This is a genomic window from Corynebacterium minutissimum, assembly GCF_016889765.1.
Lineage (GTDB): Bacteria > Actinomycetota > Actinomycetes > Mycobacteriales > Mycobacteriaceae > Corynebacterium > Corynebacterium minutissimum_B.
On the sequence record NZ_CP069533.1, the window covers coordinates 633,989 to 689,971 of the forward strand.

56 protein-coding genes (2 of these 56 only partly in view) are annotated in these 55,983 nt (G+C 61.8%); 25 read left to right on the forward strand and 31 right to left on the reverse strand.

Translation table 11 applies throughout. The features are described from left to right. Together hrcA and hemW are read right to left on the reverse strand one after the other, a co-directional pair. Positions 1-811: the 5' portion of a heat-inducible transcriptional repressor HrcA gene (gene hrcA / locus I6J26_RS02925; protein ID WP_115023132.1), read on the reverse strand. It extends 224 nt beyond the left edge of the window; 811 of the gene's 1,035 nt are visible here — the first part of the coding sequence; its start codon is at positions 809-811; the stop codon falls past the left edge of the window. 672 nt (positions 812-1,483) lie between these two features. Continuing rightward, positions 1,484-2,620 (reverse strand): radical SAM family heme chaperone HemW, encoded by a 1,137-nt coding sequence (gene hemW / locus I6J26_RS02930; protein WP_115023134.1) that lies wholly within the window; start codon positions 2,618-2,620, stop codon positions 1,484-1,486. 142 nt (positions 2,621-2,762) lie between these two features. On the opposite strand from hemW, the gene I6J26_RS02935 reads away from it, so the two are divergent. Next, the gene (locus tag I6J26_RS02935) at positions 2,763-4,136 is read left to right on the forward strand and encodes a hemolysin family protein (protein ID WP_115023136.1); all 1,374 of its coding nucleotides are present in this window, start codon (positions 2,763-2,765) and stop codon (positions 4,134-4,136) included. Beyond that, the gene (locus I6J26_RS02940; RefSeq protein WP_115023137.1) at positions 4,136-5,203 is read left to right on the forward strand and encodes a CNNM domain-containing protein; all 1,068 of its coding nucleotides are present in this window, start codon (positions 4,136-4,138) and stop codon (positions 5,201-5,203) included. The genes I6J26_RS02935 and I6J26_RS02940 overlap by 1 nt, the downstream gene beginning before the upstream one ends. A gap of 139 nt (positions 5,204-5,342) precedes the next feature. On the opposite strand, the gene I6J26_RS02945 is transcribed toward I6J26_RS02940, so the two are convergent. Both I6J26_RS02945 and I6J26_RS02950 read right to left on the reverse strand, forming a co-directional pair. Next, the gene (locus tag I6J26_RS02945) at positions 5,343-6,023 is read right to left on the reverse strand and encodes a hypothetical protein (protein WP_115023139.1); all 681 of its coding nucleotides are present in this window, start codon (positions 6,021-6,023) and stop codon (positions 5,343-5,345) included. A gap of 173 nt (positions 6,024-6,196) precedes the next feature. Further along, on the reverse strand, positions 6,197-8,038 hold the full coding sequence (locus I6J26_RS02950; protein ID WP_115023141.1) for an AMP-dependent synthetase/ligase: 1,842 nt from the start codon (positions 8,036-8,038) through the stop codon (positions 6,197-6,199). Between the two features lie 59 nt (positions 8,039-8,097). On the opposite strand from I6J26_RS02950, the gene malQ reads away from it, so the two are divergent. Further along, complete coding sequence (gene malQ / locus I6J26_RS02955) at positions 8,098-10,221, forward strand: 4-alpha-glucanotransferase (protein ID WP_239121819.1); 2,124 nt, start codon at positions 8,098-8,100, stop codon at positions 10,219-10,221. A 16-nt stretch (positions 10,222-10,237) separates the two neighbouring features. Here malQ and I6J26_RS02960 read toward each other — a convergent pair whose 3' ends face one another. Then, positions 10,238-10,393, reverse strand: coding sequence for a hypothetical protein (locus I6J26_RS02960; RefSeq protein ID WP_168165563.1), 156 nt, complete (start codon positions 10,391-10,393; stop codon positions 10,238-10,240). 174 nt (positions 10,394-10,567) lie between these two features. Between I6J26_RS02960 and I6J26_RS02965 the strand changes: the two genes are divergently transcribed. Beyond that, positions 10,568-11,854, forward strand: coding sequence for a carboxylesterase family protein (locus I6J26_RS02965; RefSeq protein ID WP_115023144.1), 1,287 nt, complete (start codon positions 10,568-10,570; stop codon positions 11,852-11,854). A 161-nt stretch (positions 11,855-12,015) separates the two neighbouring features. Here I6J26_RS02965 and idi read toward each other — a convergent pair whose 3' ends face one another. Beyond that, on the reverse strand, positions 12,016-12,540 hold the full coding sequence (gene idi / locus I6J26_RS02970; protein WP_115023146.1) for an isopentenyl-diphosphate Delta-isomerase: 525 nt from the start codon (positions 12,538-12,540) through the stop codon (positions 12,016-12,018). Then, complete coding sequence (locus tag I6J26_RS02975) at positions 12,537-13,073, reverse strand: hypothetical protein (RefSeq protein ID WP_115023149.1); 537 nt, start codon at positions 13,071-13,073, stop codon at positions 12,537-12,539. The genes idi and I6J26_RS02975 overlap by 4 nt, the downstream gene beginning before the upstream one ends. Positions 13,074-13,163: 90 nt before the next feature. On the opposite strand from I6J26_RS02975, the gene I6J26_RS02980 reads away from it, so the two are divergent. From I6J26_RS02980 to I6J26_RS03025, 10 genes are all read left to right on the forward strand, one after another. Then, the gene (locus tag I6J26_RS02980; protein WP_115023151.1) at positions 13,164-14,996 is read left to right on the forward strand and encodes an ABC transporter ATP-binding protein; all 1,833 of its coding nucleotides are present in this window, start codon (positions 13,164-13,166) and stop codon (positions 14,994-14,996) included. A 10-nt stretch (positions 14,997-15,006) separates the two neighbouring features. Next, complete coding sequence (locus I6J26_RS02985) at positions 15,007-16,104, forward strand: MalY/PatB family protein (RefSeq protein WP_115024425.1); 1,098 nt, start codon at positions 15,007-15,009, stop codon at positions 16,102-16,104. 38 nt (positions 16,105-16,142) lie between these two features. After that, positions 16,143-17,483 (forward strand): branched-chain amino acid transport system II carrier protein, encoded by a 1,341-nt coding sequence (brnQ, locus tag I6J26_RS02990; RefSeq protein WP_239121820.1) that lies wholly within the window; start codon positions 16,143-16,145, stop codon positions 17,481-17,483. Positions 17,484-17,486: 3 nt separating this feature from the next. Further along, positions 17,487-18,467 (forward strand): LLM class flavin-dependent oxidoreductase, encoded by a 981-nt coding sequence (locus tag I6J26_RS02995; RefSeq protein WP_115023154.1) that lies wholly within the window; start codon positions 17,487-17,489, stop codon positions 18,465-18,467. An 80-nt stretch (positions 18,468-18,547) separates the two neighbouring features. After that, a complete protein-coding gene (locus I6J26_RS03000) occupies positions 18,548-19,309 on the forward strand; it encodes a GntR family transcriptional regulator (protein WP_309473133.1) in 762 nt (253 codons plus the stop codon). Continuing rightward, a complete protein-coding gene (locus I6J26_RS03005; RefSeq protein ID WP_239121821.1) occupies positions 19,306-20,724 on the forward strand; it encodes an ABC transporter substrate-binding protein in 1,419 nt (472 codons plus the stop codon). The genes I6J26_RS03000 and I6J26_RS03005 overlap by 4 nt, the downstream gene beginning before the upstream one ends. Then, positions 20,721-21,626: an ABC transporter permease gene (locus tag I6J26_RS03010; protein ID WP_115023160.1), complete on the forward strand. Its 906-nt coding sequence runs from the start codon at positions 20,721-20,723 to the stop codon at positions 21,624-21,626. Before I6J26_RS03005 ends, I6J26_RS03010 begins: the two co-directional genes overlap by 4 nt. Continuing rightward, positions 21,623-22,381, forward strand: coding sequence for an ABC transporter permease (locus I6J26_RS03015; protein WP_115024431.1), 759 nt, complete (start codon positions 21,623-21,625; stop codon positions 22,379-22,381). The genes I6J26_RS03010 and I6J26_RS03015 overlap by 4 nt, the downstream gene beginning before the upstream one ends. Beyond that, positions 22,365-23,582: an ATP-binding cassette domain-containing protein gene (locus tag I6J26_RS03020; protein ID WP_115023162.1), complete on the forward strand. Its 1,218-nt coding sequence runs from the start codon at positions 22,365-22,367 to the stop codon at positions 23,580-23,582. The genes I6J26_RS03015 and I6J26_RS03020 overlap by 17 nt, the downstream gene beginning before the upstream one ends. After that, positions 23,554-25,182, forward strand: coding sequence for an FUSC family protein (locus I6J26_RS03025; RefSeq protein WP_115023164.1), 1,629 nt, complete (start codon positions 23,554-23,556; stop codon positions 25,180-25,182). The genes I6J26_RS03020 and I6J26_RS03025 overlap by 29 nt, the downstream gene beginning before the upstream one ends. Here the strand turns inward: I6J26_RS03025 and thpR are convergent. Next, positions 25,157-25,648, reverse strand: coding sequence for an RNA 2',3'-cyclic phosphodiesterase (gene thpR / locus I6J26_RS03030; RefSeq protein WP_115023166.1), 492 nt, complete (start codon positions 25,646-25,648; stop codon positions 25,157-25,159). The genes I6J26_RS03025 and thpR overlap by 26 nt on opposite strands. Before the next feature lie 378 nt (positions 25,649-26,026). Here thpR and I6J26_RS03035 point away from each other — a divergent pair, with 378 nt between their 5' ends. Next, complete coding sequence (locus I6J26_RS03035; RefSeq protein WP_039676369.1) at positions 26,027-26,407, forward strand: hypothetical protein; 381 nt, start codon at positions 26,027-26,029, stop codon at positions 26,405-26,407. Here I6J26_RS03035 and I6J26_RS03040 read toward each other — a convergent pair. Next, positions 26,404-27,048: a response regulator gene (locus I6J26_RS03040; protein WP_115023169.1), complete on the reverse strand. Its 645-nt coding sequence runs from the start codon at positions 27,046-27,048 to the stop codon at positions 26,404-26,406. The genes I6J26_RS03035 and I6J26_RS03040 overlap by 4 nt on opposite strands. After that, positions 27,048-28,229, reverse strand: a complete 1,182-nt coding sequence (locus I6J26_RS03045) for a sensor histidine kinase (protein ID WP_239121822.1) — start codon at positions 28,227-28,229, stop codon at positions 27,048-27,050. Before I6J26_RS03045 ends, I6J26_RS03040 begins: the two co-directional genes overlap by 1 nt. A gap of 88 nt (positions 28,230-28,317) precedes the next feature. On the opposite strand from I6J26_RS03045, the gene I6J26_RS03050 reads away from it, so the two are divergent. The 3 genes from I6J26_RS03050 to I6J26_RS03060 are packed head-to-tail and all read left to right on the forward strand — an operon-like array spanning position 28,318 to position 30,292. Further along, on the forward strand, positions 28,318-29,106 hold the full coding sequence (locus I6J26_RS03050; protein ID WP_115024433.1) for a PrsW family glutamic-type intramembrane protease: 789 nt from the start codon (positions 28,318-28,320) through the stop codon (positions 29,104-29,106). Next, entirely contained in the window at positions 29,103-29,525 is a 423-nt protein-coding gene (locus I6J26_RS03055; protein WP_115023171.1) for a hypothetical protein, read from the forward strand. Before I6J26_RS03050 ends, I6J26_RS03055 begins: the two co-directional genes overlap by 4 nt. Beyond that, a complete protein-coding gene (locus I6J26_RS03060) occupies positions 29,522-30,292 on the forward strand; it encodes a PrsW family glutamic-type intramembrane protease (protein ID WP_115023172.1) in 771 nt (256 codons plus the stop codon). Before I6J26_RS03055 ends, I6J26_RS03060 begins: the two co-directional genes overlap by 4 nt. Here the strand turns inward: I6J26_RS03060 and I6J26_RS03065 are convergent. Then, entirely contained in the window at positions 30,252-31,595 is a 1,344-nt protein-coding gene (locus I6J26_RS03065; protein ID WP_115023173.1) for a M20 metallopeptidase family protein, read from the reverse strand. The genes I6J26_RS03060 and I6J26_RS03065 overlap by 41 nt on opposite strands. Positions 31,596-31,659: 64 nt before the next feature. On the opposite strand from I6J26_RS03065, the gene I6J26_RS03070 reads away from it, so the two are divergent. From I6J26_RS03070 to I6J26_RS03080, 3 genes are read left to right on the forward strand one after another with little or no spacing between them, the layout of a single operon-like run. Then, positions 31,660-32,739, forward strand: a complete 1,080-nt coding sequence (locus I6J26_RS03070) for an alpha/beta hydrolase (protein WP_115023174.1) — start codon at positions 31,660-31,662, stop codon at positions 32,737-32,739. A 10-nt stretch (positions 32,740-32,749) separates the two neighbouring features. Next, positions 32,750-32,956 (forward strand): hypothetical protein, encoded by a 207-nt coding sequence (locus I6J26_RS03075; protein WP_115023175.1) that lies wholly within the window; start codon positions 32,750-32,752, stop codon positions 32,954-32,956. Between the two features lie 50 nt (positions 32,957-33,006). After that, complete coding sequence (locus tag I6J26_RS03080; protein WP_115023176.1) at positions 33,007-34,113, forward strand: HNH endonuclease signature motif containing protein; 1,107 nt, start codon at positions 33,007-33,009, stop codon at positions 34,111-34,113. A 146-nt stretch (positions 34,114-34,259) separates the two neighbouring features. Here the strand turns inward: I6J26_RS03080 and lepA are convergent, their stop codons facing one another. Continuing rightward, entirely contained in the window at positions 34,260-36,107 is a 1,848-nt protein-coding gene (lepA, locus tag I6J26_RS03085; protein WP_115023177.1) for a translation elongation factor 4, read from the reverse strand. 18 nt (positions 36,108-36,125) lie between these two features. Between lepA and I6J26_RS03090 the strand changes: the two genes are divergently transcribed. The 4 genes from I6J26_RS03090 to I6J26_RS03105 all read left to right on the forward strand — a co-directional run bounded on the left by I6J26_RS03090 (position 36,126) and on the right by I6J26_RS03105 (position 39,028). Beyond that, positions 36,126-36,647, forward strand: a complete 522-nt coding sequence (locus I6J26_RS03090) for a type II toxin-antitoxin system PemK/MazF family toxin (RefSeq protein WP_115023178.1) — start codon at positions 36,126-36,128, stop codon at positions 36,645-36,647. 118 nt (positions 36,648-36,765) lie between these two features. After that, complete coding sequence (gene rpsT, locus I6J26_RS03095; protein ID WP_039676378.1) at positions 36,766-37,029, forward strand: 30S ribosomal protein S20; 264 nt, start codon at positions 36,766-36,768, stop codon at positions 37,027-37,029. Then, positions 37,030-37,839 (forward strand): DNA adenine methylase, encoded by an 810-nt coding sequence (locus I6J26_RS03100; RefSeq protein ID WP_115023179.1) that lies wholly within the window; start codon positions 37,030-37,032, stop codon positions 37,837-37,839. Then, a complete protein-coding gene (locus I6J26_RS03105; RefSeq protein ID WP_115023180.1) occupies positions 37,832-39,028 on the forward strand; it encodes a type II restriction enzyme in 1,197 nt (398 codons plus the stop codon). Before I6J26_RS03100 ends, I6J26_RS03105 begins: the two co-directional genes overlap by 8 nt. Positions 39,029-39,046: 18 nt before the next feature. Here I6J26_RS03105 and I6J26_RS03110 read toward each other — a convergent pair whose 3' ends face one another. The 19 genes from I6J26_RS03110 to I6J26_RS03200 all read right to left on the reverse strand — a co-directional run. Then, a complete protein-coding gene (locus tag I6J26_RS03110; RefSeq protein ID WP_115023181.1) occupies positions 39,047-39,688 on the reverse strand; it encodes a LysE family translocator in 642 nt (213 codons plus the stop codon). Further along, positions 39,685-40,053 carry an ankyrin repeat domain-containing protein gene (locus I6J26_RS03115; protein ID WP_039676382.1) on the reverse strand — a complete coding sequence of 123 codons (369 nt, stop codon included), beginning with the start codon at positions 40,051-40,053 and terminating at the stop codon, positions 39,685-39,687. The genes I6J26_RS03110 and I6J26_RS03115 overlap by 4 nt, the downstream gene beginning before the upstream one ends. Positions 40,054-40,064: 11 nt before the next feature. Beyond that, on the reverse strand, positions 40,065-41,003 hold the full coding sequence (holA, locus tag I6J26_RS03120) for a DNA polymerase III subunit delta (RefSeq protein ID WP_115023182.1): 939 nt from the start codon (positions 41,001-41,003) through the stop codon (positions 40,065-40,067). Next, on the reverse strand, positions 41,000-42,250 hold the full coding sequence (locus I6J26_RS03125; RefSeq protein ID WP_115023183.1) for a ComEC/Rec2 family competence protein: 1,251 nt from the start codon (positions 42,248-42,250) through the stop codon (positions 41,000-41,002). The genes holA and I6J26_RS03125 overlap by 4 nt, the downstream gene beginning before the upstream one ends. Continuing rightward, a complete protein-coding gene (locus I6J26_RS03130) occupies positions 42,247-42,870 on the reverse strand; it encodes a helix-hairpin-helix domain-containing protein (RefSeq protein WP_115023184.1) in 624 nt (207 codons plus the stop codon). The genes I6J26_RS03125 and I6J26_RS03130 overlap by 4 nt, the downstream gene beginning before the upstream one ends. A gap of 83 nt (positions 42,871-42,953) precedes the next feature. Beyond that, positions 42,954-43,742, reverse strand: coding sequence for a DegV family protein (locus I6J26_RS03135; protein ID WP_115023186.1), 789 nt, complete (start codon positions 43,740-43,742; stop codon positions 42,954-42,956). Continuing rightward, positions 43,742-44,440 carry a histidine phosphatase family protein gene (locus tag I6J26_RS03140; RefSeq protein ID WP_115023188.1) on the reverse strand — a complete coding sequence of 233 codons (699 nt, stop codon included), beginning with the start codon at positions 44,438-44,440 and terminating at the stop codon, positions 43,742-43,744. Before I6J26_RS03140 ends, I6J26_RS03135 begins: the two co-directional genes overlap by 1 nt. Further along, on the reverse strand, positions 44,437-44,904 hold the full coding sequence (gene rsfS / locus I6J26_RS03145) for a ribosome silencing factor (protein WP_039676388.1): 468 nt from the start codon (positions 44,902-44,904) through the stop codon (positions 44,437-44,439). The genes I6J26_RS03140 and rsfS overlap by 4 nt, the downstream gene beginning before the upstream one ends. A gap of 105 nt (positions 44,905-45,009) precedes the next feature. After that, complete coding sequence (gene nadD / locus I6J26_RS03150; protein ID WP_039676389.1) at positions 45,010-45,627, reverse strand: nicotinate-nucleotide adenylyltransferase; 618 nt, start codon at positions 45,625-45,627, stop codon at positions 45,010-45,012. Beyond that, entirely contained in the window at positions 45,620-46,480 is an 861-nt protein-coding gene (locus I6J26_RS03155) for a cutinase family protein (protein WP_039676390.1), read from the reverse strand. Before I6J26_RS03155 ends, nadD begins: the two co-directional genes overlap by 8 nt. A 10-nt stretch (positions 46,481-46,490) precedes the next feature. Beyond that, positions 46,491-47,396 carry a cutinase family protein gene (locus I6J26_RS03160; RefSeq protein ID WP_115023189.1) on the reverse strand — a complete coding sequence of 302 codons (906 nt, stop codon included), beginning with the start codon at positions 47,394-47,396 and terminating at the stop codon, positions 46,491-46,493. Between the two features lie 201 nt (positions 47,397-47,597). After that, positions 47,598-48,866 (reverse strand): glutamate-5-semialdehyde dehydrogenase, encoded by a 1,269-nt coding sequence (locus I6J26_RS03165; protein ID WP_115023191.1) that lies wholly within the window; start codon positions 48,864-48,866, stop codon positions 47,598-47,600. 33 nt (positions 48,867-48,899) lie between these two features. After that, the gene (locus I6J26_RS03170; RefSeq protein ID WP_181815391.1) at positions 48,900-49,058 is read right to left on the reverse strand and encodes a hypothetical protein; all 159 of its coding nucleotides are present in this window, start codon (positions 49,056-49,058) and stop codon (positions 48,900-48,902) included. 133 nt (positions 49,059-49,191) lie between these two features. Continuing rightward, complete coding sequence (locus I6J26_RS03175; RefSeq protein ID WP_115023194.1) at positions 49,192-50,097, reverse strand: D-isomer specific 2-hydroxyacid dehydrogenase family protein; 906 nt, start codon at positions 50,095-50,097, stop codon at positions 49,192-49,194. Positions 50,098-50,109: 12 nt separating this feature from the next. After that, on the reverse strand, positions 50,110-50,412 hold the full coding sequence (locus tag I6J26_RS12885) for a hypothetical protein (protein WP_147279344.1): 303 nt from the start codon (positions 50,410-50,412) through the stop codon (positions 50,110-50,112). Next, entirely contained in the window at positions 50,412-51,572 is a 1,161-nt protein-coding gene (gene proB, locus I6J26_RS03185) for a glutamate 5-kinase (protein ID WP_239121862.1), read from the reverse strand. Before proB ends, I6J26_RS12885 begins: the two co-directional genes overlap by 1 nt. Before the next feature lie 91 nt (positions 51,573-51,663). After that, a complete protein-coding gene (obgE, locus tag I6J26_RS03190) occupies positions 51,664-53,190 on the reverse strand; it encodes a GTPase ObgE (RefSeq protein ID WP_115023201.1) in 1,527 nt (508 codons plus the stop codon). A 68-nt stretch (positions 53,191-53,258) separates the two neighbouring features. Beyond that, positions 53,259-54,095: a class C sortase gene (locus I6J26_RS03195; RefSeq protein ID WP_115023203.1), complete on the reverse strand. Its 837-nt coding sequence runs from the start codon at positions 54,093-54,095 to the stop codon at positions 53,259-53,261. Continuing rightward, positions 54,076-55,983, reverse strand: the 3' portion of a protein-coding gene (locus I6J26_RS03200; RefSeq protein WP_115023205.1) for a DUF5979 domain-containing protein. Its footprint extends 4,110 nt past the window's final position; 1,908 of the gene's 6,018 nt are visible here — the last part of the coding sequence; the start codon falls outside the window, past its right edge; its stop codon occupies positions 54,076-54,078. Before I6J26_RS03200 ends, I6J26_RS03195 begins: the two co-directional genes overlap by 20 nt.

Genomic DNA, 55,983 nt, shown 5'->3' on the forward strand with positions numbered 1-55,983 from the left:
GCACGCGCGCTAGCAGTTTCAGCACGACGACCTGCTCTTCGAGGGCCTCGATGATGGAGGGCAGGCCATCCGGAAGCGCGACGCGCGTGAGGTTCGACGTGCCGGCCAAAATGAGGCGGTCGGAGGGCTGCTCGACGAGGGTCTCAATCAACGTCGTCGCGGCCTTAAGGAGGTGGGGGCGGATGTCGGCTGGGGAGTCGTCGACAAGCGCGGCCAGCTCCACCGAAGCATCGGTGAGCGTCTTGCCCTCCAGGGCGGTGTTGAGAATATCGCGCAGGCGGTGGGTCTGCTCGGGGTCGATCACGTCATCGAGCTCGACATTGCGCTGATCGACGCGCCCATTATCCGTAATAAGCACCAACAGCAGTCGCACTGGTGAGAGTGCCACAACCTCGCAGTGTTTGACGCGCGAAACCTTGAGGTTCGGTAGCTGCACCACGGCTGCCTGTTTGGTGACCTGCGCCAACAGCTGGACAGAGCGGCGCAACACGTCCTCCAAATCCACGCCGCCTTCGAGGAAGGTGAGCATGGCACGTCGCTCGGCCTTGGAAAGCGGCTTGACGTCGTGCAGCGTATCGACGAACTGGCGGTAGCCCTTCTGCGTGGGCACGCGCCCGGAGCTGGCGTGTTCCTGGGCGATGAGCCCCTCGGCCTCGAGCACGGCCATGTCATTGCGGATAGTCGCCGAGGACACGCCCAGCTGGTAGCGCTCGAGCAGGGCCTTAGAGCCGACGGGCGATTGCGAGGCGATGTAGTCCGCGACGATGGCGCGCAGGACCTCTTGGCGGCGGGCATCGGTGGAGCTAGACATGTCTCTAAGGCTATCCGTTCTGGCGGGCGATGGTGGGATCTGGTGACAATCTGCCTCGCTGCATTGGCAGCCCGTCACCACTTCCAGGTGGTTCCATAATGTGCTTCTAGAAGGGTTCATCATGCACTTCCAGATAGCTCGAATACTGATGGTCCCTTTAGTCTGGTCTCTTTTGAGAGCAAAGAGACCATCTGCGGGCGCATTTCCTATGATAGATGGTCCCTTTTCGCCGTAAAGGAACCAAACTAGAGGGGCCAATTAGCAAAGACTAACCGTATCGAGAGCGACTAACAGGTTTCACGACGTGGAGAGAGAAACTAACACCGACTAACACCGCTCTCAAACTTCCCGGCGACACGAGAAAAACTAACAAATTCCCGGCGGGGATTATTCTAAGTCGCTATGCCTCCTCGGCATCGGAAAGCCAAGGCCTAGCCACTTCTTCGCAGCTTCGCGGTTGCACCACACAAATGGTTCTACTCAGATGGTTCAGGTCATACGGTTTACTTGCCCCCAAACAAACCTTGTAGCAGCCCAAAGAAGGTTTACTTGCCCCCAAACAAACCTTATGACTGGAGCCTTACCACTGGAACCATCTACGAGCATCGAGGCCGGCCGCTAATCAGCCAGCTGATGCGGACTCGGAGGTCGGCCCGCAGGCGGGACAAGCCCCTAGCGGGCGATGTCTTCGGCGACGAGGAGGTCGGTAATAATGCCGTCCGCGAGCAGGCGGCCCTCCTTGGTCACGCGGAGGCGGTCACCGGCACGCTCGAGCAGGCCGCGCTCGATGAACCGCGCGGCGACCGGCTCGGCGGCCGGTGCAAGCCACGCGGCCGGGATACCTTCGCGCAAGCGCAGCCCCAGCATGATGCGCTCGGTGTGGCGGTCAGCCTCGGTGAGCTGCTCACGCTCCTTGATGGGTAACTGCCCCTCGCCTACCGCCTTGATGTAGGTCCGCGGATTCTTCACGTTGAAGAAGCGCTCGTCGCCTAAGTGCGAATGCGCACCCGGGCCCGCGCCCCACCAATTGCCGTCGACCCAGTAAATGCGGTTGTGTTGGCACTCCCCGCCCGGCTTGGCCCAGTTGGAGACCTCGTACCACTCGAAACCAGCGGCCTCGAGGGTGGAAGAGATCATCTCGTAGCGCCGAGCCAGAACATCCTCATCCGGTGCGGGCAGCAGTCCCTTAGACACCTTGCGCGCCATACGCGTGCCGTCTTCCACAATGAGCGAATACGCACTGATGTGGTCCACTCCAGTGTCCAGGGCACGCTTCAGCGTCAGGGCAACGTCGCTGTCCTCTTCTGTCGGCGTGCCATAAATCATGTCCAGGTTGACGTGCGCGAAGCCTGCAGCAATGGCTTCGCGGGCGGCATCGAAGGCGCGGCCCGGCGTGTGGGCTCGCTCCAGTACCGCGAGCACGCTCGGGGAGGCGGACTGCATGCCGAGGGAGAGGCGGGTAAAGCCGGCGTCGAGAAGCCCGGCAAAGTACTCCGGCGACGTGGACTCCGGGTTGGATTCCGTGGTGACTTCCGCGCCTGGGGCAAGGCCAAAGGTATCGCGCACCCGATTCAACACGCGGCCCAGGCCCTCGGCGCCCAGCAGGCTCGGCGTGCCGCCACCGATGAAAACGGTCTCCGCTACGCGGCCGACCTGGGCCGCTGCCATCTCTAGCTCTTTTTCCAAGGCTGAGAGATAATCGCTGGTCAGATCCCCTCCCAGCTCACCCGGGGTATAGGTGTTGAAATCGCAGTAGCCACAGCGCGAGGCACAGAAGGGCACGTGAATGTAAAGACCAAAGGGATCCATGGGGAACAAAATAACCGACTGAACCGTTGAAGCGGTAGTCTATAGTGCAGGTTTGATTCCCCGATATTTGAAGAAAGGCCCCCTTTTCGTGGAACCTCCGAGTCGATGTCCCCGCTGCCAACCCAAGGCGGTGGGGTAAGCCGTGTTATCTGCCATCTTGATGATTGTGGCGGGTTTCGCCGTCATCGCTCTCATTATCGTGGCCAACGCGTACTTCGTGGCGCAGGAATTCGCCTTCATGTCTGTGGACCGCACGCAGCTGCGCCAGCGCGCTGCAACCGGGGATAAATCGGCTGAGCGCGCACTCAAAATTACGCAGAAGACTTCCTTGATGCTCTCCGGCGCGCAGCTGGGCATCACGATTACGGGCCTGCTCATTGGTTATGTGGCCGAGCCCCTCGTGGGCGAAGGCCTGGGCCAGCTGCTCGGCGGCGTGGGCGTGCCGGTCGGTGTGTCCGTCGCCGTGGGTACGGTGACCGCACTGGCGGTATCGACGGTTCTCACCATGCTCTTCGCCGAGCTCTTCCCCAAGAACTACACCATCGCCGCACCCATGAAGTCAGCCCTGTGGCTGTCCGCGTCCACCATGTGGTACTTGCGGATTTTCGGCTGGCTGGTCCACTTCTTCGAGTACTCCTCCAACGCCCTGCTCAAGGTTTTCGGCATCGAGCCGGTGGAGGATGTCGATTCTTCTGCCACGACCGATGACTTGGAGTCCATCGTGGATGCTTCCCACGAGGCGGGTGACTTGGATGAGGACACCTACCTGGTCCTCGACCGCCTCCTCGACTTTCCCGAGCATGACGTCGGGCACGCCATGATTCCGCGCTCACGCGTGGATGTCATCGAGCCGGACACCACCATCGGTGAGGTCCGCGAGATGATGTCGGAAAACCACACGCGCTACCCCATCATCGATGATGAGCACAATCCCATCGGTGTGGTGCACCTCTACGATGTGCTGGGCACTGAGCTGTCTCCGGCCACCCCGGCTCGAGAAATCATGAAGGAACCCGTGGTGGTGCCGGAGCTCATGCCGCTTCCCGACGTCGTCACAGAGCTTCGCGACGCCGACGAGAAACTCGCCTGCGTCATCGACGAATACGGTGGCTTCGTCGGGATTGTGACCATGGAGGACCTAGCCGAGGAAATCCTTGGCGATGTCACTGACGAGCACGACCTCGAAGAGACCGAAGAAATCACCGAGCAGGACGAGACGCACTGGATCGTCGACGGTGATACGCCTATCGACGAAGTCGAGCGCGCCATCGGCCACGACCTGCCCGAGGGCGATTTCGAAACCGTCGCGGGCCTGCTCATCGCGCATTCCGGCATGCTGCCGGAAGAAGGCGAAGAACTCTCCATCGAGCTGGAGGCTGAGCCTGAAGACTGGGTCGACGGCGACGAGGCTCCCACGCGCACACTCAACGTGCGCGTCGAGGAAATCGACCGCCACGTGCCCTCCGTCCTAGCCCTTGAATTGGTCGAGGAATTTCCGGAAGGAGAGGATGACTAATGACTGATACCTGGTGGTTTAATCTCATCGTCACCCTGCTCATCATCGCGGCCTCTGGATTCTTCGTGATCATCGAATTTTCCCTCATGGGTGCACGCCGCAACCGTTTGGAGGAAACTGCGGAGTCCTCGGCGGCCTCGCGCGCGGGCCTGCGCTCGCTCAACGAGCTGACCATCATGTTGGCCGGCGCCCAGCTGGGCATTACCGCCGCGACGTTTGTCCTTGGTGCCGTGACCAAGCCCTGGGTCCATCACCTGCTCATGAGCCCGCTCGAAGCGCTGGGCCTGCCGTTGGGAGTTGCGGACGTCGTCTCCTTCCTCCTTGCGCTGTTCATCGTGACCTTCCTGCACTTGGTCATCGGTGAGATGGCGCCGAAGTCCTGGGCCATTGCCCACCCGGAGACGGCCCTGCAGCTCATCGCGGTCCCTGCCCGCGGCTTCATTTGGCTCTTCCGCCCGCTGCTGATCTGGATCAACAAGATGGCGAACAAGCTGGTCCGCATGACTGGTGAAGAACCGGTGGACCGCGCCGGTGCAGCCGGCTACGACGCAGAAACCCTGCGCCATCTGGTCGAGCACTCGCGCCTGACGGGCACGCTTGACGACGACTCCGCCAACCAAATCACCGGCGTCATCGAGCTGGAAGCCGCCACCGCGGCCCAGTTGGCCCGCGAGCACGGCTCGGAAATCCTGCCGCTATCCTCCGATGCCACCGTGGCCGAGCTCCACGACCTCGTAGTGCGCAAGTCCATCATGCGCGTGCTGGTCTACCCACGTGCCTCGCGCATCCCGCGCATCGTCCACGTGCGCGATACCTTGCTCGCGGACCCAGAAACCCCGGTGCTGGACTTCTCCCGCCCCGCGCTAGCGGTGGGTTCCTCCTCCACCGTGCAAAAGACCCTGGACCAGATGCGTGCCCGCAACGAGCAGCTCGTCATGGTGGGCAAGCCCACCAAGGACAAGACCGTGTGGATCCTCACCTGGGATGACATCATGGGCCAGCTGTGGCCACAGATTACGGAGCAGCTGGACCAGGCTGTGCCGACGTCGAAGAACCCGGGAGCTTAGCGCGTACGCGCTAAGCGTGGCACACGAAGCTAGGCTTGGCACACACAACGACGAAAAGCGCCGCCGAGAGAGGGAATCTCGGCGGCGCTTTTCCTTTTGTCCTTGTGTGTTGGCAACAAGGAAGTCTGTGATGCGACTGCTATGCGGTCGTGGCAGCCTGCTTCTGGCGCTTGGCGCGAACGCGGGCTACGACGGCGTCGATACGCGCGCGCTCCTCCAAGAAAGGCGGCGGATTATGGCCGCGCATGGTACGCACGAAAGCCGGGTGCGCTTCGACGACGGTATGGCGCCAAGCCTGCACGGCAATAAGGGAGGATTCGCCCGCGCGTTTGTAGAGGTTCGGCAGGGAAACCACGTCGAGGTTGCGGGCCACCGCGTCGGTTTGCGCCAGCACGTACTCAACCAGCTCGCGCAGGTAGGCAGCGACCGCAGCGGTACGGCCGCGCAAGGTTTCTGCCAGCTCCGAGACCACGACGGGCGGGCCCGAAATCGGTAGGCCTTCGGCGAGCGCGCGGGCAGTTAACTGCTTCGGCTCCTCGACGTCATAGTCGCCGGACGGGGCAGCCGAAATGGTGCCGGACTTCAGACCAGACACGAGCGCGTGGCGCAGGCCAATAAGCTCGCCGACGCAGCGCCCGGAATCCACGCGGGCATCTTCGACGATGTCCCCCAATTCAGCTAGGCAGTCGAGGGAAAGTTCATCATCCCAATCCTCGATGGCCTCGATGAGGTGCTCGATATAATCGACGACTTCATCGCCGATGTTGTAGATTTCTTGGGTCAGCTCACGGTGGCGCAGCTCGGCTGCGATCTTGTGCATAGGCTGCCCTTTCCGCGAGAACCTCTAGCTGAGGTTTAGAGTTTTTCTGACCCCGCTGACTCTATTAGAGATTCTCGCGTCGGGCTGCGCGACACTCCGAAGGAATTCACAGACTCCGTCCAGCGGCCGAATGCCGCCGGCCCGTCCCCTGTCGGCTCTACCTCGGGCCGGAGTTACTTCTTGCCGGCGTAGAGGCGCTCGATGTCGGCGGCGTAGCGCTGTGCCACAACGTAGCGCTTTACCTTCATGGTCGGGGTGAGCTCATTGCTCTCCTCGGTGAGGTCCTGATCCAGAATGACGAACTTCTTAATGCCCTCAGCATGAGACACCGTGGCGTTGACCTGGTTGATGGCGTCCTGGATGTCGGCGCGTAGCCCCGGATCGGCGGCCACCTCACGCATACCCTTGGCAGCGGAGATGTTGCGCTCAGCCTTCCAACGCTTGAGAGCATCCTCATCCAAGGTAAGCAGCACGCCGACGAAAGGCTTGCCGTCACCGACCACCATGGCCTGGGAGATGAGCGGGTGGGAGCGCAGGATGTCCTCCATCGGGCCGGGCGACACATTCTTGCCGCCGGCAGTCACAATGAGGTCCTTCTTGCGTCCGGTGATGACGAGCTTGCCATCCTCATCGATTTCGCCGAGGTCACCGGTGTTGTACCAGCCGTCGTTAAGCGCGCCTTCCGTAGCCTCCGGGTTCTGCCAGTAGCCTTTAAAGACGATGTCGCCCTTGATGAGAATTTCGCCGTCTTCATTAATACGCAGCGTCGTTCCACCCAGCGGCGGGCCGACAGTGCCGATGGACTGGTCCACAAAGTCCACCGCGGCTGCAGCGGCGGTTTCCGTCAAACCATAACCCTCGTAGATGGTCACGCCGATGCCGCGGTACCAGTGCAGCAGCTCCTGCGAAATAGCCGAACCACCAGAGATGCAGTACTTCACTTCGCCACCCATGGCTTCACGGATGGCGGCGTAGACCAGCTTGTCAAAGGCCTTGTGCTTGGCTTTGAGCACTCGGTTGGGGCCTTCCGGAGTATCCAGTGCTTTGGAGTATTCGATGGCGATCTTCTCTGCGCGGTCAAAGATGGCGCCCTTCAAGGCGGACGAGCCGTGTGCCTTGGCCGATGCGCCATTGCGCACCTTCTCAAACACGCGAGGCACACCCAAAATCAAGTTGGGGCGCGAACGCGCGAACTCGATGGTGATGGTGCCAAAGTCCGACCAGTGGTTCTGGGAGGCACCACCGATGGTGACCGCGAGGGACACCGCGCGGCTGAAGACGTGCGCCAGCGGCAGGAAGGTCAGCACGTGGGCGCCGGGAACGGCAATGGCGCCAATCGGGTTGGTGAGCAGGCCGCGGGCTTCTGCCAGCCAGTTGCGGTGCGTCAGCATGCAGCCCTTCGGTCGGCCGGTAGTACCTGAGGTGTATACCAGCGAGGCCACGTCGTCGGTGTTGGTGGCTTCGATACGTTCGTTCACGGCGGCGTCGGAAATCTCGCGGCCCTCAAACTTCAACGTATCGATAGCAGAAGAGTTAATCTCTAGGATGCGTCGCAGCTGGGAGGGCGAGCCGTGCAGCTGTGGTGTGCCGTCCTCCTGCAGCTTTAGATGCTTGACCAGCTCGGAATGCTCACGCGTTTCCGTAATGGCGAGGATTGCGCCGGAGTCCTCGATGATCCACTGCACCTGTGACAATGAGGAGGACGGGTACACCGGCACCGAAATAGCGCCGGCGGCCCAGATAGCGTAATCCAACAGTGACCACTCGTAGCGCGTCGTCGAAATGAGCGCCACGCGGTCACCCTGCTCGACGCCGAGGGCCATAAGGCCCTTGGCCACCGCATACACCTCTTCAACAAATTCCTTCGCGGTGACGTTGACCCACTCGTAGTTCGCAGGTCGGGTAAACATAACGCCGTGTGGGCGGGCCTTTGCCGTGGCCATCATGGCCGTAAGGCAGGTCTCCCCTTCATCAATCTGGAACTGAGCTTTGGTATGTGCCTCATTTAAAGTCACAGGTGTGTCCTTTCCCACAAAAAGTAATTCCAGCCCACTCTACCAACCGGTTTCATCGCATGCGCACGGAGGGCGTGGCACAATTGAGACCTGTGACTACCCGTGATCTGCTTCAAGAGCTCGCCCAGCGCCACGGAGTGGCCTGCGAGTACACCGCCCAGAACGGACAGCCCGTCTACGTCAGCGAAGAAACGATTACCTATACGCTGCGTGCACTCGGCGTCTCCATCTCCGATCGGCCTGATGACGAAGAGCTGACCCAGGCCCTGTTTGAGGATTACCTGGCTCGCGCCTCTCGTCCCCTGCCGCCGTGCGTGGTGGCTCGTGAAGGAGCAGAAAAGTCCTTTGACGTTCACGTCCATGATGGTGATCCCGTCACGGTCACCATCGAGCTGGAGCATGGCGGGACTCGCCCGACCTACCAGGACCCCAACGACGCCCCGGCTGCCGACGTCGCGGGGACCATGTGGGGCGAGGCCAGCTTCCACGTCCCCGGCGATCTGCCGCTGGGCTTTCACACTCTGCGGCTCTCCTCGCCGGGCATCGGTGAGTATGAGTGTCCGCTCATCGTCGTGCCGAATCACCTGAGCACGGCCGACCGTTATCTTGAGCGCCCCGCCGCGGGTGCCATGGCGCAGCTGTACTCGGTGCGCTCGAAGAAGTCCTGGGGCATGGGCGATTTCGGCGACTTGGCCGAGCTCGCGGAAACGTTGGCGGAAGACTATGACTTCCTCCTCATTAATCCGCTTCATGCGGGCGAGCCCATCCCGCCGGTGGAGGATTCCCCCTACCTCCCCACCACCCGCCGCTTCATTAACCCGATTTACCTGCGCATCGAAGATATCCCGGAGCTACAGCTGCTGAGCCCCGAGCTCCAGGAAGATGTGGCCGAGCTGGCTGCTGAGTTCCGCGAGCGCAACCACTCTGCCGAAGAGATTGACCGCGATTCCATCTTCGAGGCCAAGCTGCAGGTTCTCCGGGAGCTCTTCAGCCACGAAATGGCCCCGGAGCGCCGTATGGCCTTTAGCGAATACCAGCGCCGCGAAGGTCGGGGGCTGCGCAACTTCGCCCTGTGGTGCGCAGAAACCGAGCTGGCGCGCCACAGCGGTCGCCGCCATGCACTGGACCTCGATGTCACCGATTTGGCCGAATTCTACGCTTGGCTGCAGTTCCTCTGCGATGAGCAGCTGGATGCTGCCCAGCGCCGAGCACTGGATGCTGGCATGTCCATTGGACTCGTGACCGATATGGCAGTCGGTATTCACCCGAATGGTGCCGATGCCGTGAACCTGTCGGAATACCTCGCCCCGCAGTGCTCGGTAGGCGCACCACCGGATGATTACAACCAGCAGGGCCAGGACTGGTCCCAGCCGCCGTGGCACCCGGTACGTCTGGCGGAATCCGGCTACCAGCCGTGGCGTGATTTGTTGCGCACCATGTTGGGCAACGCTGGCGGCCTGCGCGTCGACCACGTTCTGGGTTTGTTCCGCCTGTACTGGATTCCGCGCCACTCCTCCCCGCTCCACGGCACCTACGTGACCTATGACTGGGAGGCCATGCTTGGCATTTTGGCGCTGGAGGCCGAGCGTGCCGGCGCCGTCCTCGTAGGCGAGGACCTGGGCACCTTGGAGCCGTGGGTTCAGACCGCCCTGCGGGACATGGGTGTCTTGGGCACCACGATCATCTGGTTCGAACATGCCGAAGAGGGCCCCACGCCACGTCCGCAGGACCAGTACCGCCGCATGGCGATGTCCTCGGTAGGCACGCACGATCTGCCGCCCACCTTGGCCTTCCTGCGCGGTGACCACATCGCTCTGCGCGCCCGACTGGGTCTGCTGACCACGTCCGTCGCGGAGGAAGAAGAGCAGGACCGCGAGTGGCAGGACCAGGTCAAGGACAACCTGCAGGCCTACGGCATGCTGACCAATCGTGAGAACGAAGAAGACGTCCTCGTCGCTCTCCACGAGTATGTGGCTGGCACGCCGTCGGCGCTTACGGTGACCAACGTTGTGGACATGGTCGGTGACGTGCGCGCACAAAACCAGCCCGGCACGACGAAGGACCAGTACCCCAACTGGTGCATCCCGCTGTGCAATACCGCCGGTGAGCCGGTTCTACTAGAAGATCTCCCGAAGCAGGAGCTCTACCAGCGCCTCGCCCAGGTATCCAAGCGGCCACGCTAGGCGGTTCAACGCCTGCCTAGACGAGCAGCCCCACCACTGCCACGACAACGACGAGCGCAATCATGAGCCACAGGGTCAGGCTCACGCGAGATTTTGGCAGGGCCCGCTTGCGCTGAGGCTGCTCGGGGCGCTCGGGGTCCCAGAGGCCTTCACGGTGATCATCGGGAGTCATGGTCACTTATCCTAGTCCGACCCTCTACGAGCGTGTACACGCGGTCGATGGCCCACATCAATCCCCACCCCATCACGGTGGCGGCCGGCACTGCGGTGACGGCAAGCACCGCCATTTGCGCCCACACGGGAGCTTGCACGAGCCATTCCATGCCCTCAGGGTAGCCTGTTGGGCATGAGCAGCGCACCTTTCGACGTTACCTGCCCCGCAGGCACCATCACCGGCTACCTCACGGAGGATGTGGCCCACTTCCACTCCATCGAGTATTCCCATATCTCCGGGGATTTCGAGAATCCCGAACCTGCATCTCCACGTGACCAGGATGCGCGTACGCCGCACCCAGAGAAAGTTGCGCTCACCATTACCGCGCCTTCCGCGCCGCTTGTCGACGCTAACCTGACCACCTCCTCGCTCGCCCCCGTCTTGGTCTACGTCCATGGCGGGCGCTACGAGCACGGTTCCCACGAGGACCGCCGCGCGGAGGGAACCCCCACGGCAGAGGCCGGAATCGTGCATGTGCAGCTGGGCTACCGCGTTGGTCTTCCGGGCTTGGCGCGCTTCCGCGACGATGAGCCTCACCGCTACCGCGCCATTGAGGACCTGCAGCTGGGGCTGGAGTGGATTCAGCGCAATATCGAATCCTTCGGTGGGGATCCCACCAACGTCACTCTCCTGGGCCAGTCTGCTGGTGCCAATGCGGTGCTGTGGCTGGCTCGCCGCGATCACTACCGTGGCGCGTTTCGCCGCGTCATTGCGCTCTCCCCTGGTTTCCCGCGCGAGAGTTTTGAGGAGCGCAAGGCCACGCTGCGCCAGGTGATGAAGAAGCCGATTACGCGCTCGTCGCTGGCCTCGATGAGCGAGGAGGAGCTCAACGCCGGATATAAGAAGTTCCGCACCAAATACAACCTTGATATGGCTCTGGGCCCCACGCCGCTGGAGTGTGCACAGCTTGCCGACGTCCCCCTCATCCTCGGCAGCACCCGCGACGAGTTCTACAACATCCCGGCCACTCAGAAGATCGACCGCTCTCCCTTCCGCGGGATTGCCTTGCGCTACCTCGCCCCGCGCCTCGGTTTCCCGCGCAATGGGTTCAAGCCCTGGTATCAGGTGGCGCAGTTCTTGGATAGGGATCGGCCCACCGGGCGCATGGTCGGTGATGCCATCATCCGCCGCTGGACGGCAGAAGTGGCAGAGAAGGCTCCGGGACAGACGTGGATGGTGGAATTTACCCGGTCTTCGGGACCCGCGCTGCATTGCGAGGAACTCCGCCCACTCTTTGGCCGCACGGAGCTGGCCGCCTGGCTGCAGGAGTTTGTGCGCACTGGCGAGCCCGGCTTCGAGGAATACCGCCCGGAACATGCCATCTGGGAATACAACCTCGATGACGGCTCGCACCGCGTGGCGCACTCCAGCCTGGATTATATTTCCGCGGCCTTCGCCCAGGATGGCAGCCTGCTCTGATCCGGGGGCGTTAAACTAAAAGGCCGGACTTAGGCCAATTTAGTGCGGAACAATCCCACCCCACCGCCGAAACCACCAGGTAGCAGTGTCAAGAGTCACGTTGCTCACCCACCCAAGACCTAAGTCAGGCTTCGAGGCCTACCACCCCGCATTCAGAATGGCTAGCCCAACAGGGCCGCGCGCAGCGGCTCGTGGGTCAGCTCCTCCACCATCCATGGGCTAAAGGCAAAAGGCGTGGCATCGACAGCAGCAAGCACATCGCGCACCGGCGCCCACGCGAAGGAGTCGACCTCCTCTGGGTTCGGCTTCGGGTCATCCCTGGTCTCAAACAGGTAGACCGGGCAGATTTCGTTTTCCACCACGCCGGAGGAGTCTTCGGCGCGGTAGGCAAAATCCGGAAGCACCAACTGTGGTGTGCCGCTGAGGCCAAGTTCGAACTGGGCGCGGCGCACGACGGCGTCGACAGTCGGCTCCCCCGGACCTGGATGGCCACAGAAGGAGTTTGTCCACACACCGGGCCACGTCTTCTTCGACAAGGCGCGGCGGCTGAGCAGAATGTTGCCATCACGCACCACCCACGCGGAGAAGGCGAAGTGCAGCGGTGTATCCGCGGTGTGCACCACGGCCTTGTCTGCCGTGCCGATGGGAGCGCCGTCAGGCGAGGCCAAAACGACGAGTTCCGTCATAGATTGAGGTCTCCTACAAAACGCACATTGCCAATGGTAAAGCGCGCGTTCCACAGGTTTCCGGCGGAAACGTTATAGACATACTGAAGGTTGGTCGAGGCTCCTGCGCCCAACGGTTGATCCAAGCCCGGTGCGGGCAAGGAAACGTTGACCTCGGGGTCATAAGGCACCGGGTCCACCGTTGCCCAGCCACCGTTGCCATCGGCGCGCTCGAGGGTGGGTTCCGGGAGGGCGTCGGCAGGCAACGGCAGCTCGCCGAGGTTGTGAATCTTCACGGTGAGCACCGTGCCACCACCGCCGGAGTACAAGCCCTGCAGCTCATATTCGACATTAAGGCCCTCGTCTTTGACCGGCTCCGCCAGGTTTTCGGTCACCTCGCGGACCTCCACGTCTTTAGCCTCGAACGTTGGTGGCTCCGAGCTGGAGACCACGATGTTGTCCTGGGGACCCACGTCTGGTGGCTGCAGGATGCTGCAGGCAGAGAGGGCAGCCAGGCACAGCGGGGCACACGCTAGGGGGAGGTACTTCTTCACCGCGAATCCTTTTCCATCACGTCTACGGTTTCTCCCCTACCTTAGTCCACGGGTTGGATATTCCTATTAAGGGCGTAACATCGGCCGACGATGAATTCTATTCTCCGCATCGTCCGCAGTGCTTCTGCCCTGTGGCCGTTTTATCTCGGCGTCCTTCTAACCGCATCGGTGACCGCGATTCTCTCGCTACTCGCCCCGTTCATTTTCCGCGAGGCTACCGATACCGTCGTGGAAGGCGGCGCGCTGCGCACCATCCTGTGGTGGGTCTTCGCTCTCTTCTTGGCTGATGCGCTGGGCAACGTGGTGAAGAATATCGGCGGCTATATCGGTGACGTCATGGTCTCGCGCCTGCGCCAGATTCTCTCCACGCGCTATTTTGCCAAGCTGCTGTCGGTACCGCAGGGCTATTACGACAACCAGGTCACCGGCACCATCATTGCGCGCCTTGACCGCTCGATTGCGAACGTGACGCAGTTCTTGCAGTCCTTCTCCAATAACTTCTTCGTCATGCTCATCCAGGCCGCCGCAGTCCTGGTGATCACTGCGGTGTATTACTGGCCGCTGGCGATTCTCTTGGCTGCGCTCTTTCCCATCTACATGTGGCTCACTGCGAAGACGTCGACGCGCTGGCAGAAGTTTGAGGCCATCAAGAATGAGAACATCGACGTGGCCAACGGCCGTTTTGCCGAGGTCATCGGCCAGGTGAAGGTGACCAAATCCTTCGTGGCCGAAGCCCGCGAGCTGGCCTCCTTTGGCGAGCGCTACCGCACCGTGGTGGATACTACGAAACCGCAGTCGCGCTGGTGGCATTCCATGGTTACCGCGCGCGGCGTGGCCATGGCGCTGATCTTCTTCGGAATTTACGGACTGATTTTCTGGCGCACGTTGGAAGGCCACTTCTCCATCGGTGACATGGTCATGCTCCTGCAGCTGGTCAACATGGCCAAGCAGCCGGTGTTCATGATGAGCTGGATCGTGGATATCAGCCAGCGCGCCGTGGCCGGTTCCAAGGATTACTTCAAGGTGATGGAGGAAACCCCGGAACCTACAGTCAACCCGCAGCTAGTGAGCGCTGCCTCCGCCTCCGACGTCCCCGAGCTCGACCTCTCCTCGGCCGAGCCGCTGGCGCCGACGGAAGGCCCGGTCTTTGCGTTCAAAGATGTCTCCTTCGCCTACGAGTCGGATAAGCCGGTTGTCGATGGCATCACCTTCAGCGCCGAGGAAGGCCACAAGGTTGCGCTCGTCGGCGAGTCAGGCGGCGGCAAGTCCACGTTGGTCAACCTGTTGCTGGGCCTGTACCAACCAACCGCAGGAAAGCTGTCGGTGCTGGGTCATGACGTGGCCAAGCTCACGGCAGAACGCCTGCGCGCATCGGTCGGTGTGGTGTTCCAGGAGTCCTATCTTTTCTCCGGCACCATCAAGGAGAACATCGCCTACGGCAAACCCGGCGCGACGATGGAGGAGATCGTCGCCGTGGCCAAACGCGCCAATGCCCACGGCTTCATCGAGGAGTTCCCAGATGGCTACGACACCATCATTGGCGAGCGCGGCTTGAAGCTCTCCGGCGGTCAGAAGCAGCGTGTGGCCGTGGCCCGCGCCATGTTGAAAGACGCGCCGATTCTCGTGCTCGATGAGGCCACCTCCGCGCTCGATACCAAGGCCGAACGCGCCGTGCAGGCAGGCTTGGATGAGCTCATGAAGGACCGCACGACGCTGATTATCGCGCACCGCCTGTCCACCATTGCGGACGTGGATACCATCGTCACGCTCGATCGCGGCCGCATCTCCGAGATCGGCTCCCCGGCCGAGCTGGCGCAGTCGGATGGCATCTACGCCGAGCTGCTACGCCTGACCCAGTCTGCGTCGGCGGCAGACCGCCAGAGGCTGAAAAAATACGGTTTCGTGCAGAACACCTCCGAGTAGGGTGGAGACCATGCATTTTCCTAGCCTGAAAGAACTCTCTGCCCGCGGCACCCGCAAGTGGACGGTCTATGACGAGGACGTCATCCCCCTCTGGATCGCAGAATCAGACTTCCTCACCGCCCCCGCGGTCAAGGAGGCCATCCAGGAGGCCGTGGATGCCGAGTCCTTTGGCTACACCCCTGCGCCCAGGGCCTCCGAGCTTAATGCAGCCGTGGCTGACTTCTACGAGAAGCGCTATGGCTGGCGGCCGCAGCACGTGTTCTGGATCGGCGATGTTGTCCGTGGCTTGTTGCTCGGCGTGCAGTACTTCACCGAGGGCCCGGTCATCGTGCCGGTTCCTTCTTACCCGCCGCTGCTGGAGCTTCCGGAGACCGCAGGACGCGAGAAGATTGAGACCTCCCTGGAACTCGCAGACATCGAGCGCGCCTTTCAGGCCGGGGCCGGTTCCATCCTGCTGTCACACCCCTACAACCCGCTGGGCATTGTCTTTGATGAAGACTGGCTGCGGGGCCTGGTGGAGTTGGCGGACAAATACGATGCCCGCATTCTCTCCGATGAGATCCACGCCCCGCTGGTCTACGAAGGTCGCCACATTCCGCTCGGCGCCTTGTCCGACCGCGTTATTACCGTCACCGCCACGTCCAAGGCATGGAACACCGCAGGCTTAAAGTGCGCGCAGGTGTTCTTCTCCAACACTGCGGACGTCGAGCGTTGGAACTCATTGACCGGCGTGGCTAAGGACGGCACCGGCACGCTCGGCGTGCTGGCAGCGGAAGCCGCCTACCGCCGCGGCGGGGAGTTCTTGGATGAGGAAATCGAATACTTGAAGAAGACCCGTGACTGGCTGGTAGAGGAATTGCCCAAGCGCGTACCAGGTCTCAAGACCTCCCACCCGCAGGCCACCTACCTGCTGTGGTTGGACTTTAGCGAGACCGCTATCGGGGATGACCCGAAGCCCGCCGCTTGGGTTCGCGAGCACGCCAAGGTAGCGCTCAACGAGGGCGTGACGTTCGGTACCGGTGGCGAGCATCATGCCCGTCTCAATTTTGCAACCTCCCGTGAACTGCTCGAAGAGGCACTCGACCGGCTGGAGAAGGCCTTCAGCTAGAATTTACATCTCACGTCATGGGCATTATCCTTAGGAAAATGTCCATAAATGACGTTCAGGCCCCCTCCGCATCTGCCTCGAAGACGGGTTCACCCATCGGCATCGTGATTGTTGCCTCCCTCATGCTCTTCTCCATGTTCTTCGGAGCGGGCAACCTCATCTTCCCGCCGGAGGTCGGTGTCTCCTCCGGCACCAACTTCTGGCCGGCCACCTTGGGTTTCCTCGCCGCCGGCGTGGCCCTACCGGTCTTGGCCGTCATCGCGGTGGCCATCTCCGGCCAATCTGTGCGGGATATCGGAAACCACGGCGGCGCGTTCTTCGGCGTTGCCTTCTCCGTCATCGCCTACTTGGCCATCGGCGCCTTCTACGCCTTGCCGCGTACCGGCGCAGTGTCCATGGAAACCGCGATTACCCCGCTGCTCGGCTGGGAGGGAACCTTTGCCAACGGCGCCTTCAACGTCGTCTTCTTCCTTATCGCATTGGCCCTAGCCTGGCGCCCCAATGACATCATCGACACCTTGGGCAAGTTCCTGACCCCGGCGCTGGTCATCCTGCTCGCCGCCCTCATCACCTTGGCCACACTGGCGAATCCCCGCGTGCCCGGCACCCCGACCGAGGAGTACGCTTCCGCGCCCTTCGTCACGGGCCTCTTCGAGGGCTACAACACTATGGACGCCATCGCGGGCCTGGCATTCTCCATCGTCATCGTGACCTCGTTGCGCTCCAAAGGTTTCTCCACCAACCGCGCGCTACTGCGCGGAACCATCACCTCCGCCGTCATCGCGGGCGCCCTACTTGCCGCTATCTACCTGGGCCTGGCGTGGATTGGCCAAACCATGCCGAATGGTGCCTCCTATGATTCCGGCGCCACCTTGCTTGCCGACGCCTCCAATCTCACCATGGGCAACGTCGGCCAGGCTGTCTTCTCCGCCATCGTCATCCTGGCGTGCATGACCACCGCCGTGGGCCTGATTTCCGCCACCTCAGAGTTCTTCGCCATGCTCGTGCCGAAGACCGTCTACCACTTCTGGGCCTGCCTGTTTACCGCCCTGTCCATCGCCTTCGCCTTCCAAGGTCTGGACACGGTGCTTGCCGTCGCGGTGCCCTTCATCGTCTTTTTGTACCCGCCAGCCATCTCACTTATCGCGCTGACGCTGCTGCAGCCGGTGGTCAAACGCTGGGTCACCTTCTACTGGGCCTTCCGCTTGGCCTTGTGGGTCTCCGTCCTGTGGTCGGCCGCGACTTCCCTGGGCGCGCCGTTGGACTTCTCTCCTGGCCAAGGCGTGGGCCTAGGCTGGGTTGTCCCAACCCTCCTCGCTTTCGCCATTGGGGTTATCATCGATGTTGTATCTACAGGATCGAAAGAAAGAAGCGAGTAACTCATGACGCAGCGCGCCGCCTTGTCCATCCTCGATTTCTGCACCATCTACGAGGGCGAAGCTCCCTCCCAATCTATGGCTCGGTCGGTCGAATTGGCGCAGCGCGCAGAAGCTTTAGGGTTTAAGCGCATGTGGTACACCGAGCACCACAACATGCCCTCCATTACCTCTTCTTCCCCGGCAGTGCTCATCGCCCACATTGGCGCTAAGACCGAGCGCATCCGCTTAGGCTCCGGCGGCGTCATGCTGCCTAACCACGCTCCTTACGTCATTGCCGAGCAATTCGGCACCTTGGCCGAGCTCTACCCAGACCGCATCGACTTGGGTCTGGGCCGCGCCCCGGGCACCGATATGCAGACCCTCGGCCGGGCACTGCGCCGCGATGGCCACGCCGCCGAGCGCTTCCCGGAGGACATCAAGGAGCTGCAAGGCTACCTCTCCGGCAAGTCCCTCATCCCAGGCGTTCAGGCCATCCCCGGCGCTGGCACCAACGTGCCTATCTACATCCTGGGTTCTTCTATGTTTGGCGCATCTCTGGCAGCCAAGTACGGCCTGCCTTATGCCTTTGCCTCACACTTTGCGCCGCAGCACCTTGAGTCCGCCACCTCCTACTACCGCGAGAACTACCAGCCTTCCGAAGCCTTCCCCGAGCCCTATGTGATCGCCGGCGTCAACGTCACCGCCGGTGAGAACGCCGAGGAGGAATTCGAGCGCGTCTGTTTCCGCCGTGTGAAGGCCTTTGTGGGCCGGGGCAAGCAGCTGAGCGACGCCCAAGTGGAACAGATCATCTCCACCGCACAAGGCCAGCAGATTCTCGACATGCTCAAATACTCCGCCGTGGGTACCGGCGAGCACGTGCGCGAGTATCTCACCCAGTTCCAAGAGCTATCTCATGCGGATGAACTCATGATTTCGCTGCAGTCGACAGATCATGAGAAGGTGTTGGGTAACATGGAGACCCTGGCACACGCGTGGGAATTGTAGGGTTTTCTCCATTTGACAAGACTTTTCACCTACGCGTGAATTAATATTCTTCTGCAATAGCAGCGTTAACAAAGAGGAGCATGTCCGTGTCACTTCGCGGTTCCCAGCAGCACAGCAAGATTGCTGACTATCTGCGCGGGCTCATTCGCAGCAAGAAGCTCGCCCCGGGTGACTTTCTGCCCAGCGAGGCCGAACTGTGTGAGCAGTTCTCCTCCTCTCGCGGACCCGTCCGCCAGGCCGTGGCGGCACTGCGCTCCGAGGGCCTCATCTCTTCTGGCCGCGGCCGCCGCTCAGTGGTATTGGGCCGTTTTACCTCCGAGTCCTTCGACTCCATCTTCTCCGTAACGCACTGGCTGCGCGAGCGCGGCTTCGAGCCCGGCGCGAAAACCCTCTGGCTAGCACGCTGCCCCGCTGCAGAGCAGGTGGCCAACTTCCTCCAGGTTGCCGCAGGTGACCCGGTCATCTTCGTGCACCGGGTGCGCAGCGCCAATGGCTTCCCGATCTCCATCGAGCGCATGTACTTCCCGCTCAACGTCGGCAGCCACATCCTCAACTTCGACGCTGACAACGGCTCTATCCACGACCACCTCAGCTCCCAGGGCGTGGAGTTCGACAACGTGAACCGCGAACTTTCCCTCGCCTCTGCCAGCGAGGAAGACGCCCGTTCCCTCAATATCGAGCCGGGCACCCCGCTGTGGCGTCTGCACCTAGACATCTCTGATCACTCCGGCCACCCGGTGGAGTGCACCGAGATTCTCTACTTGGGAGATCGCCTCACGCTCGGCATGACGAGCGTGCGCGGCACCACGTCCCCGCTTGAGGTCAAACTCTCCGAAGGATGAAAACCCGACTGAGTTTGTTGGGGCTGATGGGGGTGGCGTCGATAAGCGCCTGCTCCGCCGGCTCCACCGCGATCGTGGATTCAGACTCCACGGCGCTGACCCTTGCCACCACCACGCCCGCTACCTCCCTAGACTTCACCACGGTGGGCGGCGCTGCCATCCCGGCCGCGCTCATGAGCAATGTGTACGAGACCCTCGTGCGCATCTCCCCCGAAGGCGACATCGAACCAGGCCTTGCCGAGTCCTGGGAGGCCGAGCCCACGCGCTACACCTTCCACCTACGTGAAGCCGCCTTCTCCAACGGGGAGGCATTCACCGCGCACACCGCCGCGTGGTCCATCAACGCGGTAAAGACAGAGTGGACCAACGGCCTCAAGAAGCAGATGGACGTGGTGGAGTCCGCCACGGCTGTCGACGAGCACACGCTCGTCGTCGAGCTCTCCCGTCCCTCCGCTGGCTGGTTGTGGTCTATGGGAACCGCCATCGGTGCCATGCGCACCCCCACCGACGCCGTGGGAACTGGGCCTTTCGCCGTGGCTGGTTTTTCTCCCGGCGAATACATCGCACTGGAAGCACGGAACGACTACTGGGGAACCCCAGCCGCCGAGGACATCACCATCCGCTACTTCCCCGACTCTCTTACCGCAGTTAACGCCCTGCGCTCCGGCGGGGTCGACGCGGTGTGGGGCGTGCAGAATCCTGAGCTTCTCGACACCCTCGACGACACCATCGAAACCGCGATGGGCACCACGAACGGAGAGGTGTTGCTGTCCATGAACAACCAAAAAGCGCCTTTCGACGACCCCCGCGTGCGCCGAGCGGTGGCCTACGGCATCGACCGTGAGGCGGCCAATGACATTCTCTGGGAAGGCCGCGCACAGGATACCGGTGGTGCTCCTGTTCCGCCGACCGACCCCTGGTTTAGTGGGCAGGACTACTACCCCTTCGACCCAGCGCGCGCCCGCGCGCTGATGGAGGACGCCGGAGCGGTGGGCACGCCGCTCACCCTGACCGTGCCGAGTCTGCCCTACGCCCAAACGCTTTCCGAGTTCCTCTACTCCCAGCTGGAAGAGATGGGTTTCGACGTCACGCTGGAAACCGCCGAGTTCCCCGCGGTGTGGCTGAGCCAAGTCATGGGAGCTAAGGATTATCAGATGTCGCTCGTCGCGCACGTCGAGCCGCGCGATATCCCCACCATTTTTGGCAACCCGGACTACTACATTGGCTACGATTCGCCGCAGGCCCGAAAGCTGTTGGAGCAAGACGACATGGCAGGTGCTGTCGACCAGATCATGGAGGACATGCCCGCTCTCACGCTGATGAACTTGCCCAATATCGTGCTCTACCGCGAGGGCCTGAGCGGCCTGCAGCCGAACCAGATCACCGATGCCATTGAGCTTAAAGGAGTGCGATGAGAATACTGCGCTTCCTCGGCACCATGTGGGCCGCCTCCATCATTATCTTCCTGCTCATGCGGGCCGTGCCCGGCAACCCGGCGCGCGTGGCCTTGGGTGTCAACGCCACGGAGGAGGCCGTGGAGACACTGACGCACTCCATGGGCCTGGATCGCCCGCTTCTCGTGCAGTACCTGGAGTGGATGAAGGGTCTGCTGACGGGAAACTTTGGCATTTCCCTATCGTCCCAGCAGGACATAACCCCGCTCGTGCTCGACCGCGCTCAAGTCACGCTGCTACTCATCGGGCTGGCCATCGCCCTCGCGCTGGCCGGGGCTATTCCCATGGGCATTCTGCTGGCCCGTTTTCGCCTGCCCGTGCTCAATGCGGCCACGCAGCTGGGCATCGCGGTACCGAGTTTCTTGGTCGGTATCTTGCTCGTCGCGGTGTTCTCCGTGCACTTAGGATGGCTACCAGCGAATGGCTGGCAGCTGCCGCGCGAAGGCCTAAGCCATCTCGTCCTGCCCGTCATTTCCCTCGCCTTGGTTCAAGGCGCGATGCTGACGCGCTACGTGCGCGCCACGCTCATGGAAGAGATGGGCAAAGACTATATCCGCACCGCCCGCTCGCTCGGCGAGTCCCGCACCGAGGCACTCATCCGCCACGGCCTGCGCAATGCTGCCCTGCCCGTTCTCACAGTCACCGGCGTGCAGCTGAGCACGCTCGTGGTCGGCGCGGTGGTCATCGAGAATGTCTTCGTTATCCCGGGTCTTGGCTCCATGCTTCTCGACGCCGTCTCCACCCGCGACCTCACCACCGTACAGACCCTCATCATGGTCTTCGTTACCTTCACGCTGACCGTCAACCTGCTCACGGACCTGGCCTACCGAGTCATCGACCCGCGTCTGAAGGAGGCCCGATGAAACCCGGTTACCTCCTCGTTGGGCTCACCGTCGTGCTTGCACTGGTGTCTGTGGTGTGGACGCCTTATGACCCGAACCTCATCTCGCCCGACGGCTTGGCCGGCCCCAGCCTGGAGCACCTCATGGGCACTGACCGCTTCGGGCGCGATACCTTCTCCCGGATTCTTGCCGGCGCGCAGGTCACCGTGCTGGTCGGTGTGGTGGCGGTGGCCATCGCAGCGCTCATCGGGGTACCACTCGGCATCATCGCCGGGATGCGCGGTGGCGGCTTCATCATGGCGGCGACTGACCTATTACTTGCCTTCCCAGCACTGTTGCTGGCCATCGTCGCCGGCGCGGTATGGGGCTCGTCGACGCTCACGGCCACCATCGCCATCGGTATCGCCGGAATCCCCTCCTTCATTCGCGTCACGCGCTCCGGTACGCTCCAAATCATGACGCAGGACTACATCGCTGCCGCGCGCATTTCCAAGGTCCCGCCCGCGCTCATCGCGTGGCGCCACGTCCTGCCCAACCTGGGCGGCATCATCGCCATTCAGGCCTCCGTCTACTTTGCGCTGGCCGTCCTCGCCGAGGCTGGCCTGTCCTACCTCGGCCTAGGCACTGCCCCTCCGACGGCCTCGTGGGGACGCATGCTGCACGACGCCCAACCCCTCCTGGCGACCCACCCCCTCCAAGCGCTGTGGCCCGGGCTGGCCATCGCCGGCACCGTCCTCGGATTCAACCTGCTAGGAAGCCATGCTGACCGTCACTGATCTGCGCGTGGGCCCCGTCGGCCCCTTCAACTTCGAGATTGCCCCCGGCGAGCGCGTCGGCCTTGTCGGCGATTCCGGCAGCGGAAAATCCCTCACCGCCCTAGCCATCATGGGGCTTCTCCCCGACAACCTTAAAGCCACCGGATCCATCCGCTTTGAAGGCCGCGAGCTGCTTGGTATGCGTGACCGCGAGCTGCGCAGACTTCCCCTAGCGATGGTCTTTCAAGAGCCTATGACCGCCCTCGACCCGCTCATGAAGGTCGCCGAATACGGCCGCTTCCCGCACCAGCTCTCCGGTGGTCAACGCCAGCGCGCACTTATCCACATGGCCATGGCCCGCAAACCCAAGCTGCTCATCTGCGATGAGCCCACCACCGCCCTCGACCCCCTCACGCAAGCAGAAATCCTCGAGGAAATTTCCGCCGCCACCCAGGACGATACCGCGCTGCTCTTCATCAGCCACGACCACGCAGCCGTCGAGCGCATGTGTGACCGCGTTATCCACATCGGGGATATCACCACGCCTAACCTCAGCCTGCCGCCTACCCCCACTGTGGTCGAACCAGTCATCACTCTTAAGAACGTCACTAAGACTTACCGCGGGGTCACAGCCCTCGATGACGTGTCGCTGGAGGTGCGCGAAGGCGAGCGCCTCGGCATCATCGGAGGCTCCGGCTCCGGCAAGTCCACGCTGCTCAAGCTCCTCACTGGTCTCACCGAGCCCACCAGCGGCACCGTCAGCGTCACCAAGCCCCTCCACATGGTCTTCCAGGATCCCAAAAGCTCACTCAACCCGCGCATGCCCGTGTGGAAAATTGTGGCCGAGGGCGGAGGTACGCGCCAGGAAGCCGAACGCGTGCTTCACGACGTCGGCATCGACCACGCCGAGCGCTACCCCCACGACTTCTCCGGCGGTCAACGCCAACGCATCTCCATTGCCCGGGCCGTCGTGGGCAAACCCGAGATCCTCCTCGCGGACGAAGCCGTCTCCGCCCTCGATGCCACCTCCCGCGCGCAGGTTCTTGAGCTGCTTCAGCGCGTGACGAAGGACATGACGTTGGTGTTTGTGTCGCATGACATGGACGTCGTCAAGCACTTGTGTCCCACCGTGGCCGTGCTGCAGGACGGCCAGATAGTGGATCGCGGCGAAACGGGTAAGGTGTTGTCCCGTTATGGAACATCCCCTGCCGCAACGCCCTAGTGCCCTTCAGCTGTTCACCGCGTACAACTCCTCCGCGCGCCGCTGGCCCGGCGCCCTGCGCGCAGCCCTGGCCATCATCATCCCGGGTGCGGTCGCCATCCTCATCGGCCATCCCGATGCCGTGCTGCTCGTCTCCGCCGGCGCGTTCTCTGTCATCTATGGCGAGGGGCACCCCTTCCGCACGCGGCGCCGCATTATCCTTACCGCCGGCGCGCTGCTCACGCTCGCGGCCACGGTCGGCTCCCTCATCGATGGCCTGGTCTTAACGGCGTTATTCACAGTAACCCTGGCGGCGGTCGGCGCGTTCATGCAGAATGCGCTGCGCCTACCGCCGCCCGGCACGTTCTTCATGGTGATGGTAGCGGGTGGTTCGACCATGTTGCGCGGGATTTCGCCATGGGAGGTCGCCGGGTGGAGCCTCGCGGGTGTAGCCGCCGGCTATGTGCTGGGCATGTTGCCGCGATTCTGGGATCCGCACGGGCCGGAAACGCGCGCGGTGGCGGCGTTGGAAAAGGCCGCGGATGCCTTCGAAGAGGCCTCGGATATCCTGGCCAAGCATCACCAGGCGCAGTCGGCTTTGTCCACCGCGTGGCAAGCGCTTTCCGACGCCGGCATCATCCGTGGCGGCCGCATCCGCCGCCCCGACCAGGCCTCACTGGTGCATCGCACTTTGGCCGCGCAGCAGCGCATCGTGGCCCATCACCAGCAGGTAGGAGGCAACTCGGACGACCTGTCAGATGCACCCACCTATGTCGACCCTGACCGCACCACGATTCCGCACACGAAACCTACGATGCGCTATCGCATTTATCGTGCTGCCGTGGGCAATTCCCATGCGGTGGTCACGGCAGAAAAGATTGCGCTGGGCGGCCTGGCGACGGCTTTCATTGGCTTAGCACTGGGACTCAGCCGCCCAGACTGGGGCGCGGTGTCGGTACTGTTGCTTCTGCAGTGGGGACCAGATCGGGTGCCGGGCACGATTCGAGGCGTGCAACGCATGTTGGGCTCGGTTTTAGGTGTGTGCGTTTTCGCGCTCATCGCCTGGTTTAGTCCGCATGGCTGGGCGCTACTGTTGGCGTTGGCTGCGTGCCAGTTCTGCGCAGAGATTCTCGTGGTGAAGAACTACGCGCTGTGCGTCATCTTCTCCACCCCGTTGGCACTGCTCATGGGCAATTCTTCCGGCCACCTGGCGCACACCATTGGCCAGCGCATGGCAGAAATTGGCTTGTCGGTGGTGGTGGCCATGGTGATGCTGTGGCTGTGGAAGCCGCACGCACAGGTGACCAATCATTATCGCCTGCAAACGCGCTGCCTCGAGGCCATGGCGGCTCTGCTTGGCGCGCTGCTCATCAAGACTCCTGAGGAAGCACTGGCCCAACGCCGCGACTTGCACTACGAGTTGCTGTCTGAGCGCCGCAGTATCCAGTCCCTCGCCGCCAACGACTCCACCATCGATCCCTTCTGGCAGCGCCACACGGCACTGCAAACGGCCGGCTATTATTTGTTGGATTTTTGCGTGGTCAACCCGCTTTCGCAACCCAGCCGGGCAGAGCTCAACACGCTAATTGAGAAGGTTAGCGAAGCGGAAACTGGTCAATGACCTCGTAGCGCGGCCCGCCCCCGCGGCCTTCCCCGAGGAAAGACTGCACCAAACTTATCTCGCTCACCACAAATTCTGGGCCGCGGTACACGCTAAGTGCATGGACTGCATCGGGGATAAGCCACGGGTCGCGCGTGCGGCGCCCCTCGCGGGCCAAGGTGAGATGCGGGCGGGATGGCTCGAGCATGAGGTGTTTGATGCGGCCTTGCGCACCAGTCCACAGCACGTGTTTGTCGAAGGACCCCGCCCCGCTTAGGTTCAGCGTCACCGGCGAGCCCTCGATACCGCGAAGCACCTCGCGGACCTCGGCGGCGTCGTTAGGCTGTTCCCCGAAGAAATCCAAGGTGATGTGCCAATTGTCCGGATCGACCCAGCGCAGCCCATTGTCCTTCAGCGGGCGCACCGCCCGCACGAGATGCTCGCGCGCTTCCTCAGAGGGGAAAAGCGCGCTGAACAGTCGGATCATTTCACCGTCAGCACAAGGTTGGGGTCCAGCACGTGCTCTTCAATGCGCTCGAAGACGGCAAAGGCCTCCTCCAGCTCGCGGACATTCTCATCAAAATTAGGCAGCGGCATGGCATTCCAATCGACGCAGAAATAAGTGCCCTTATCCTAACTCACAGCGCTGTCATTTCGCTTATCTGAGACAATGGTGGCCGTGAACTCTCAAAAAGCCACCGGCCCTGCGGTCGGTCTCTATCCTCATAACATGCATCCTGGCCTGGTCCCCGGCATTGGTGTCGAGGACCAACGAGTCTGGAGAGAATGTCGATTACGACTTCGACACAGATACGTGGTCTGATGGCTATGAGCCCGAAACCACAGAGGAGAATAAGGAGAAATAGTGGGAATCCCTGACGACGTTGTCCTAGACGGCTATACCCTCATCGAGCAACACGAGATTGACCACGAGTTCCTCATCAATGGCTCGCCGCTCGCCGTGGATACGCCTCTGCTTTTCGCACTCACGATTGTTGGTGTTCTCCTCGTGGCGGCCAGCTTCTTCCTGCGCAGGCCGGTCCGCATCATCGCCGGACTACTGGGCGCGATCCTGACGCTTACCAAGCTGTGGTGGATGCCCATCGCGCTGGCCCGCCAGTTCGAGGACAGCCAAGTCTTCGGCTACACGCTGAAGTACTACCCCCAGTACTGGCCGGCGGCCTCCATCATCGTGGTCGTCATCGCTATCATCGGCATCATTTCCGCCTTCCTCCGCCGACGCTAACGCGATTCCAGCACGGCAATCGCAATGTGCACGCGGTTGGTGCCGCCGAGCTTGTCCAGGATGTGCTTGATATGGGTCTTCACGGTCGTCACCGACACATAGAGCTGCCCGGCAATCTCCTGGTTATCCAAGCCCTGGGCCACTAACTGCGCCACCTCGTTTTCGCGCTCGCTTAGCTCTTCCAGCGGGCGGGGCTCATGCACCTCCGCTGCCGGAGTTGGCTCGGGGCGCTTGAGCGCCAGCAGGTTCCTCAGAGCCTGCGGGCTCAGCAGCTGCTGACCCGTGGCCGCAGCCCGCACCGCGGAGACCAACCCCTCCGGCTCGATGGTCTTGAGCAAGAAGCCCATCGCCCCGGCATGCAGCGCATCCACGATGAACTCATCCGTATCGAAGGCGGTGAGCATGACCACCGGGATATCCGGTGCGCTGGCCCGCAGGTGCCCGGCCGCCTCGATCCCGTCCATCACGGGCATGCGGATATCCATAAGGACCACATCAGGGCGCAAGTCCAGCACGCGGGCCACGCCATCGCGCCCATTGCTGGCCTCGGCCACCACCTCGATATCTGGCGCGCCTTCCAAGATGAAGCGGATTCCGCGCCGCAGCGCTTGCTCATCGTCGACCAACACCACTGAAATCATTACGCGTGTGCCTCCTCCGGTAGCTCGAGGACCCAGGTGAAGGTGGAGGCGTCGTCAAGCACGGTGAAAGTACCTCCCGCCAACCGGGCGCGTTCCTCCAGCCCCAACAGGCCGTTGCCGCCACCGGACTCCGGCTGCGCCGCCACCTTCTTATTCTGCATGGTCACCCGCACCTTATCCTCCTCGTTCTCCACCCTGAGCGTCACCTTCTGGCCCGGCGCGTATTTGCGGGCATTGGTCAGCCCTTCCTGCACGGCGCGGCCCAGCGTGTGGGCGGCTAGTGTGCCCAAATTGTCGATGCGCTCATGCGCATCCCCCTTCTCATACCGCACCTTCGTCCCCGCCGCACGTGCGCGCTCAATGTGTTCCTCGATGCTCGCGCGCGGATCCACCCGGTCGTCCACACGCAGCGCCTTGATGACCCCGCGCAGGTCCTCCACGGCGGCCTTCGCCTCCGACTGGATGGTTCCCGCAGCCTCGGCGATGCGCTCCGGATCGGCGTCCTTGCGGTAGCTGAGACCACCTGCGTACACGGAAATGAGGCTGAGCCGATGCGAGAGGGAATCGTGGATATCGCGCGCAATGCGGTTGCGTTCCTCCAAGCGCGCTCGCTCCTCGCGCGAGCGCAGCTGGTCCTCGTTGAGCTCCGCCAGGCTTACCAACGTGACCTCGCGCTGGCGGCGCTGCGCGCGCACCGAGCCCGTAATCCAAGCGACGACGAGCACGATGATTCCAAAGAACCCGTATCCGAAAACCGACAGGTAGCTCAAGTGCAAGTAGGGCACCGCCATGACGGTCACATACGAGACCACCAACACCACAGTCCCCGCCAAGGACCACCGCAGTCGGCCGCGCGAGATGAGCGATATCAACACCACCAGCACTGACAGCGACAGTGGGCGAAACCCGCCTAGCGCTAAGACGAGTAGAGCCGCAATCAGCGCCACCGGGTGCCCCGGGTACTCCTCGTGGATGTTGCGCTCCCGCCTCGAGTGATGCAGGGCGAAGGGCAGCAGAACCCATGTGACAACGGCAAATAGAATCATGAAGGAGGTGACGTATATTTCCCGGTCCGTCACCTCGAAGGTCTCGATCTGAAGGATCCACGTGGCCATATCCGCCACCACGCAGAGCAGAATGAGCAGCACCGTGATCCACAGCGGTCTCGTCTTTCTCGTCATGGTTGTCACGATAGCTCTCCCCCACGGTATGAAAATCCTCCCTGCGGAGGATACCGGCACCCGGGGCGCGGTTCATAGTCTAAAGCGCATGAGAAGAACACGAATCTTGTATTATCTGCTCACCGCCTTTGGGCTGGTATACGTCGCTTATGATTTCTCCCACGGCGCTTTCGTGCCCACAAGTGCGCTCGCCGCAGTGTTATACGCGGCTGTCGCAATCGGTCTCACGTTGCTGATTTTGCGCAAGCACCCGGGCATTGCGCACGGGGTGGTGTGGGGCATTGCGGTTTCCAGTGTCGCCGGCCAGCTCAACGAGAACATGTACCACCTCCTTATCCGTACGGTCCCAGACTGGCTGGTCGGCGCTGGAATCGCCCCGCTCACCGAGGAAGTCCTTAAATTCCTCGGTGTCATCTTCATCTGCTCCTGCGTCATCCGGCCCCGTCACTGGGCGGACTACGTCTTCGTCGGTGTGGCGGTGGGCATGGGCTTTAGCGTGAGCGAAAATGCCGTCTACTACGTCAACATGACACTGGAAAACCTGGATTCCGATGTCAGGGGAACGCTGCTAGCACTCCTTGCCCGATTCATCGCGAACCCACTCATGCACTCCTTCTTCACCGGAATCGCAGCCTTTGGACTCTCCCGCAGGCAACCGGTGCGCTGGCTGCTTATCGCCATGGCGGTGCACTTCACGGCTAACTTCGGCCCGTCTATCTCTACCGCGTTGGAGGACGCCTTCTGGCCCATCTTCCCTACCTTCCTCATCCTCATCGGCCTGTGGGCCGCCACGATTGTCAGCATTGTGAAACTCCGCAAAATCCTCCCTGCGGAGGATACCGGGGTCAAACCGCAGCTCTTAGGGTCAAAAGCATGAGAAACACACTGATTTACTCCTGCCTCGGCATCCTCGCCGCGGTGCCGCTTGCCGACGTCCTCCTCCCCGACCCCACTCCCGAGACCACCGCCGTGCGCGGTATCCCAGGGCTAGAATGCCCGGAGGATCCGTACGCCTCCTCGCAGACCTGGGACTGCGAGGGCGCGACCATCATTGCTGAAGAAGGCAGCTCCTCCCACGAGGTCGAGACCTACCTGCCGCGCCAGCACCGCTCGTTCACCGGGACGCGCGCGCTCACCGACGCCCCCATCACCACCCAGGCTGCTGAGCTCTACCGTGTTTCCGACGAGGACGGAATCACGCTGGCGAACCCGCACAACAACACCGTCTCCTTCCTCCACATCGAGGGCCCGAAGGCAAGTGACTTCGCCGACCGCGTGCAGAAGGAGGACGCATGAAGTACCTCTACTATCTGCTGACCCTCGGCGCGCTGGCCGTGTCCGCCTTCCACTACGCGGGCGAGCCCTTCCTTTCCGCCAGCGCGCTGACTGCTGTGGTCTTCGCCGCCGTCGTTGTCTGCCTCACGCTGTTCTTCCTGCGCCGCCGCCCAGGGATTGCGCACGGCGTGGTGTGGGGCTTCGCGGTCTCCGGGCTCGCCGTGGAGCTCAATACGAACATGACACACCTCCTTGCCCGCGCGGGCCTGGACTGGCTGGGCGCTGCCGGGTACGCGCCGCTCACCGAAGAAGTGCTGAAATTCCTCGGCGTGATTCTCATTTGCACCTGCGTCATCCGGCCCCGCAGCTGGCTCGACTACGTCTTCGTGGGCGTGGCCGTGGGCCTCGGCTTCACTGCGGGTGAGGACGCTACCGCATTCGCGCGCATGACGGTGGATAACCTCGATTCGGATACCGCCGGCGCGATCTCAGCGGTGGTCATCCGTCTGGTGTCCAACCCGCTCTCCCACTCGCTATTCACCGGGCTTAGCGCCTATGGCCTATCCCAGAAACAGCCGGTGCGCTGGCTCATTGCCGCCATCGCGGTGCACGTGACGAAGAACCTGTTCCCGTCGCTAAGCACCGCGTTCGACGACGCCATCTGGCCCCTCCTCGCCGGGATGGTCGTCGTGGTCGCTGTGTGGGTAGCCGTAATCTGGGGCGCTATCGCGCTGCGGAAGAAATCCGCTAATGCTCGGAGCCCGTTGCCTGAACGGGCGTACGCATAGCCTTCGTGGCCGGCGAGGGGTGGGCATCCTCGGCGGCGAGGCGCTCAAAGGCCACCGCCGCCAAAGCCGCCGCCTGATCCCCCAGAACGGAATCATCAAACTGCACGAGCGGCGAGTGGTTCCACTCACGCAAATGCTCAGGCGTGTCAGGGTTGGCCGTGCCAAACCACATAAACGTGCCCGGAACCTGGGCCAATACAACGCCAAAGTCCTCCGAAGCCATCATCGGAGTGTCCATGGAAAGCACGTTCTCCGCGCCGAACATCCCCGCCCACAACGAGGCCGCGAACTGGTCTTCGCGCGGGGATGTTTTCGTCGCGGAGTAGAGCACTTCGAAATCAACCTTCGCCGTGCAGCGGTGCGAGGCCGCCACAGAGCTTGATACCTCAATGATCATCTGGCGGACTTGCTCGATCTTTTCGTCGCGAAGCACGCGCACCGTGGCATCTAGTTCCGCCTTGTCCGGGATGACGTTGACCGCGCCGTCGCCCGCGCGCAGGTTCGTCACGGTAATGACGATGGGGTCGTTGGCATCAAAACGCCGCGTTAGAGCTACCTGCAGCGCTACCTGGATCTCAGCCAAAGCAGCCACCGGGTCAATGGCATCGTGTGGGCGCGAGCCATGCCCACCTTTTCCATACACGGTAATGGTCAGGTTCGAGGAGGAAGCCATCATCGGGCCCCCGATGTGATGGAACGTGCCCCGATCCTGCGGTCCGACGTGGAGGCCGTAGGCGGCGATGGGGCGGCGTCCAGCAGCGTCAAGCACGCCTTCCTCAATCATGGGCTGCGCACCACCAGGGCCCTCCTCACCCGGCTGGAACATGAAGGTGACATCCCCCATCAGCTCCTCGCGGTGGCGGCACAGCATCTTCACCGCGCCGATAAGACCAGCCGTGTGCAGGTCATGGCCACAGGCATGCATGTTGTTATTCCGCGACGCAAAAGGACTGCCCGTCTGCTCGCGCAGCGGCAAAGCGTCCATGTCCGCGCGCAGCAGCACCGACACCGGGCGCTCGCCGCGCTTGCCTCCGCGCAGCACCGCCACGACCGAGCTCAAATCATGCCCGCGGTGAATCTCCAAAGGCAAGCCCTCGAGTGCTTCCAACACCTTCTTCTGTGTGCGCGGCAGGTGCAGGCCAATCTCCGGATTCTGGTGCATATCGCGCCTAAACTCCTGCAGCTCTGGGAGCAGCTCGCGGCCCTCCTCAAGGAACACCTCGCTGGCGAGCCGGTCCCCCAACTTCGCAGAAACCATGGGAAGCGGGGGTAGTTGCTGGCGGTGGCGCGGCGCCATCTTCATGGTGTCATCCTTTCGCAGAGTGGTTTCCCCGAGCCTACCTGCGACTGTATTAATGTACTAGGCCATGAAGGTCCTTTCCACGCTGGTGGCCAGCTCCCTGATGTTCACGCCCGGCTCCTCCTACCAACTGTCGAGCCGCGACGAAGCCTCCTCGCAGTGGGCGGTTGACACCATGTTCAACGTCATCGATGGCTTAGGCACCTCCTCCCATTTGCTTACCGACGCATGGTCTACGGAGCAGGAAGAGTACCCATACCCGATTAGGGAAATCGACGAGGTCTCCCTCGTTGAGCGGCGCGCCACCGACGAACCTGGCCGTGAGAAGTGGATCGTCTCCTCGCCGTCGATGGGGCGTGACATTCCCGTCGACGTCATCGTGGGCAACGGCGGGCCCATTGTGTACTTTCTCGAGGGCGTAGATTCCCCGGAGACCTCGAACTGGATCACCAAGGGGCATGTGAAGCGCGTCTTCGGCGAATCCGACGCCAGCATCGTCATCCCCTCGCAGGGAGCCGGTTCCATGTGGACGGACTGGCGAGAAGATGACCCGAAATTGGGCCGCCACAAGTGGGAAACGTTCCTCATCACAGAACTCGCTCCGCTAGTGGAGGCGGAGCTCAACCACAACGGCAAACGCGGACTCATTGGGTTGTCCATGGGAGCATCGGGCGCGGTGATGATGGCGAACAACAACCCGGGTTTCTTCCATGGCGTGGCGGGCATTTCCGGTTGCTATTCCACCACCAGCAAGGTGGGCCAGGGCACGGTGGACTTGACGGTGCGCACCAAGGGCGGCGACCCGACGAACATGTGGGGCCCGCGCGGTTCGGAAGACTGGCTACGCAATGACGTCATGTCCCACCCGGAGGGGCTGCGCGGCACGGCTCTGTACCTCGCCGCGGCCTCGGGCGCGTGGACGGACGAGGAACTGGCGGCTTATCCCGGAAAGTCCGTCAATGATCGCATCGGGGGCACCCTTTTGGAGGCCGGCTCACGTCGCTGTACGGAGGAGTTTTCCGCCGCGCTTTCCGACGCCTCAATCCCCCACACCACCGACTATCTCACCGACGGCACCCACGACTGGGTGATGTTTGGCAAGCAATTGCAGCCGGCGTGGGATGCGATTAAACCGGCTCTCTACTAACGTCGACAACATGTCCCGATTCCGCAGCTTTTACATCCCCGCCGCCATCCTCGTGGCAGGGCTCGTCATCCTCGCAGTGTTCTACGTTGGCTTAAGCCGCCATTACAACTCACAGGAGCTGCAAGCGCTTATCGACGGCGCCAACGCCAACGGCCAGGACTATACCGTCGTCCTCCACAACGATTTAACTGGGAGCTATTCCTTTAACGCCGAGTAATTCTGCGTTCCGGTTGCGGGGTTGGTGAACCTGTTTTAGTCTCTGTGGCCATGGGGGTATTAGAAACCTACTTCCACTACCGCAACTCGGGGATCGCGCTAGTGGAACAAGCATCCAGCTCACCCGACGAACTGCGCACGCTCGGCGCCGACCCAGCCGATGCCACAGAACTCGCCCACCTTCACCGCATCTACTTCGGGCAAACCCGCTTTAGCGGCAAACAACGCAAAGCCCGCGCTACCGCCCTTCAGCAGCGCCACAGCCTCGCCACGCTCACCCTCATCGAGTCCTACACCGCACGCGTGAAAAAAGACCTCGATGCCTGGAACCTACGCATCAAGCTTGCCAGCACCCCCGCCCACAAAATCCGCCACGTCGCCACCAAGCGCTTAAAAGAGCTTAAGTCCAAGCGCACCGCCAAACCCGGAGTACGCTTCACCTACCGCTCTAAAGGCCCGAACTCCATCACCATCACCGACACCCCCACCGTCATCGCCGATATCCGGGGCACGTTAGAGTCCGTCAATAAAACAAACCTGCTTGATGCCGCCCGCACCGTCATTGTCACCGGTGGTATTGGAACTAAACCTGCCGTACACGCTCAAGTCGTTGTCACCCTGGATGAATTTGACCGCATTATCAACGGTGATGGGGAGGAAATCGAACTTAAACTCACCAACGGCGGGCGCATGAGCGGGGCAGACTTTTTGGCCTACAAGTTTGCCGAGATTGGCTACGCCACCATCATCCACCCCTTAGAGGGACCCATTAACTCTTATAGGATTCAGCGGCATGCCAGCTGGAAACAACGCATCAGCCTAGCTGCCGAATTCCAAACCTGCTCACGCGACGGCTGCAACAAACCAGCTGACTACTGCGAAGTCCACCACCTCATCCCCTGGCAGGCAGGAGGTTTCACCAACCTTAAAAACCTCACCTTCCTGTGCGCCTACCACAACGGTATTAACGACGATGACCCCAAACGCCCCACCGGGCGCGGCTACATGTTCCGGCTCAATACCGGGGTGAGCTACATCCCGCCCTGGGGTGCGCCGATAACCGCCATGCCCGAATACCAAGAAGCCACAGCCAGACTCGCCGCCGAACAAACAGGACAAACCACAGGCCAACCACCCGACCCACCGGGTGCAAGCTGAAGCTTCGCACCCGCGACGCAACGATGAAACCCGCCGACCACACCATGGTCAGCGGGCACATCGACGATCCCACAGCTAGTGGAGGCAAGCACAGAGACGGCGAAACCCGCTAACCAGAAAAAGGTTGACGGGTTAGTTGGCGTGCTTTAGTCGGCGTCGGTGGACAGCGCCGCGACGAAAGCCTCCTGCGGCACCGAGACGGAACCGATGGACTTCATGCGCTTCTTACCGGCCTTCTGCTTCTCCAGCAGCTTGCGCTTACGCGAGATATCGCCGCCGTAGCACTTGGCCAGCACGTCCTTACGCATCGCGCGGATATTCTCACGCGCGATGATCTTTGAGCCGATGGCCGCCTGGACGGGCACCTCGAACTGCTGGCGTGGGATGAGCTCCTTGAGCTTCTTCGTCATCTTGTTGCCGTACCACTGCGCGGACTCGCGGTGCACAATGGCAGAGAAGGCATCCACCGGATCACCGTTGAGCAGAATATCCACCTTCACCAAGTCCGCCAGCTGCTCGCCAGCCTCCTCGTAGTTGAGGGAAGCATAGCCCTTGGTACGGGACTTCAACATGTCGAAGAAGTCGAAGATGATTTCACCCAGCGGCATGGTGTAGCGCAGCTCCACGCGGTCTTCGGACAGGTAATCCATGCCACCCATCTGGCCACGCTTAGCCTGGCACAGCTCCATCGTCGGGCCCACAAATTCCTCCGGCACGATGATGGTCATCTTCACAATCGGCTCATACACCTCGTTCAGCTTGCCGCTCGGCCAATCGGACGGATTGTGCACGACGGTTTCCGCGCCGTCTTCTGCTACCACACGGTAGGTCACCGACGGCGCCGTGGAAATCAGGTCCAAGCCAAACTCGCGCTCCAAGCGGTCGCGCGTGATTTCCATATGCAGCAGGCCCAAGAAGCCACAGCGGAAGCCGAAGCCCAGGGCGACGGAGGTCTCGGGCTCGAAGGTGAGGGAGGCGTCGTTAAGCTGCAGCTTCTCCAGCGCGTCACGGAGATCCGGGAAGTCGGCCTGGGAAATGGGGAACAAACCGGAGTAGACCATGGGGTTCGGGTCGGCATAGCCCTTGAGGGGCTCGCTCGCGCCATTCGACGCCCACGTAATCGTGTCACCCACCTTGGTCTCACGCACGTTCTTCACGCCCGTAATGAGATAGCCCACCTCGCCCGGGCCTAGGCCCTCACACTTCTGCATGGTCGGGCTGACGATGCCCACCTCCAGCAGCTCATGGTTAGTACCCGTGGCCATCATGGTGACCTTCTGGCGCGGGGTGAGCTTGCCGTCCATCATGCGGATATAGGTCACCACGCCGCGGTAGGTGTCATAGACCGAGTCGAAGACCATCGCGCGGGCCGGGGCATCCTCGCCGAACTCGGAGGTCGGGGCAGGGACGAGCTCCGCCACCTTGTCGAGCAGCGCCGGCACGCCCTCGCCGGTCTTGCCGGACACGCGCAGCACCTCTTCCGGCTCGCAACCGATAATGTTGGCGATTTCCAAGGAGTACTTCTCGGGATCCGCCGCCGGCAGGTCAATCTTGTTGAGAACCGGGATGATCTCCAGGTCATTCTCCATGGCCAGGTAGAGGTTGGCCAGGGTTTGGGCTTCGATGCCTTGGGCGGCGTCGACAAGCAGGATGGCGCCCTCACATGCCTCCAGCGCGCGGGAAACCTCATAGGTGAAGTCGACGTGGCCGGGGGTATCGATCATCTGCATGACGATCTCCTCCCCCTGACACGCACCGGACTGAGGAATCCAGGGCAGGCGCACGTTCTGCGCCTTAATGGTGATGCCGCGCTCGCGCTCGATATCCATGTTGTCGAGGTATTGGTCGCGCATATCGCGCTCCTCCACCACCTGCGACAACTGCAGGATGCGGTCAGCCAGCGTCGACTTGCCGTGGTCGATGTGGGCAATGATGCAAAAGTTTCGGATCTTGGACGGATCCGTAAACGTCGTGGCCGCAAAGTTTCTAGACATGCGTTTAGAATAGACGACATGACTAGGTTGGCCCGCATTTTAGGCTTCGGACGCCCCGAGCCTGTCGATGACGGCCTGCAGCGCATCACCGAACGCCTCGGAATGAACCAGCCCGATGTCGTCACGGAACCGCGCAAAGCCGCCGACATCCGCGTCGAGGCTGCCGCCGCCCACCCCCGCAGCGTCTTCTTCACACCCGACATGGATGGCCAGGCTGACTCTGGTGAAGTGGTGTGGGTCTGGGCGCCTTCCGACGGCAAACAATCCCCGCCGCGCGAACGCGCTGTGCTTATTGTCTCCCGCACCCGCACGACAGTTCTGGGCTTGCTGATTTCGGCCAACCCGAAGCATGCGAACAAAGAGGAATGGCTCGACATCGGCACCGGCGAATGGGACGAATCCGGCCGGCAGTGTTGGGTACGCATCGACCGCGTGCTGGAAATCTCTGAGGAGCAATGCCGCCGCCAGGGCACGCTCTTCCCGGAGAGGCGCTTCGAGCGCATTGCCAACCGGCTGCGCTCGCGCTATCACTGGGCGTGATTTGGGTTTTCGTAGCTTGGCTTGCTAAATTTTGTGAGATGCCGAGGCATGTGTGGCGGTCAGGACCTTGGGTCCGCCTTCCTCGGTCAACATTCCTACGACTCTAAGAGGTATAACAATGGCAAATATCAAGTCTAAGCAGAAGCGCGTTCTCACCAACGAGAAGTCCCGTCAGCGCAACAAGGCCGTGCGTTCCGCCGTACGCACCGAGATCCGTAAGTTCCGCGAGGCCGTCGAGTCCGGCGACAAGGCCGCAGCTGAGAAGCAGCTGCGCGTTGCTTCCCGCGCACTGGACAAGTCCGTGTCCAAGGGCGTCTTCCACCGCAACAACGCGGCCAACAAGAAGTCCGGCATGGCCACCGCCTTCAACAAGATGGCCTAAATGAAACCGCTCCTGAAGTGGGTAGGCGGAAAACGTCAGTTACTTCCCGCCATCCACTCCATGCTGCCTGAGAGCTTCGACACTTATGTCGAGCCTTTCTTGGGCGGCGGAGCGGTTCTTTTTTCTTTGGCGCCCTCCCGCGCCCGGGTCAATGACCTCAATACCGAGCTCATTACCGTGTACGAGGTCGTCCGCGATGACGTGGACGAGCTCATCGCCCTGCTCAAGGGCTATCCGAATGATTCGGATTTCTTCTACGAGATGCGCTCCCGCGACCGTTCGCCGGAGTTTGCGCACTTAAGCGCCGTCGAGCGTGCTGCACGTACGATTTATCTCAACAAGACCTGCTACAACGGGCTTTACCGCGTGAATAACGCCGGCCAGTTCAACGCCCCGTTTGGCCGCTATGCTAATCCCACGATTTGTGATGAGCCGAACCTGCGGGCGGTTTCTTCGTATTTGTCTGCTAATGACGTGGTCTTTTCCAACGGCGATTACGCTGCGCTGGAGGCGCATGAGGGGGATTTTGTCTACTTCGATCCGCCTTATGATCCGGTAAACCCGACGAGCAATTTCACCGGCTACCAGTCGGGCGGGTTCGGCCGTGCGGACCAGATTCGTCTCAAGGAGACCTGTGACGAGCTGGATGCGCGGGGAGTGAAGTTCCTGCTGTCGAATTCCGCGACGGATTTCATCAAGGAGCTTTACGCCGACTATCGCATCGAGATCGTAGGTGCCACGCGTGCTGTGAATTCCGTGGCGTCGAAGCGCGGCAAGGTCAACGAGGTGTTGGTGCGCAACTATGCTTAACGACGCCGCGTGGGACCTCGTCTTCCCCCATATCCAGGCCGACATTGCCGAATCCGGTTTCACGGTCTTGGAGGCGAGTGAGCTCAAACGGTTGTCGGGGCGTGAGCCGCGTTTGATGGCTAAGCACGATTTTTCTGCGGCCCGCCCTAAGGTGTTTCAAGAACATGGGTTGTCCATGCTGCCGATTCGCCGCGATGCGTACTTGATTGGCCGCTTCGATCTGTACCAGCCTTTCCCGGAGCAGGCAGGGCCGCTGACGACGATGCCGGTGCCGCGGCATATTAAGTCCATCGACTTTGACAACTTGAGCTCCGAAGCCGCAGCGCTCACGGCAGCAAGCTTGAGCGGCATGGTAGATGATTTCATCGGCGCCGAGTGCGTCGCGACGGTCAGCGGGCGCATGTCGACGCTGCAGCTGCCGATGACTATCGGGGGCCGCGAGGTGGTCGTCGACCGCGCCCAGATGGAGATCGATGCCGGTTTTGAATCGACTGAGCATCTCGTCCTGCTGGAGGCGAAGAACCACGTCTCCCCCGACTTCAATATTCGTCAGCTGTATTTCCCTTTCCGCCGCTTCAGTCTGGCGTTGGACAAGGAGGTCATACCGGTCTACATGGTGTACTCCAACGGCGTGTTCCATTTCTACCGGTATGCGTTTAGGGATCCGGCGGATTTCCGCTCTATCGAGCTGGTCGCGGCTCACCGCTATATCCTCGGCCCCTCGACGGTCACCGCCGAGACCGTTCGCAGCATTCTGGCCGCCACGCAGGTAGAACGCCCAGGGTTCCCCTTCCCCCAGGCAGATTCCTTTGCGCGCGTTATTAGCTTGTTGGAAAACCCGGTTCCCAAGGCGGACATGCCGGAACAGTATGGTTTTACCCCGCGCCAGGCGGACTACTACACCAACGCGGCTCGCTACCTTGGCTTGACGGAGCTGCGCGGCGCCCGCGATGAGCGCAATGCTGCCCTCATTCAGGCGCTGGCTTCACGCCCAGTGTTCCGGGATATGCTTACGCACGTGGTTGATACGTGTCGGGCACTGAGCAAGGACGAAGCCTACGCCTTGATGCGTACCGCCGACTTGGGACTTAAAGAATCCACTCTGCGCCGGCGCTCGGCCACGGTGGCGGCATGGTCGCAGTGGGTAGCGGAGCTGCTCGAGCTGGGACAGCTCCGCATTCCGGGTTAAGGTGGCCTAGATTCTCGGTTAGGCGGCTTGGATTCCGGCCCACACGAGAGCGCAGCCGGCGACGACGAAGAACGTGCCGGAGCCGATATCAATCCACGGGCCCGCGGCGAGGAGGCGCCGGCGAATCGCGCGCGTAGAAATCACTGTGGAGAGGAAGACGAACAGCAGGTAGCTCGACAATGACATGCTCAACACCAGCGCTATCGAGAGCCAGATGGGCGGGTGCGGCGGCAGCAGCGGAGCCACCAGCGCGGCCAAAAAGAGCACGATTTTCGGGTTCGACAGGTTGGTAGCAAGCCCGGTGCGGAAAACTTTACCCACCGAGCCCAGGCGAGCAGCCGCATCGTCCTCGTCCTGCGGAGGATGCTTGCGCAGCTCAAGGCCGGAGCGGATGGAGAGCACGCCCATGAAGACCAAGAAGCAGCCTCCCACGACCTGAATGAGCGACAAGACCCCCGGGAATGCCGTCAGCAGAGCAGCGGCGCCAAAGACCGTCAGTGAGCTCCAAAAGAGCACGCCGACCTGGATACCGGTGGCCGCCGCAATGGCATGGCGGCGCGAGCGCGTGGCGTAGCGGGTGACCAGCACGATGTCAGGGCCCGGCGCGGCGGCTCCCACCAGGTTCATCAGCAGAATGGCCGCGAACGCGGACCAGCTCATGACAGGCGCTCGAGAAGATCCTCGCGGCCGAACATGCGAGCCGAGTCGATGGCATTGGGCTGGCCGGCGGTGGGATCGGCGTGGGCGTCAAGGAGGACGTCAATAACCGCGTCTTCCTTTTTGAAGATGGCCCCGGCCAGCGGGGACTGGCCGCGATCGTTGAGGAGGTTGACGTCAGCGCCGGCGGCGACAAGTTGGCGCACCAGCTCGGCATGCCCGTGGTAGGCAGCAAGCATGATGAAGGACTGGCCGTCTTGGTTCACCATGTCGACGTTGACGCCTTGCGCGATGTAGTCGAGCAAGGTGGCGTCGCCGCTGCGAGCGAAATCAAAAAGCTTGGTTGCAAAGTCCTGGATCTCATCCATGGTGGGATAGTTTAGCGCGCTAACTCTGCCACCCGCCGCACGGCGGCCTCAATGGCAAATTCCTCGTCGCCGCCCTGGCCTTTAACCGCGCCATCGAGTTCCGCCATAAGAATGACGGCCTTGGTGATGTTGTCCCCAGACCAGCGGCGCGCCACCGGTTGAGTAATTTTAACGGCATATGGCGCCATGCCGGTCTGGGAGGCCAGCGAGTACTGGTCACCCCGCGCAGAGTAGAGGCGCGCAATGTTGCCCACCTTGTTCGCCAGCGCCGAAGCGATAGCCACGGGGCTCGCGCCCAACTGGAGTGCGCGGCGGCACGTCGACACGGCCGCTTCCACGCGCCCAGCCACCGCCGCGTCGGCGATGTCCCAGTTGGCCACTTCAGCCACGCCCACGTAGTACTCGTGGACCGCCTCGCGCGTGACCTTGCCGCCGGTATCGAAGACGAGCTGGGAGATGGCGGAGGCGAGTTCGCGGAGATCGGACCCGACGCCGTCGAGAAGCGCCTGCACCACATCCGGGGTGGGGCGCACGCCGTGGGAGGCAAATTCGCGCGTGGCCCACGGAGCCAGCTCGTTGGGGTAAAGGGAAAACACCTCGTGGACCTCACCGCTCTTGCGCAGGGCGGCGACGATCTCCGGCGGCTTCTTCTTTTTCTTCAACGTCTTCGCCGTCACCGAATACAAGAGGATGAGGGTAATGCCGGGCATGGGGTTGGCGCAGGCGTCAAGAAGAATGCGCGTGACTTCTTTGCCGGCCTTCTCCACATCACTGATGACGATGCAGCGCTCATCTCCGAACAGGGAGGGACTGGTGGCCTCGAGGATTTCGCCTTCGCTGACCTCAGAGGCCTTGAGCTTGGTGGCATCGCCCTGCTGAACGCTCAGGCGGGCGCGCTCGGCCAGGAATTCATCGTCGCCGAGGATGAGGTGCACGGACATGCCTGTCATCTTAACAGCGCCGCGATGAGCCACCCCACAAACAAGAGCACCGCGACGGGACCGGCCTCGACGGTGGTCAGCGGCATGGCGGCAGCAACGCCGTGAATCCAGTCCGCAAGCGGTTCAATGAGGATGACGAGCGGGCGGCCGAGCCCTACCTGTGCGAGCACGGCGGCAATGAGACCCACGACGGTGATGATCGGTACGACGGGGGCTGCGAGCACGTTGGCAATGACGGAGACCACCGATACCCTGCCCGCCATGAGCGCGATGAGCGGCATGGTGACGATGTCCGCGGCAATCGCCACGGCGAAGGCGCGCGCGATAATGCCAGTACCGAGTATGCGCAGCAGCAGCGGGGTCAGCGCCACGATGCCGACGGTGGCCGCGACGGACAGCGCGAAGCCAAAGCTGACCGCAAGGTCGCTATCGGCAGCGAGCAGGAAAAGCACGCCGAGGGAGAGCGCGTGGAGTGGTTCCATCGTGGAGGAATTGAGCACGGCGAGGAGGCCTGCCACCCCGGCGACGGTGGCGCGCTGGACGGAGGGCTCCCACCCCACGAGTGCGACAAAAAGTGCCAACGCGCTTGCTGACGCCCCCACCCGCACCTTCTGTCCCCTCACCACCAACGCCGCGGCAGTGCACACAATGGCAACGTTGGACCCAGACACCGCGCTTAAGTGCGAGAGCCCGGTATCGATGTAGAGCTGCTTGTCTTCGGGGCTTTGGAGGCTGGTATCGCCCAACACCATGCCGGGGATGAGGCCGTTATCGCAGATGGCGCGGAAATTCTCCGCCACGGCGGCAGTCCAGCTGTGTGAGTGGGAAGTGAGCTCGCCGCTGAAGACGGTCTGGCCCACCCCAACACGATCGGAAGAACCGGGCCGGCCGTGGATGGTCACGAGCGAGCCGGCGTAAGCTTCGGGCTGCTCGTCGAGGAAGACCGGCAGCTGGGTCGGGTATCCGGGAACGCTCAAGCGGACCATCCAGCCGGACGCAGTCTGGATGGGGTCTGCGGTGAGTTTTCCGGTGACCTCGGTGCCAAAGTGGAAAGCCTCTGCTCGCCGCATGCGCACCGCTGCCAGCGTAGCGAAGAGCGCGCCGCTGGCCGTACACAAAATAGCCTGGCCGGGCGCGCGCCGAAGGAAGGCGAAACAGGCGACAAGCCCCAGTAGCAACCAGGGCTGGCCGAAGAGCACGGCGAGCGTGGCCAGCCACGCCACCACCGCAGCCGGCGTAAGCCGCAGCTCCCTCATGGACGCACCTTGTCCTTAAGCTGAGCGAACTTCGCTGGTCCAATGCCGGATACATCCATGAGCTGTTCTATCGACGTGAAGTGGCCGGCCTCTTCGCGGTGCGCAATGATGGCTTCGGCCGTTGCCGGGCCCACGCCCGGCAAGGTGATGAGCTCCTCGGCGGTCGCGGAATTGAGCGACACAGTGTCGTCACCGGTCTCGCCCCCGCCGCCGTCGTCCTCAGCGCCGGGGAGGGCGCCGACGGTGATCTGTTCGCCGTCGTTAAGCTTCTGCGCCAGGTTGAGGTTATCCGTGGGCACCTTGGGGCCCGAGGCCTCGAGGGCATCGTTCACGCGCGCGCCCGGCGCTAACGTGACCAAGCCAGGGGAATCCACCTCCCCCACCACGGACACCACGATATCCGCCGGTGCCGCGCTGCTCACTGCGGGTACTTCGTAGGGGTTAGCTGCCTCGCGCGAGCCCCCCAGCCACAGCAACAGCCCTACCGCCGCCAGCCCCACCGCAACCAGGGCAAGCCGCGGTGGCACCCGCAGGCGCGGGCGCGGGTAGTCCACGGAAAGCAACTCTTCCTCCCCGGTAGGCCGGGTGAGGTCACGCAGGCGGTCAGCGATAGCATTCATGCCCGTGACGCTACGCAGCCCGCTACCTCACCGTCGAGGGCTTAGGCCGCAACCTGTGGATAACTTGTTGAAGGCGTCAACTATCAGCTGAAGACGACGGAGACGCCGATGGCTCCGGGGCCGACGTGGACCGAGAGGACGTCGGTAAGCGCAACGCGCATAAACGATGACTCCGGCAGCGCCATACGCAGCAATTCCTCGAGGCGGCGCGCGGAGCCCTCATCGTCGTTGTACTGCACCGCAACGAACGCAGGCTTGCCCTCGGCACGGGAGGCCACCAAGTCCACGAGCTTGGTAAAAGCCTTGGTCTGCGTGCGGGTTTTCCCCACCATCTCCAGCTTTCCTGCCTGCACCGCCATGATGGGCTTGGTCGCGAGCAGGGCTGTGGACAACATCGCCGTCGCGGTCGACATGCGCCCAGAGCGGCGAAGGTCATCGATGGAGTCGAGATAGACCCACGTGTGCCCGCGCTCCAGCGTGTTGATGGCCGCGGCGTAGCACTCCTTCAGGGACGCACCGTCCTGAGCAAGCTTTGCAGCGGTCATGGCCGCCGCGCCCATGGCCATGCCGGCGGTTCCAGAGTCGATGACGCGGACGGTGTCAGGGAAGACGCCCGAGGCCGTCACCGCCGCCGACCACGTCGAGGACAGCTCCTTGGACAGGTGGATGGCTAACACGCCGTCGTCACCGGAGCGCTCCATCTCGCGGCCGTACAGGGCGGCGAGCTCAAGCGCGGTGAGGCCGGAAGTAGACAGCTCAGCACCGTCTTTGCCGTGGCTCTCCATGACGTGGAGATCCACCACGGTGATGCCTAGCTCCTCCACGATGTCCGCAGGCAGCCCCGCGGCGGAGTCGGTGACGACGCGAATCACTAGACGTCCGCTCCCGCGCCGCCCACGACGGCACCGCCCATGTTCCAACCGTCGAAGTACCACTGCGCGCGGTCCACGTTCTCCGGAGTAAATTCCAGCGGAGACAGCGGCTGGGAAGCATCGAATTCGGGGCGGGCGGTCAGCTGCGACCAGTGGGTATTCTTCAGCCCGGACAGAATGCCGTACTGGTGGTGATCCAGGCCCAGTAAGTGGCAGGTCAACGCGGAAATGGCGCCGCCGTGCGCGACGACGAGGACCGCACCCTCGTCCCATTCGGGGTGGGCGCGCATCAGCTCATCGATGACAGGGCGGGCGCGGGTGGCCACATCAACGCGGCTTTCTCCCTGCGGCGGGGCCCAGGTGGGGTCGTGGCGCCAGATTGCGCGCGCACCAGGATACTGTTCATCGACTTCGGCAGAGGTCATTCCTTGCCAGTCACCAAGGTGGGTTTCACGCAGGCGCTTATCGACGTCCACCTCGATCCCCAATTTCTCCCCTATCACTGCCGCGGTATCACGGGCACGGATGAGGTCGGAGGAGACGATAGCCGTGATCTGTTTGTCCACGAGGAGGTCCGCGGCGGCGCGGGCTTGGGAAAGGCCGACCTCAGAAAGCTCGGTGTCGAGGTGCCCCTGCATCCGGCCGGTGGCGTTGTAGGTGGTTTGACCGTGGCGGATGAGGAGGAGGCGGCGCGTCATAACTCGTCGTCTTCCGGCTCCGGCTGGGCCAGCGGAATCTCTTCGATGGACTCGACGTCGCGCGGATTGACTTCGGTGGACCACTCGCCTGGGCGCTCTGGTGTCTCGAGACCGGGGATCTCAAGGAGCGGGCAGTCGTGGTAGAGGCGGTCGAGACCGTAGAACTCGCGTTGGTCGTTGCGCTGAACGTGAACGACAATGGGGCCATAATCAAGCAGAACCCAGCGGTTTTCGCGGTTGCCCTCGCGGCGCTTGGGCTCAAACCCCTTCTTGGTCAGCTCGTCTTCGACTTCCTCGACGATGGACCCCACCTGGCGCTCGGTATCGGCAGAGGCCAAGACAAAGACCTCGGTGATGGCGAGCACGTCGGAGACGTCAATGGCTGCAATGTTGGTGGCCAACTTTTCATCCGCAGCCAGGGCAGCGGTTTCCGCCATGAGGCGTGCTTCATCAGTAATCGACATGACTATCCCTACACAACGCGTACAGTACTAAGACCTCTAGTCTTACACGCCGAGAACCTATTTTCCTAGTCAATCGCCGTGGCCATCCCCACGCCCCGACGATTCCTAGAGAGGCTTTTCCGGATGCGGGCTGTAGAGGTGGTTCTTAGCGATGTACTGCACCACCCCATCCGGCACCAAGTACCACACCGGCTGGCCCTGCTGGGCGCGGGCGCGGCAATCGGTGGAGGAAATCGCCATGGCGGGGATTTCGATGAGCTCGATATCGTCTTGGGATTCGAGCGGCAGCATGTCTTTGCTGAGCTCGTAGCCGGGGCGGGTCACGCCAACAAAGTGCGCCATCTCCAGCATCTCTTCCCAGTTCCGCCAGCTCATGATGGAAGCCACCGAGTCCGCACCAGTGATAAAGAAAAGCTCCGCATCCGGGAAAATAGCGCGCAGGTCACGCAACGTATCGATGGTGTAGGTCGGGCCTTCGCGGTCAATGTCCACGCGGGAGACTGTGAAACGCGGGTTGGATGCGGTGGCCACCATGGTCATGAGGTAGCGGTGCTCAGCGGCGGTGACCTTTTTGTCCGCCTTCTGCCAGGGCTGGCCGGTGGGCACGAAGACCACTGTGTCAAGGCGGAAGCGGTGGGCTACTTCACTGGCGGCCACGAGGTGACCGTTGTGGATGGGATCAAACGTGCCACCCATGATGCCGATGCGTTGCGGACTAGTCATGGCTGGTGAGTATACCGGCCACGGCGTCGATGACCTGCACGTCCTGCCCGGAGAGTTCCCCTAAGAAATAGGACGCGTGACGCTCAGCCTTGGTGGCTAAGGCGCGGTTGGCGGCTTCGAGGGAGAAGTCACAAACAAAATCGCCATCCAGACAATAATCAACGTAGCGCGTTACCGGCAGCCCGGCACGGTTCTGTGCCCACGGGACCTGGTGCAGAGGGTTGCCAAAGGTGAGCACGGCATGCAGGCGCCCGGTGTCAGCGAGGTAGCCCTCGACACTCGTCGCGACCAGCGCTCCCTGCGAATAACCGGCGGCTACCCACCGCGGGTGGCAGTCGGTGGCGGCCTCATAATCGTCTACCACCTTCGGGGCATTGCGGGCACCGGTGCGCAAACTATCAACGGCTCCGAATGTCACTGAATAGGCCAGCTCCCCAAGAGAGTGCTGCTGGAGAACTCCAAACGCTCGCTGGACGAGCTGCAGCGGGCCTAAGTCCTCACCTTCCTGCGCCAAGGGAGGAAGGTTCATGGCGGCGGGATAAGAGTCCGGATCGAGCGCTAGCACATAGACGCCATCCATAGCGCCCGGGTGGCGCTGCTCTAACTGGTGGAACAGAGCCGCGAAGTTACGGCCCTCAAAGCCAGTGGACTCTGGGGCCTTCGCGGAGTAGCGCTGCGGCCCGACGTACTCGCCCTGCTCCTCATTTTGATCCGAACCACGGGCGACGAGGACCACGGTGCTCGGGCAAGTTTCTACGTCGCCGACGGCTGCGGCCGTAGGCGTGTTTAGAAAGGACGCTGCTGTGACCAACGCGGCAGCGCTACACGTCAGGGCAGGAGAAGAAAGCTTCACCCTACTTTATCTAGCGGAACCGAGCGCCATCGACCATTCGGCCAATGGAATCGTAGACTTGGCCATCCCACTGGTGAGGAGTGAAAAAGTACTGGCCATGGGAACCGCCGGTGGGTTCCGCGGCGTAGAGGGTGCCCACGGAGAGGTCGCACACAGCGTCGAGCGGCAGGCAGTAATCAACGCGGTTGCCGGTAGCGCGCGGGTAGGGCATGAAGCCCATCGGGCCGCCTGCGCCCTTGGTATTGCCCACCACAGATGGATCGTTCTTGCGGGTCAGCGGGTTGCCGAAGGTAACGACGCCGGCGAGCTGACCACGGTTCGCCAGTTCCTTTTCGTGGCTAGCGATCACCATCGCGCCCTGGGAATAGCCGGAAAGGATGTACTGCGGATGGCAGCCGGTGGCACCTTCGTAATCGTTGATGGCACTCATGACACCACGCTTGCCGGTCTGCACGGAGTGTGAGAACTGATCCAAGGCCGATACCGCAGTGTTCATGACTGGCTTTGCGTACTGCAGAACCACGCCCAGTGCTTGTGCCGCGGTGGTAGGCAGGCCCACGTTCGGCACTGTGTACTCCGGGTACGTCGCTGGGTAGTACTTGGGTTCCAGACCGAGGACGTAGACGTCCTTCATCATCGAGTTGCCACCGTGGGTGGCCTGGTAGTGCGATTCGGCGTTGCGCAGCATGGCGCGGATGGATTCGCCTTCCCACCCATTGGAGGCACGGCCTCCCTGGTTGGAATACTGCGTCGGGTAGATCTGGCTGTTTTGACCGGAACCGCGAGCGGCCACGAAGACCACTGCGGGGCAGTGCTCATCGGCGTGGGCGGCGGGCGCGGTTACGGCCTGGGGAATGACAAGAGCAGACACTGCCATGACGGCGGCGGCCACGGAGGAAGCAATGCGGGACAGCATAAGAGGAAGGCACCAATCAGTTCTTTGTTATTACCGCGCTATAGATTACTCAGGACTTCACCACCGTGCAGCACGAACCCCCACGCAAGGCAGACAATCTACTCGAAAAGTTTTCGAGTAGATTGTTTTGCGCAGGTCAGGCTCAAAAAAATCCTTTCGAGTAGCTTTCGAGTAGCTTTCGAGTAGCTTTTCTAGCTGTCCTTAGGGGCGGGTCTGGCCGGTGCCCTGAAGGATCCACTTGGTGGAAGTCAGCTCCGGCAGCGCCATCGGGCCGCGCGCATGCAGCTTCTGGGTGGAGATGCCAATTTCGGCGCCCATGCCGTAGACCTCGCCATCGGTAAACGCGGTGGAGGCGTTGAGCATCACGGCGGCTGCGTCGACCTCGTTGGCAAAGGTCATGAGTACATCGGCGTCCTGGGCGGCGATGGCCTCGGTGTGGCCGGTGGTGTATTCGGCAATGTGCGCGATGGCACCATCGACACCGTCGACGACCTTGGCGCAGATATCCATGGAGAGGAATTCCTCGCGCCACTCGTCATCAGTAGCCTCCACGGCGTCCTTGACGCCGAAGGCCTCGAGTTCCTTCACGTCACCGTGAATGGTAACCCCTGCTTCCTGGAGGGAGGTGATGACGCGGAGCTTGGAGGCGTCGGAAAGCGCGGCGTCAATAAGCACGCCCTCGGTGGCATTGCAGACGGAGGTGCGGCGGGTCTTGCCGTTGACCACCATATCGATGGCCTTGTCTAGGTCCGCGGAAGCGTCGACATAGAAGTGGCAATTGCCGGTGCCGGTCTCGATAGCCGGGACGGTGGCGTTTTCCACCACGGCGTTAATGAGGCGGGCACCGCCACGCGGGATGACCAGATCAACGAGGCCGCGGGCGGTGATGAGGTCCTGCACGGAATCGTGGGTCTCACAGGGCAGAAGCTGCACGCCCTCGCGCGGCAGATCGAACTCCACGAGGGTGTCCTGAAGGAGCTCGACGAGCTTGGCGTTGGAGTTCTTCGCGGACTTGGAACCGCGCAGCAGCGGCACGTTGCCGGACTTCAACGCCAAGCCGAAGGCGTCGACAGTAACGTTCGGACGGGCTTCGTACACCATGCCCATCACGCCGAGTGGGACGCGAACCTGCTTCATCTGGATGCCGTTATCCATGGTGCGGCCCTGCAGGATCTCCCCTACCGGATCCTGGAGGGAGGCTACCTGGCGTAAGCCGCCGGCAATGCCCTCGATGCGGGCAGCGTCAAGCGAAAGGCGGTCGATAAGGGACTCGGACATGCCGTTGGCGCGGCCGGCCTCAATATCGCGCTCGTTGGCAGCGAGGATGTCCTCAGTGTGCGCGACGAGGTTGTCCGCGGCACGATTGAGGATCTCATTCTTGCGCGGGGTGGGCAGCTGCGCGAACTGCGGCGCCACCGCCTTGGCGGCGCGGGCTTTGGACAGAACTTCTTCACGTTCGGTGGTGCTCATGCCATACCAGCGTACGGAAGAAGCGCGGGTCCGTCAGGGTTTTCTTGTGAAATAGACTAAGCACCCCACCAGCGCGAAGACAGGGAAGACGAGCCAGGCCTGCGACCAGTGCGCAAGGAAGTGGAGCAGGAGGAATGCGAGGACCGCAAGGATGCCGACGATGACGAAGATATTGCCGCTTCTTTTATTCATAAAACGGAATATACAATGATTCATTACTATGTGCAGCGCACGAGGGGTTTAACCCCCAACTTCGCGGCAGCTCTCGGCGCCAACTACGAGAAGATTAGAAGACGTGACTGATTTCTCTTTGAGGAACGTAAATCTAATATCCGGCGTGCGGATCAACGAGGGTGGGCAGCTGCTTCCCCGCCGCGAAAGCGGTAGCCACTTTAATGGTGTGCGCTCCGATCTTTTCGCGCACTGAGCGCTGCGTGTTGGCAATGTGTGGGGTGATAACCACGCGCTTGTCCTGCCACAGCGGGTGATCCTCCGGGAGCGGCTCTGGGTCAGTGACGTCAAGCGCCGCACCCGCGATCTCCCCGGAGTCCAAGGCAGCAATGAGGTCCTCAGTATTGATGAGCGGGCCGCGGCCCACGTTGACCACCACCGCGTGATCGGGCATCTGTGTGAACGCTTCCGCGTTCACCATGTGGCGGGTCTCCGGGGTCAGAGGGGCGATGAGGACAAAGTAGTCCGCTTTCGGCCAGACCGTGTCCACCTCGGCGATGGGATAGGTTTCATGTGCGCCCTCAACCGGGTTGCCGGAACGATTGACCGCGATGATGCGCGGACCAAAACCAGACAACATCGTGATGAGCCGCTTGCCAATGCCGCCGGCACCGATGATGGCCACCGTCTTATCGTCATACAGGTACGAGGTGTGGGCCTCCATGTCCGCATAGGAGTCGAAAGTGCCGTTGACACGACGGTGCGCATGCAGCTGCGCCAAAAGCAACGCGATGGTGGATTCCGCCACCGTGTTGTCATACACACCAGCCGCGTTCGACCACGGCACCGTACTGTCCTTCATCGCCTCGAGGACGTGGTCGACGCCAGCCGAGGGGATCTGGACGAAGCCAATGTTGTCAGGGAGTGGGTCCGGGAAATCAGTGCCGTCACCGGTGTAGATGAGGAAGGAGGCGTCGGAAAGCGCGGTGCGCTCAAACCCGGCGGCGTCGAGCACCGCGATGGTTTCCTCCCACGGCTTCGGTTCAATGGCGTACTTCATGCATGTCCTCCACTAGTATCCGGCGTCTGGGTCGAGGCGCGTGGGCATCGGTTCACCGCGCTCCCACGCGGCAGCATTGGCGGTGAAGATAGCACCCATGTGGTGCTCGGCCACCTGAAAAGATGCGCCCATATGGGGCGTCATTGTGGCATTAGGCAGGTCATACAGCGGGTGACCTTCCGGCACCGCCGCTGGGTCCGAGGAGGTGTTGACGAAGACCTCGGCCTCGGCGAGGCTTTCCACTCGTTCATGCCCCGCGGCGTCGATGTCCTGCACTGTTGGCGCCCACACATCGGGGCCCATGAAATAACGCATTAAATTCGGGATGCGAAATTAGACAGGTAATCCGCGTGGACAACGGGACGGCGCATATCCTCCGGCAGCTCCTCGGTGTGCTTGCCCAGCAGGTCGCGCAGCGTGGCGGAGTCGTAGCCCACCTCACCACGACCGATGACCTGGCCCTTCGGACCCATGATGTCGACGATCTCGCCGGCACTGAACTCACCCTTGATGTCCGTGATTCCCACGGCCAGCAGGGAGTTTCCGCCGCGCACCACGGCTTCCATGGCGCCCTCATCTAGGCGCAAGGAGCCGCCAGTATCTGCGCAATACAAAGCCCAGAACTTCCACGCGGAGAGGCGGCGCTCCTCGCGGGTGTGGAAGACGGTGCCCACGGAGGCGTCGTCAAGCGCCTGCCCAATATTGTCCGTCGAAGTCAACAGCACCGGGATGCCGCCGCGGGTGGCCAGGCGGGCGGCGGAGACCTTCGTGGCCATGCCGCCGGTGCCGACCTTGCCACCATCACCAGCGACAACTGCCTTGAGGTCCTTACCGGTGCGCACCTCTTCGACGAACTTTGCGTCCGGCTCCGCCGGGTTCTTGTCATAGAGGCCATCCACGTCGGAGAACAGGAAGAGCGCGTCCGCGCCGACAAGGTTGGCCACGAGCGCGGAGAGACGGTCGTTATCGCCGAAGTGCATCTCGGAGGTCGCCACGGTGTCATTTTCATTCACAATGGGCACCGTACGCATCTGACGCAGGCGGTCAATGGTGCGCTGGGCGTTGCGGGCGCGATCGCGCTTGCCGACGTCCGACGCCGTCAACAACACCTGCCCAATCGTACGGTTGTAGCGGGCGAAGGACACACCCCACTCATAGGCCAAGTGGACCTGCCCCACCGCGGCGGCTGCCTGCTTGGTAGCCAGGTCCGTGGGGCGAGTGGTCAGTCCGAGCGGGCCCATACCTGCAGCTACGGCACCCGAGGACACGATGATGATGTCGGAGACATGCATACGCGCGCACACGGCATCCACGATCTTGTCGATCTTCTCCGTGGACGTGACAAAGTCATCACGGGTCAGCGAGGAGGAGCCAATTTTGATGACGATGCGTTTGGCTTCAGAAATCTGCTCACGCAACGGTGAGGAGAACCCGCTGGATTTTTCCGAAAGAGCGGGAGCTGCCGGATACTCCATGTCCGGGGTTGGCCCCTCGAAAGGTTCGAGAGGGAGAGGATAGTCGAGCTGGTTGTCGTTTTCGGATGACATACCAGCTCAGTATACCGGGCTAGCCCTGCCAGCGATCGCGGTTCGCGGACTCGCGGGTGACCTCCTCATCCACGCCATAGTCGAACTCATCCACCAAGCCGCGGCGGGCTTGGGAGGCGCGCTTACGCTCGGCGGCGGACACACGGTTGGTGCCCATGAGGCGGCCATCCTGACCGCGACCAGCATCGGTAGCGCGTCCGCCGGCCATTGGCTCGTACTCGAAGGTGATATCCCCGATGGTCACCGGGCAGCCTTCCTCCGCGCCCATCTTGTGCAACTCCGCCTCCACGCCGGCCTTGGCCAAGCGGTCCGCGAGGTAGCCCACGGCCTCGTCGTTCTCGAAGTCCGTCTGGCGAATCCAGCGGTCGATCTTCTCGCCTTCGACGATGAAGCCGCCCTCCACCTCGGGGTCCTTGGTGATGGTGAAGTCGGCGAAGCGGCCCTTCTTCTTAGCGACAGATTTCGGCTGAATGATGGTGTGCTCTTTATCCGCCTTAGCCTTCGGCTGGGACTTGCGGTGCTCGTTGACCATCTCCATGAGTTTGTACTTGAGCGGGTCCAAGCCCTTGCGCGCTACGGCCGAGATGACAAACACGGGCCAACCGAATTTCTCTTCAAGGTCCTCTTTAACGAACTCAGCGAGTTCCTCTGCCTCCGGTACATCGGCCTTGTTGAGGATGATGACACGCGGGCGCTCGCGAAGGTCACCAAGCCCGGTATCCTCCTCCAGCAGCTCCTGGTACTTGGCTAGCTCGGTCTCGAGCGCCTCAATATCGGAGACGGGGTCACGGCCCGGCTCAATCGAGGCGGTATCCACCACATGGGCGAGTACCGCGGTGCGCTCGATGTGGCGCAAAAAGTCCAAGCCGAGCCCCTTGCCTTCGGCCGCTCCTGGGATAAGCCCCGGAACGTCTGCCATGGTGAAAGACTCATGCCCCATATCCACCACACCCAGGTTGGGCTGGAGAGTGGTGAAGGGGTAATCACCGATTTTTGGCTTGGCTGCCGAGAGCACGGAGATGAGCGAAGACTTGCCCGCGGAGGGGAAGCCCACCAGTCCCACATCTGCCATTGATTTTAGCTCCAGCACCAGTTCACGGGCCTCGCCGGGTTCTCCCTGCAGTGCGAATCCGGGTGCCTTGCGGGAAGCGGAAGCCAAAGCTGCATTGCCTAGACCACCGAAGCCACCTTCAGCTGCCACGAACCGGGTGCCTGGCACCGTCAAGTCCGCAAGCATGTCGCCGTCCTCGGTGTAGACAACTGTGCCCACTGGTACTTCGAGAATGAGGTCCTTGCCACGTGCACCATTGCGCATATCGCCGGCACCGTTGCCGCCGCGCTCGGACTTGATGTGCGGGCGGTAATGAAAGTCCATCAGAGTGTGGATCTGGGAGGAGACCTCAAGAAGGATGTCTCCGCCGTGGCCGCCATTGCCGCCATCGGGACCGCCGAGCGGCTTAAACTTTTCACGGTGGACGGACACGCAGCCATGGCCGCCGTCGCCTGCCTGCAGGTGCAATACCACTCGGTCAATGAATCGTGCCATGCTCGCTACTCTCCCAACTGGCCGTTACCAGTTGTCGAATCGACTCTGTATTCAATGTCTAAAGGTAGTCAGTCTACTCGCTGTCTACGCGCCTTCCTGTGACGCCGCTCATTCCACCACACGATCACCAGCACTGTGGCGATGAGGAGAAGCGCTAAAATCATCCACCACGATAGCTTGGGTTGCCAGCCAGTTTCTTCCTCTGCCTGCGTGTTCACTCTTTCCGCATGCACGAGCAGGCGATCTGTATTGATGCCATAGGGCGTGCAGGTAATAAGCGTGAGCTTGTCTTTGCCCGCTTCATACGTCACAGCTTCATAGTCTTCAGGTTTGACCACCTCACGGCCAGTAACTTTATAGGTGAGCGTTTCCCCCATGACGTCAACAGTCACGGTCTCACCATCCCGCAAGCGGGGAAGATTATCAAACATTGAGGCGTTAACCATTCCGGTATGCGCAGAAATCACCGCATTGGTTCCGGGGCCGCCAACAGGAAGCGAGGAACCGAACATGTGGCCAGCCCCGCTATACAAAACAGTAGAGGCTGTGGTGTGAAAGACCGGCAGATCCACACCGATGGAGGCAATGCGCAAACGGGCTATTACTCCGCCCGTCTCCGGAGCGTTGAGGGTATCTAAGTAACGCTCGAAGCCAGGTGAGTCGGGCGTCGGTGGATAAGCGTGGTGCCCTTGCTGCGCCAGCCAGTCGTTATACTCATGCGCTGCATGAATGTAGAGTTGGCGCTGCGTTGGCGGGTCGATGTCACGCACCGACCGGCCATATGACTCCGCTTGCTGGTGCAGTTGATAGTCGTTGTACTGCGTAGCAACAATGGGATACAGCAGAATGAGGATTCCGGCGACGATGAGCCAGAAGGAACGGCGCTTATTCTTCCGCTTCGTCATCGTCCTCCCGATTGCGCATGTATATCCATAGACCCAGGGCCAAGACTGCAAGGCCGAGTACGAGTACGAAGGCTAATGTTTGTATACCGGTGTCCGGCAACATGGCTGCCAGCAACCCACTCAAGCGTAGTGCCCCGTACGTGTCGGAAGCAGAGACCTGAGCTGCAGGTGCTGTATCAGTCTGATTAGCGTATGCATCCGCCGTGACCGAGACGGTGCCCTTATAACTAAAGGCAGTGTCCGTGTCCTGGTCTATCACCACATCAAAAGAACAACTCCGCTTCTCGCCCGGGGCTAGCCGACCGCCGTCACCCAAATTACATACGCCGACCGGTATGAGGCCGTTATTGTTGATGTCATACTCTTCACCAGCGCTATCGCGAACTGTAAAGCCAGCTAGCTCGGGCTCCTTTACCAAGAAGTTGCCGATGTGCAGGGCACCTTCGTTCTCAACTTCATAGGTAAAGCGCATGGTCTGTGCCGAATCCGGCAGAATTGCGGTATCGGCTACTGCTCCGCTGAGCGCGCTAATCGGTGCGCCATCGATCTTCTTCTTCACCTTGAGCCCTGGGAAAGAGTTCTTGGCGTTAAATGCCCATTTCGCGCCATCCGATGACAAGTCAGTCGGCGTGCTCACTGGCATTACGTCGAACCTCCACGTACCACCGGTTAGGTGGCCTTCACCATCAGATGTCGTGACAGCTGTCGGGTTACCCAAGCGCTCGCCTGAACTTTCAACCGAGACAACAGCACCTCCTGATTGTCCATCGACCATTTGCTCACGAATCCTGCAATTACGGTTGATCTCAATCCCCTTCAGTGTGCGGGATTCACCCGATTTAAGCTCGAAAGATGTATCACCGCAGGTAGACGAAAAAGCGAAGGTCTTTCCTTCGCCTGCTGCGCCGGTGGACGTTTTGGTAAAGGTGACGTCAACGCGATCACGAAGGTGCATCGCTTCCGCTCCCAGCGTCATGACAGGTTCGCCAGAATGTGACTGCAGTTTCGGATCAATGCGGAAGTCATAGCTGTACTTCTTCATCGCCTCGGTCACTTCCTCAGCCGTGAGCGAAGCTAGCTTCTGGGTTGGGTTTTTGGCATCGGGTTGACCACCAACCCACTTACCAAACTCCACGTATGGAGTGCGCTGAGACCTCGTTACCTCGAGCTGCACTCGTGGTTGAAGGGCCGAGGACTTACTCAGATCTAGCGTGCAGTCATATCCCACTGGTAGCTCAACAATACTGCCGCCGGAGGGCTCAGTCCTGTCAGCCACCGTATAGGTCGCGTTAGTATTCACCGCGGCAATGTTGAAGGACTTCTGAGTGCCCGAAGGATCTTTACACGTCAGGTCATATTCGTATTTGGCGTTATCCGCGCCTTCCAAGTAGCCGTCCTGCATCGGGACGATGCGCACCGGTACGGTGCGACGCTGATACGTGTTAACAAAGTCGACGGATTCAACCGAAGCCTCAGCAGAGCCCACGTGCTTGGAAATTTCACGCGAATTAGCGCTCCAAGTCAACTCCGGCGGGGTTGACGAAGGTTCAGCTTCACGTGCGGTACACCACGCACCAGACGGAACTTCCACTTCGGTTGACTTAAACATCCTGTCTGGATCCGCAAATTTTGTGTTGTCTCCCGCTGCGAGCGTTGTTGGCAGGCCAATGTCAGAAGTGGAATATCCCACGCCTTGGCACTGGTAGTTGAAGTTAAAGTTCACTCCGGGAGTGGCATTTCGCAAAATCTTCATGTCATCGTCCGAAGCGACGATTTTTTTGCTCATTCCAAGCTTGGCTTTGACGAAGGTGTAGTAGTTAGTCAGCGTCAGTACATTGTTGGATGTCCCATCGGCTTTATCTGCCTTGATGGAAATCGGCTGCGAGGT

What these genes read in the sequence shown, in the direction of transcription:
- hemW (WP_115023134.1), bottom strand. Translation starts at nt 2,620, where the DNA reads ATGGATCCCTTTGGTCTTTACATTCACGTGCCCTTCTGTGCCTCGCGC.
- I6J26_RS02940 (WP_115023137.1), top strand. Translation starts at nt 4,136, where the DNA reads ATGACTGATACCTGGTGGTTTAATCTCATCGTCACCCTGCTCATCATC.
- I6J26_RS02945 (WP_115023139.1), bottom strand. Translation starts at nt 6,023, where the DNA reads ATGCACAAGATCGCAGCCGAGCTGCGCCACCGTGAGCTGACCCAAGAA.
- malQ (WP_239121819.1), top strand. Translation starts at nt 8,098, where the DNA reads ATGCGCACGGAGGGCGTGGCACAATTGAGACCTGTGACTACCCGTGAT.
- I6J26_RS02960 (WP_168165563.1), bottom strand. Translation starts at nt 10,393, where the DNA reads ATGACTCCCGATGATCACCGTGAAGGCCTCTGGGACCCCGAGCGCCCC.
- I6J26_RS02965 (WP_115023144.1), top strand. Translation starts at nt 10,568, where the DNA reads ATGAGCAGCGCACCTTTCGACGTTACCTGCCCCGCAGGCACCATCACC.
- idi (WP_115023146.1), bottom strand. Translation starts at nt 12,540, where the DNA reads ATGACGGAACTCGTCGTTTTGGCCTCGCCTGACGGCGCTCCCATCGGC.
- I6J26_RS02980 (WP_115023151.1), top strand. Translation starts at nt 13,164, where the DNA reads ATGAATTCTATTCTCCGCATCGTCCGCAGTGCTTCTGCCCTGTGGCCG.
- I6J26_RS02985 (WP_115024425.1), top strand. Translation starts at nt 15,007, where the DNA reads ATGCATTTTCCTAGCCTGAAAGAACTCTCTGCCCGCGGCACCCGCAAG.
- brnQ (WP_239121820.1), top strand. Translation starts at nt 16,143, where the DNA reads ATGTCCATAAATGACGTTCAGGCCCCCTCCGCATCTGCCTCGAAGACG.
- I6J26_RS02995 (WP_115023154.1), top strand. Translation starts at nt 17,487, where the DNA reads ATGACGCAGCGCGCCGCCTTGTCCATCCTCGATTTCTGCACCATCTAC.
- I6J26_RS03000 (WP_309473133.1), top strand. Translation starts at nt 18,548, where the DNA reads ATGTCCGTGTCACTTCGCGGTTCCCAGCAGCACAGCAAGATTGCTGAC.
- I6J26_RS03005 (WP_239121821.1), top strand. Translation starts at nt 19,306, where the DNA reads ATGAAAACCCGACTGAGTTTGTTGGGGCTGATGGGGGTGGCGTCGATA.
- I6J26_RS03010 (WP_115023160.1), top strand. Translation starts at nt 20,721, where the DNA reads ATGAGAATACTGCGCTTCCTCGGCACCATGTGGGCCGCCTCCATCATT.
- I6J26_RS03015 (WP_115024431.1), top strand. Translation starts at nt 21,623, where the DNA reads ATGAAACCCGGTTACCTCCTCGTTGGGCTCACCGTCGTGCTTGCACTG.
- I6J26_RS03020 (WP_115023162.1), top strand. Translation starts at nt 22,365, where the DNA reads ATGCTGACCGTCACTGATCTGCGCGTGGGCCCCGTCGGCCCCTTCAAC.
- I6J26_RS03025 (WP_115023164.1), top strand. Translation starts at nt 23,554, where the DNA reads ATGGAACATCCCCTGCCGCAACGCCCTAGTGCCCTTCAGCTGTTCACC.
- thpR (WP_115023166.1), bottom strand. Translation starts at nt 25,648, where the DNA reads ATGATCCGACTGTTCAGCGCGCTTTTCCCCTCTGAGGAAGCGCGCGAG.
- I6J26_RS03040 (WP_115023169.1), bottom strand. Translation starts at nt 27,048, where the DNA reads ATGATTTCAGTGGTGTTGGTCGACGATGAGCAAGCGCTGCGGCGCGGA.
- I6J26_RS03045 (WP_239121822.1), bottom strand. Translation starts at nt 28,229, where the DNA reads ATGACGAGAAAGACGAGACCGCTGTGGATCACGGTGCTGCTCATTCTG.
- I6J26_RS03050 (WP_115024433.1), top strand. Translation starts at nt 28,318, where the DNA reads ATGAGAAGAACACGAATCTTGTATTATCTGCTCACCGCCTTTGGGCTG.
- I6J26_RS03055 (WP_115023171.1), top strand. Translation starts at nt 29,103, where the DNA reads ATGAGAAACACACTGATTTACTCCTGCCTCGGCATCCTCGCCGCGGTG.
- I6J26_RS03060 (WP_115023172.1), top strand. Translation starts at nt 29,522, where the DNA reads ATGAAGTACCTCTACTATCTGCTGACCCTCGGCGCGCTGGCCGTGTCC.
- I6J26_RS03065 (WP_115023173.1), bottom strand. Translation starts at nt 31,595, where the DNA reads ATGAAGATGGCGCCGCGCCACCGCCAGCAACTACCCCCGCTTCCCATG.
- I6J26_RS03070 (WP_115023174.1), top strand. Translation starts at nt 31,660, where the DNA reads ATGAAGGTCCTTTCCACGCTGGTGGCCAGCTCCCTGATGTTCACGCCC.
- I6J26_RS03075 (WP_115023175.1), top strand. Translation starts at nt 32,750, where the DNA reads ATGTCCCGATTCCGCAGCTTTTACATCCCCGCCGCCATCCTCGTGGCA.
- I6J26_RS03080 (WP_115023176.1), top strand. Translation starts at nt 33,007, where the DNA reads ATGGGGGTATTAGAAACCTACTTCCACTACCGCAACTCGGGGATCGCG.
- lepA (WP_115023177.1), bottom strand. Translation starts at nt 36,107, where the DNA reads ATGTCTAGAAACTTTGCGGCCACGACGTTTACGGATCCGTCCAAGATC.
- I6J26_RS03090 (WP_115023178.1), top strand. Translation starts at nt 36,126, where the DNA reads ATGACTAGGTTGGCCCGCATTTTAGGCTTCGGACGCCCCGAGCCTGTC.
- rpsT (WP_039676378.1), top strand. Translation starts at nt 36,766, where the DNA reads ATGGCAAATATCAAGTCTAAGCAGAAGCGCGTTCTCACCAACGAGAAG.
- I6J26_RS03100 (WP_115023179.1), top strand. Translation starts at nt 37,030, where the DNA reads ATGAAACCGCTCCTGAAGTGGGTAGGCGGAAAACGTCAGTTACTTCCC.
- I6J26_RS03105 (WP_115023180.1), top strand. Translation starts at nt 37,832, where the DNA reads ATGCTTAACGACGCCGCGTGGGACCTCGTCTTCCCCCATATCCAGGCC.
- I6J26_RS03110 (WP_115023181.1), bottom strand. Translation starts at nt 39,688, where the DNA reads ATGAGCTGGTCCGCGTTCGCGGCCATTCTGCTGATGAACCTGGTGGGA.
- I6J26_RS03115 (WP_039676382.1), bottom strand. Translation starts at nt 40,053, where the DNA reads ATGGATGAGATCCAGGACTTTGCAACCAAGCTTTTTGATTTCGCTCGC.
- holA (WP_115023182.1), bottom strand. Translation starts at nt 41,003, where the DNA reads ATGACAGGCATGTCCGTGCACCTCATCCTCGGCGACGATGAATTCCTG.
- I6J26_RS03125 (WP_115023183.1), bottom strand. Translation starts at nt 42,250, where the DNA reads ATGAGGGAGCTGCGGCTTACGCCGGCTGCGGTGGTGGCGTGGCTGGCC.
- I6J26_RS03130 (WP_115023184.1), bottom strand. Translation starts at nt 42,870, where the DNA reads ATGAATGCTATCGCTGACCGCCTGCGTGACCTCACCCGGCCTACCGGG.
- I6J26_RS03140 (WP_115023188.1), bottom strand. Translation starts at nt 44,440, where the DNA reads ATGACGCGCCGCCTCCTCCTCATCCGCCACGGTCAAACCACCTACAAC.
- rsfS (WP_039676388.1), bottom strand. Translation starts at nt 44,904, where the DNA reads ATGTCGATTACTGATGAAGCACGCCTCATGGCGGAAACCGCTGCCCTG.
- nadD (WP_039676389.1), bottom strand. Translation starts at nt 45,627, where the DNA reads ATGACTAGTCCGCAACGCATCGGCATCATGGGTGGCACGTTTGATCCC.
- I6J26_RS03160 (WP_115023189.1), bottom strand. Translation starts at nt 47,396, where the DNA reads ATGCTGTCCCGCATTGCTTCCTCCGTGGCCGCCGCCGTCATGGCAGTG.
- I6J26_RS03165 (WP_115023191.1), bottom strand. Translation starts at nt 48,866, where the DNA reads ATGAGCACCACCGAACGTGAAGAAGTTCTGTCCAAAGCCCGCGCCGCC.
- I6J26_RS03170 (WP_181815391.1), bottom strand. Translation starts at nt 49,058, where the DNA reads ATGAATAAAAGAAGCGGCAATATCTTCGTCATCGTCGGCATCCTTGCG.
- I6J26_RS03175 (WP_115023194.1), bottom strand. Translation starts at nt 50,097, where the DNA reads ATGAAGTACGCCATTGAACCGAAGCCGTGGGAGGAAACCATCGCGGTG.
- I6J26_RS12885 (WP_147279344.1), bottom strand. Translation starts at nt 50,412, where the DNA reads ATGCGTTATTTCATGGGCCCCGATGTGTGGGCGCCAACAGTGCAGGAC.
- proB (WP_239121862.1), bottom strand. Translation starts at nt 51,572, where the DNA reads ATGGAGTATCCGGCAGCTCCCGCTCTTTCGGAAAAATCCAGCGGGTTC.
- obgE (WP_115023201.1), bottom strand. Translation starts at nt 53,190, where the DNA reads ATGGCACGATTCATTGACCGAGTGGTATTGCACCTGCAGGCAGGCGAC.
- I6J26_RS03195 (WP_115023203.1), bottom strand. Translation starts at nt 54,095, where the DNA reads ATGACGAAGCGGAAGAATAAGCGCCGTTCCTTCTGGCTCATCGTCGCC.